This window comes from Pseudomonas sp. NFR16 (assembly GCF_900108875.1).
Classification (GTDB): Bacteria; Pseudomonadota; Gammaproteobacteria; order Pseudomonadales; family Pseudomonadaceae; genus Aquipseudomonas.
Genome location: NZ_FNYJ01000001.1, coordinates 454,906 through 512,120 on the forward strand (window position 1 = coordinate 454,906; position 57,215 = coordinate 512,120).

Consider the following 57,215-nt stretch of genomic DNA (forward strand, 5'->3'; position numbering starts at 1 on the left):
GTTTTTGCCGATCATCCGCACCAGGATGATCGCGGCAATGTTGGCAATGACCACGGCAATCAAGCCGCCCGCCGATGCCATGCCCACGTCGAATTGCAGCAGCGCCTGGTTGTAGATCAGGTACGCCAGGTTGGTCGAAGCGAAGCCCGGACCGCCGTTGGTGGTGGTGTAGATTTCCGCGAAGACCGACAGCAGGAAGATCGTCTCGATCATCACCACCACCGCGATCGGACGCGCCAGGTGGGGCAGGGTCAGGTGCCAGAAGATCGCGATCGGGCCGGCACCGTCCAGCCGCGCCGCTTCTTTCTGTTCCTGGTCCAGCGACTGCATCGCGGTCATCAGAATCAGGATCGCGAACGGCAGCCACTGCCAGGACACGATGATGATGATCGAGAGCATCGGGTAGTTGGCCAGCCAGTCCACCGGCTGGGCGCCGAACAGCTTCCAGACCGAGGCGAGAATCCCGGAGACCGGGTGAAAAATCAGGTTCTTCCAGATCAGCGCACTGACCGTCGGCATGATGAAGAACGGCGAGATGAGCAGCACCCGGACAATGCCGCGTCCGAGAAACTCACTGGCCTCCAGCAGCGCGGAGATCAGCACACCGAGGATCACGCTGATCGCCAGCACGCTGCCCACCAGCAGCAACGTGTTCATCGCACCCGGAAAAAAGCCTGAATCGGTGACGAAATACTCAAAGTTCTCAAGGCCTACGAATTCGTTCTCGCCCGGGTTGAGCAGGTTGTAGCGGATCAGCGAAAAGTAGAGGGTCATGCCCAGCGGGACGACCATCCAGACCAGCAGCAACAGCACCGATGGGCTGACCAGAAACCAGCCAGGCTTGGTGACGCTGCCTTTCTGTTGGCCTTGATCGCCGGCCGAGGCCGTGCGAGGGGGAAGGGTTGAGGTGTTCATGATGACTCCGAACCAGGGCAGTAGCTGAGCGGGGCAGCAGGGAGCAATCCCTGCTGCTGCCTTGAAACAGACGGGATCAACCCTTTTTCGGGTAACCCGCGCGCTTCATGTCACGCTCGGTCGCGCTTTGTGCCTGGGTCAGCGCAGCGTCCACCGTGGTCGAGCCCACCAGTGCCGCCGAGAATTGCTGACCGACGTTGGTGCCGATCTGCTGGAACTCAGGGATGGTCACCAGCTGAATGCCGACGTAAGGGACAGGCTTGAGCGTCGGCGCTTTAGGCGTCACGGCCTTGAGCGATTCCAGCGTGATGTCGGCAAACGGCGCGGCCTTTTTGTACGCGTCGGTGTAGGTCGATGCGCGCGTTCCTGGCGGAACGTTCGACACGCCGTCTTTCTCGGCCACCAGCGCCGCGTACTCTTTGGACGTGGCCCACTCGGTGAACGCGCGTGCGTCCTTGTCGTTCTTGGCGCTGGTCGGAATCGCCAGGGCCCACGAGTACAGCCAGGCCGAGCCCTTGTCGGTGACTTCGTGCGGCGCGTAGGTGAAGCCAACGTTGTCAGCCACTTTGCTCTGGGATTTGTCGGTGACGAAGGAGCCGGCAACGCTGGCGTCGACCCAGATGGCGCACTTGCCGCTGTTGAACAACGCCAGGTTCTCGTTGAAACCGTTGCTGGACGCGCCAGGAGGACCGTTCTTCTTCATCACGTTGACGTAGAAGTTCAGCGCGTTCTTCCATTCTGGCTGGTCGAACTGCGGCTTCCACTGCTCATCGAACCAGCGTGCGCCGAACGAGTTGGCCACCGTGCTGATCAGGGCCATGTTCTCGCCCCAGCCAGCCTTGCCCCGCAGGCAGATGCCGTACTGTTCCTTGGACTTGTCGGTGAGTTTGTCGGCGAACTCGGAGATCTGCGTCCAGGTCGGGCGTTCCGGCATGGTCAGTCCGGCGGCCTTGAAAAGATCCTTGCGGTAATAGGTGATGGAGCTTTCGGCGTAGAACGGTAGGGCGAAGAGTTTGCCATCGACGGAAAGGCCATCGCGTACCGATGGAAAGACGTCGTCAAGCGCGTAGGAAGCGGGGAGATTATTCATTTCCTTCAACCAGCCTTTGGCGCCCCAGAGTGATGCTTCGTACATGCCGATGGTCAAGACGTCGAACTGACCGCCCTTGGTCGCGATGTCGGTGGTCAGGCGCTGACGCAGGACGTTCTCTTCCAGGACGACCCACTTGAGCTTGATATCGGGATGCTGTTCTTCGAAGGTTTTCGACAGCCGCTGCATGCGGATCATGTCGCTGTTGTTGACGGTGGCGATGGTCACGTCACCCGCCATGGCGCTGGTGCAGAGGGTGAGGCCGAGCGTGAGACAGGTGCTGCCAAGCAGAACTTTTGCAGAGGTCTTCATTTATCACTCCTCTTCCGCGCCCAGGTGGACGACAGAAGCTTGGTTATTGTTTTTGTTCCTTCCGGAGGTCAGGAAGAATGTCAGTTGATTACAACGGTCTGCCCGGACGATGACAAATCCTGCGAGGCACTCGAACTGATACTTTTTTGCACTGAGAGTTCAGGTGACGACGCTCTAAAACTGCGTTCCAGCACGGGGCGGCGCAGTTCCAGCGTAGTCGATGAGCGTGGAAAGAGGGTGAATCAGTACAGGTTCTGTTCGGTCAGGCGCTGCACGGCGAGGCGTCGGTAATGGGAGGGCGTCATGCCTTTGAGCTTCTGGAAGCGCCGGTTAAAGTTCGAGATGTTGTTGAACCCGGACTCGAAACACACGTCAGTCACCGGTTTGTCGCCGTCGGCGAGCAGCTCGCAGGATTTGCTGATGCGCAGCCGATTGACAAACTCGACGAAGCAGCGGCCGGTCGCCTGCTTGAACACCCGTGAGAAATACGTCGGCTTCATGCCCAGATACTCGGCCACTTCTTCGAGGGGCAATTCGCGGGCGTAGTGCGTGAAGATGTAGTCCACCGCCTTGTTGGTGCGCTCGACGGCATGATCGTCCGACAGCTGCGAGGCTGTCGTTCCGGACAGCAGCTGGAAGTCGTCACTGGCGGCCAGCAACTCCAGCAGGATGAAAAAGTGACCCAGGCGGGTCATGCCCGTGGAGTCGGCGATCTTCTGCATCAGCCGGGTGGCCTGGCGGATCGTGCGCTTGCAGCGAAACTCGATGCCGTACTGCGCCCGTTCGAGCAACGGCGCCAGAGACTTGAGCTCGGCAAACACCTGGTTGCCGCTTTCCAGCAGCTCTTCGGTGAAGTTCACCAGCATGTCGCGCTTGGGCACCACCTCATCCTCTTCGATCTGGCTGATCCAGTTGTGAGGCAGGTTGGGGCCGGTGAGAAAGAGCGATTCAGGGTAGAAGTTACCGATGTAATCGCCGACGAACACCTTGCCGGAACTGGCCACGATCAAATGCAGCTCGTACTCCTTGTGAAAGTGCCAGCGCACCAGCGGACAAGGAAAGCCATGTTCCCGGTAGATGATGGACAGCCCGTTGTGGTCGTCCATCAGTTCGTAGGAAGGATCGGTGATTCTTGTTGTTTTTGTCATGGTGTTGCCGGTTCGTAAGAAGCACGGAAGGTAATGTGCACCATTCGAAGCGCAGAATACAGCCACCGCGCCTCAGACAAACACCACCTCGACGCGGCCTTCGCGGCGCGAGCGTGGTGCGGTCTTACATCTTGCGGTTCTTCGCCTCGATCCATTGCGACATGTATTGCGTGCTCTTGTGCAAGTGATGGCGGAGCATCGCGCCGGTGAAGTTTGCGGTGCGGTGAGCGGGCAAGTTGGCGCGCAGCTGGTCGATGCGCTCGATCAGCGTCTTGCAGTGCTGTGCATGGCGAAAACGCGCCTGCAGCACCTGCCAGCCCTCACGTTGTGCCTTTTCCCAGCGCGCCTGATCGGTATACAGGCGAACCGCTTCATCGGCCAGGCGCTGCGCGTCAGTGGCGACGGCGCCAGGGAAGGGCAACTCGCCGTGCATCGCTTCGGCGCCGATGGGCGTGGTGACGGTCGGCGTGCCGCAAACCATCGCGTCGATCACTTTACCTTTGATACCGGCGCCAAAGCGCAACGGCGCCAGCGACACCCGGGCAGCGGACATCACTTCGAGAGCATCCTCGGCCCAGTTCATGATGTGAAAGCCTTGCGCGGCGTTGTGCAGCGCGGCCGCCTTGGGCGGGGTGTAGGCGCCGTAGACGTGCAATTGCGCGTTCGGCATTTGCGCGCGAATCAGCGGCCAGATGGAGTGCTTGAGCCAAAGCACTGCGTCCCAGTTCGGCGCATGGCGGAAATTGCCGATGGTCAGGAAATGCGCGCGCTCATCGAATCCCTTGCCGTGATCAGGCACCTCGCGCACCAGCAGCGGCGCCCACAGTAGCAATGCGGCCGGCAGCGCGAACCGGCGGGTCAGCAACTCGATTTCCATGTCTGAAACCATCAGGCTCAGGTCGCTGCGATAGATCGCGGCGATCTCGCGCCGGGCAATATCGCTCTCGGCCATGAGCGCGAAAAGCGCGTCGTCGTCCAGTTTGAAATAGCCAGACAGGTCGGCATCGGGCTTGCCTTGCAACAGATCCTTGACCCGCTGATGACGGGCGTGACGCAGGCTCTGCAGATCGGAGGTCTCGAGGACGCGCACGGCCTGCGGGCAATGTTTCTCCACGCGCCAGCCGAACTGTTCCTCCATCAGGAACTGGTCGAACAGCACGACATCCGGTTGAAGGTCAGCGATGAAGCGGTCGAAGCTGCTGTCGTTGAGGGCGATGGCGACCTCGCGGATGCCCATCGCGGCCAGGTCGGCCTTGTGTTCGCCCTCGGTGGCGGCGCTTGCAAACGTGATTCGCCAGCCCCGTTCCAGGAAACACTCGGTCAGTTGCATGACATGCCCACTGGCGGCCGACGAGCGGGGTTCAGGCCATACGTAGCCGATGATCAGCAGGTGCGCGGCGGGGGTTGTTTCAGTGGCCAAGAATGCTGTTCACCTTGTCGCGCAACTGGTCGATGGAGAAAGGTTTGCCGATCGAGTGCATGCCATCCGGCACATCAATGGTCTCGGCGTAACCGCTGGCGAACAGCACCGGCATGTCCGGGCGTTCTTTCCTGGCTTGCCTGGCAAGCTCGATGCCGTCGATGTCCGGCAGGCCTTTGTCGGTCATCATCAGCGCGATCAATTGCGCCTTGTCTTGCACGAAGGCCATGGCCTCGGCGCCATCGGCCGCTTCGAGCACGCTGTATTCCAGCTCTTCAAGAACGTCGACGATCAACATCCGTACGATGTTGTCGTCTTCAACCACCAGAATTGTGCTGGCCGGGTTGGACATGAATATTTCCTTCAAAATGACAAAGCCTCGACCGAACAAACAGCGCCCGATCCATTGGATAGCAAGGCCTGCAATTGTGACAACATCCGGACATCAAAAACACAATTCAAACGGATGTTCTGGCATGTGCGGATCACTCAAACGTATAGTGCGCCGGGTTTCATTCCTCAGCTAAAGTCAGAAAATTCAACCTTATATGTCAGAAGCTGGAGTTTTTTGCTGAACATTCCGGCAAACTCCGTCGTTTAGACGAATCCGCCCGAGTCCTTGCGATGATCCAAACCTCTGCCGTCGATGAGCAACGTTTCCGCAAACTTCTTAGCCGCAACGTCACTTTACCCCTCGGGGTCGGCGTCCTCAGCGCCGTTTTCTTTGTCGTACTGATCACTTATCTGCTGTCGGCCATCCAGTGGGTGGAACACACCGACCGCGTCATTAATAACATCAACCGTTCGCTGAAGCTGGCGGTGGACATGGAAACCGGCATGCGCGGCTTCCTGCTCACGGGTGATGAACGTTTCCTCGATCCGTACGAGGTGGCCAAGCCGAGCATTATTTCCGAGCTCAACGGGCTCGAAGAACTGGTGGGCGACAATCCCGACCAAGTGGACCGCTTCAAGCGTCTGGCGTCGTTGCAGGAGTCGTGGAACCAGTTCGCGCAGGAAATGATCACGTTGCGCCGTACCAATGGTGACTACGCGACGCCCATTCAGAACCGGCGGGGCAAGCGTCTGGCCGACGAAATACGCGATCAGTACGAACAGGCTGCCAATATCGAGCATCAATTGCGTCTGACGCGCAACACCGACGTGACTCGCACGACGATCATTTCAGTGTCGGCCTACATCGGTTTCATCCTGATCGTCAGCGGTATTCTGGCCTGGGTCGGGCGCCGTGACATGACCGCACTGTCCAGTACGTATGCCGCAAACATAAAAAGCCAACAGGAAGACGCCGAGCGCCTGGCGCACGTCGCCTGGTTGCGCAACGGTCAGAGCGAGCTGGCCGAGCAGGTGATCGGGCAACTGACCCTCAACTTGCTCGGACGCAACGTGTTGCAGTTCTTCGCGCATTATCTGGGCGCGGTGGTTGCCGCGGTGTATGTGCGTCAGGAACACGGTGGCCTGGTCCGCGTCGCGTCCTATGGTTTCTCGCGTCAGCAGGAACTGCAGGAACAGTCCATTCATGGCGGCGAAGGCGTGGTCGGCAAGGCCGCCGAGCAAGACGAAATCATTACCCTGAACGACGTGCCGCACGATTATTTCAAGGTCACGTCCGGGCTGGGCGAAGGTGATCCGCGCAGTGTTGTAGTGGTTCCGACCAGCAATGACGATCAGGTCAATGGCGTCATCGAACTGGGCTTTCTGCGCGAGTTGACTCAGCGCGATATCGAGTTTCTCGAACTGGTGGCGGAAAACGTCGGCACGTCCATCGAAGCGGCGCGTTATCGCCAGCGCCTGCAGGAAGTCCTGGCCGAGACCCAGCAGCTCAATGAAGAACTGCAAGTGCAACAGGAAGAATTGCGCACCGCCAACGAAGAGCTCGAAGAGCAGTCGCGGATTCTCAAGGAGTCCCAGGTGCACCTGGAGACCCAGCAGGCGGAGCTTGAGCAGACCAACGAGCAGCTCGCCGAGCAGAGCAAGGCGTTGGCCGAGCAGCGCGACGCGCTAGACCGCAACAACGAAGAATTGAACATTGCCCAGGTCGAACTCGAAGCTCGCGCCGACGAGTTGCAGCGCTCGAGCAAGTACAAGTCCGAGTTCCTGGCGAATATGTCCCATGAGCTGCGCACGCCGCTCAACAGTTCGTTGATTCTGGCCAAGCTGCTGGCGGAAAACCCGCAGGAAAACCTTACCGAAGAACAGGTCAAGTTTGCCGAATCAATCTATTCGGCTGGCAATGACTTGTTGAACCTGATCAACGACATCCTCGACATTTCCAAAGTCGAAGCCGGCAAGCTCGACGTGCGCCCGGAAAACAGCAGCGTCAGCCGTCTGGTCGATGGACTGCGCATGACCTTCGAACCACTGGCTGCCGACAAGCAGTTGCATTTCTCCGTCGAAGTTCAGGCAGGTGCGCCGGTGTCGCTGTACACCGACCGTCAGCGCCTGGAGCAGATCCTCAAGAATCTGCTCTCCAATGCCGTCAAGTTTACCGAGAGCGGCGCGGTCAGCCTGACCGTGTCGCCTCAACCAGGCGGTGGCGTGGCGTTCACGGTGCGCGATTCCGGCATCGGTATCGCCGAAGACCAGCAAGAAAGCATCTTCGAGGCGTTCCGTCAGGCTGACGGCACCACCAACCGCCGTTACGGCGGTACGGGCCTGGGACTGTCGATTTCCCGCGATCTGGCGAGCCTGCTGGGCGGCTCGATCTCGGTGACCAGTGCGCCCGGTCAGGGCAGCATTTTCACCCTCGTGCTGCCTGAGCAGTATGTGGAGTCGACGCCGTCGCAGTATGCCGAGGCGCCGCCTGTCGTCGCCCAACCGGCGCCGCCGTTGCCCGTCCCTGCGCCTGCTCCGGTCGTTGCCCCGGTCGTCGAGCCGATCCCGCGCTTCCCTGATGACCGCGAAAAAGCGCCTTTCAACAAGCGTTGCATTCTGGTGATCGAAGACGAAGTCCGATTCGCGCACATCCTCTTCGATCTGGCTCATGAGCTGGGTTACTACTGCCTGGTCGCTCATGCCGCGGACGAAGGTTTCGATCTGGCGTCCGGCTTCCTGCCCGACGCCATATTGCTGGACATGCGCCTGCCCGATCATTCCGGACTGACGGTCCTGCAGCGCCTGAAGGAAATTCCGTCGACACGGCATATTCCGGTGCACGTCATTTCCGTCGAGGACCGTCAGGAAGCCGCGTTGCAGATGGGCGCTATCGGTTACGCGGTCAAGCCGACCACCCGCGAAGAGCTCAAAGACGTGTTCGCGCGTCTGGAAGCCAAGCTCACGCAGAAGGTCAAACGCGTTCTGCTGGTTGAAGATGACGCGCTGCAACGCGACAGTATCGCTCGACTGATCGGGGACGACGACATCGAGATCACCGCCGTCGGATTCGCTCAGGACGCGCTGGAGCTGCTGCGCGATAACGCTTATGACTGCATGATCATCGACCTCAAGCTGCCGGACATGCTCGGCAATGACTTGCTCAAGCGCATGTCCACCGATGAGATCTGCGCGTTCCCGCCGGTCATCGTCTACACCGGGCGCAACCTGACCCGCGATGAAGAGGCCGAGCTGCTCAAGTATTCGCGCACGATCATCATCAAAGGCGCGCGCTCGCCGGAACGCCTGCTCGACGAGGTCACGCTGTTCCTGCACAAGGTCGAGTCGCAGCTGTCCAACGAGCGTCAGAAAATGCTCAAGACTGCCCGCAGCCGCGACCGCGTGTTCGAGGGCCGCAAGATCCTGGTGGTCGACGATGACGTGCGCAACATCTTCGCCCTGACCAGCGCGCTGGAGCACAAGGGCGCGATCGTCGAGGTGGGGCGCAACGGGCTGGAAGCCATCGACAAACTCAACACCATCGAAGACATCGATCTGGTGCTGATGGACGTGATGATGCCGGAGATGGACGGTTACGAGGCGACCATGCAGATCCGCAAGGACCCGCGCTGGCGCAAGCTGCCGATCATCGCCGTGACCGCCAAGGCCATGAAAGACGATCAGGACCGCTGCCTGCAGGCGGGCTCTAACGATTACCTGGCCAAGCCGATCGATCTGGATCGTCTGTTCTCGCTGATTCGCGTGTGGTTGCCGAAGATGGAACGTATCTGAATGGATCGGATCAATTGACCACCCTCGTAGAAAGCCCGGATTTTGCTGATGTCTCATGAGAGAAACGCCGATATCGAATTGCGCTTGCTGATTGAGGCGATCTATCTAAAGTACAGCTACGACTTTCGCGATTACTCGGGCGCGTCGGTCAAGCGGCGCGTCGCCCACGCGTTGCGTCAGTTCGAGCTCAAGACCATTTCGGCCTTGCAGGAGCGCGTGCTGCATGATCCGTCCGCGTTCATGCAATTGCTGCAGTTCCTGACGATTCCGGTCAGTGAGATGTTTCGCGACCCGTCACACTTCCTGGCGATTCGTCAGGAAGTGGTGCCGGTGCTCAAGACCTACCCGTCGCTGAAAATATGGATCGCCGGATGCAGCACGGGGGAGGAGGTGTATTCGATGGCGATTCTGTTGCGCGAGGAAGGCCTGCTCGACCGCGCAATCATCTACGCCACCGACATCAATCCCAGCTCTCTGGAAAAAGCCAAGCAAGGCATTTTCTCGATGGACCACATTCCAGGCTACAACACCAATTACCTGAAGGCCGGCGGCAAACGTCAGTTTTCCGATTACTACACCGCCGCCTACGACCATGCGATCTTCGACAAGAAGCTGCGTGAGAATGTCACTTTTGCGGACCATAGTCTGGCCACCGACAGTGTGTTTTCCGAAACACAGTTGATCTCGTGTCGAAACGTGCTGATCTATTTCAACAAGAAACTGCAGGATCGTGCGTTCGGTCTGTTCCACGAATCGCTGTGTCATCGCGGGTTTCTGGTGCTGGGCAGCAAGGAAACCCTGGATTTCTCCGGTTATAAAGATCAATTCGAACCCTTGGTCAAACAAGAGCGGATCTACCGCAAATCATGAAAACGTCCTTTACCGGTATTGACCCCGATCAACCCGCCTTGCCGGTGGTCGACGCCATCGTCGTGGGAGCGTCGGCGGGTGGCGTCGAAGCCTTGTTGACCATCTTCCGGCGGCTGCCCCGAGGCTTCGGGTTGCCGATCCTGACCGTGCTGCATCTGCCCGACGAACGACGCAGCCATCTGGCCGAGGTGTTCCGTTCGCACCTTGCGATACCGGTCAAGGAAGCCGACGACAAAGAAACCATCGCCCCTGGCACGCTGTACTTCGCAGCGCCGGGTTATCACCTTTCTGTGGAGTCCGATTTCAGCCTGTCCCTGAGTCAGGAAGAGCGGGTTTTCCACTCCCGGCCCAGCGTCGATATTCTCTTCGAATCCGCCGCTGACGCTTACGACGCGAGGCTTGCAGGCGTGCTGCTCACCGGTGCCAACAATGATGGTGCCCGGGGTATGGCACGAATCAAGGAGTACGGTGGTCTGACCGTGGTCCAGGATCCGGCGCAGGCGCTGGCGCGCACCATGCCCGAAGCTGCGCTGGCCCTGCATACACCGGACTTTCTCTTGCCTTTGCCCGACATCGGCCTGTTGCTTGTCGAGCTGGAACGAATTGCATGCTGAGTGAAATCAAAGCCAAACTGCTGATCGTCGACGATCTGCCCGAGAACCTGCTTGCGCTCGAAGCGTTGATCAAACGCGAAGACCGTCAAGTGTTCAAGGCGCTGTCTGCCGACGAAGCATTGTCGCTGTTGCTGGAGCACGAGTTCGCCATGGCGATCCTCGACGTGCAGATGCCTGGCATGAACGGCTTCGAACTCGCGGAAATGATGCGTGGCACCGAAAAGACCAAGAACATCCCGATCGTGTTCGTCAGCGCCGCAGGTCGGGAGTTGAACTACGCGTTCAAAGGTTACGAAAGCGGGGCCGTGGATTTCCTGCACAAGCCGCTGGATATTCACGCGGTCAAGAGCAAGGTCAACGTCTTCGTCGACCTTTATCGTCAGCGCAAGGCCCTCAAACAGCAACTGGAGGAACTCGAGCGCAGCCGTCAGGAACAAGAGGCGCTGCTGCGTGAGCTGAAGTCCACGCAGAACGAGCTGGAGCATGCGATTCGCATGCGTGACGATTTCATGTCCATCGTCTCCCACGAGGTGCGTACGCCCCTCAACGGCCTGATCCTGGAAACCCAGTTGCGCAAATTGCACCTGGCCAAGGACAATGCGTCGGCGTTCACCATGGACAAGCTCAAGGCCATGGTCGACCGCGATGAGCGGCAGATTCAGAGCCTGATCCGGCTCATCGAGGACATGCTCGACGTGTCGCGCATTCGCACCGGCAAGCTGTCGATCCGCACCAGCCCGTTCGACCTCTCCGAACTGGTGGTCAATCTGGTGGAAAGTTACGCCGCGCAGATCGCCGCAGCCGAAAGCGTGGTCACATTGCACGCCAGCGAGCCGGTCATCGGCGTATGGGATGAATTCCGCATCGAACAGGTGGTGGCGAACCTGCTGACCAACGCACTGCGCTATGGCGCGCACAAGCCCATTGAGGTCCGCGTCTACAGCGAGGGCAACGAGGCGTATGTGGAAGTGCGCGATCAGGGCATCGGCATCAGTGCCGAGAACCAGAAGCGTATCTTTCAGCAGTTCGAGCGGGTATCGGCCAGTCATGCCATCTCGGGGCTTGGGCTGGGGCTGTTCATTTCCGATCAGATCGTCGTCGCACACGGGGGTCGGATCAGCGTCGAAAGCGAGGAGGGCGCAGGCTCGGTTTTCCGCGTCAGCCTGCCACTTTAAGCCCTGTCTGGCGACGGCAGGCTCGAGCCAGAGCCTTGCCGTCGGATTATCCCGCATGTCCAACCGCAACCCTGCGACCGTCCGGCTAAATAACTGATTTTTCTGCGCAACCTCCTGCGCGGGTCATGGTCGTAATGGCAGCTATTTACAAGATCGAAGGCGTTCCAATGAGCTCTGATGCAGAAAATGTCGTACTCATCGTCGAAGACGAGCCGCTGATCCTCATGCTGCTCTCCGACTACCTGTCGGGAGAGGGCTATCGGGTTCTGCAGGCCGAAAACGGTGAGCAGGCATTCGAAATCCTCGCGACCAAACCCCATCTGGATCTGATGATCACCGATTATCGACTGCCGGGCGGCGTGTCGGGTGTGATGATTGCCGAACCGGCGGTCAAGTTGCGGCCCGAGTTGAAGGTGATTTTCATCAGCGGTTACCCGGCGGAAATCGTCGAATCGGGCAGCCCCATCGCGCGCAAAGCGCCAATCCTGGCCAAGCCGTTCACCATGGACACCCTGCATTCGCAGATTCAGAGCCTGCTGAACTGAAGCGCGCCATGCATCTTCAGCTGTGAGCGTGCTCGCGATTGCGACGGTTGGGCATTGAATGCGATGACCGATCCGCCGTAACCGCGAGCACGCTTATTCCTGAAAAGGGCCAAACGGCTGCTGCCGGTGGCTCACCCCTCAATCATTTCCCGCACCTTGGCCGTCAGCTGATCGAACGCGAACGGTTTGGTGATCATCTGCATGCCGGTGTCGAGGAAGCCGGCACGAGCGCCGGCGTTCTCCGCGTAACCGGTGATGAACAACACTTTCAGGTCGTTGCGCATCTGCCGGCCGATGTCGGCCAGCTGGCGCCCGTTCATGCCGGGCAGGCCTACGTCGCTGATCATCAAGTCGATGCGTTGAGGCGACTCGAGAATAGGGATCGCACCCACTGCGTCACCCGCCTCCAGATACGCATAGCCCAGCTCGCTGAGCACTTGACTCACCAATGCGCGCACGGCCGGGTCATCTTCGACGATCAGGATCGTTTCGCCTTCGCGTGCCTCCGTCGCGGTAGTCTGCTCGGTGGGTTCTTCAACCTGGGTTTCTCCGCGAAAGCGTGGCAGGAACAACTGCACCGTAGTGCCGTTGCCGACCTGGCTTTCTATCGACACGTGCCCGTGTGACTGCTTGGTAAACCCGTAGATCATCGACAGACCCAGGCCGGTGCCCTGGCCGATCGGCTTGGTCGTGAAAAACGGATCGAATGCCCGGCTGATGACGTTCTCCGGCATGCCGCATCCGGTATCGCTCACGCTGAGCACCACGTAATCACCCGGCAGCAGGTTCTCGTAGGCGTTGGTGAAGTCGCGGTCCAGCTTGCGGTTGAACGTCTCGATCATCAGCATGCCGCCGTCAGGCATCGCGTCCCGCGCGTTGAGCACCAGGTTGAGCAGGGCGCTCTCGAGCTGGTTGGGGTCGGCCTCGGCTGTCCACAATTGCGGATCCAGGCACATGTCCAGACGGATGCTTTCGTTTACGCTGCGGTGCAGCAATTCGCCCATGGAGTTGACCAGCTCGTTCATCTCTACCGGTTTGGAGTCCAGCGATTGCCGACGTGAAAATGCCAGCAGCCGGTGGGTCAGCGCGGCGGCCCGGTTGGCGGACGTCACGCCAAGATCGATCAGGCCGTCCAGATCTTCCGTACGGCCTCGCGCCAGACGTCGCCTGAGCAATTCCAGGCTGCCGATAATGCCGGTGAGCATGTTGTTGAAGTCGTGGGCAATGCCGCCGGTGAGCTGGCCCACGGCTTCCATTTTCTGCGACTGACGCAACACTTCTTCATTATGACGCAATTGCGAGGTGCGCTCCTCGACCTGTTGTTCGAGGGTTTCGTTGAGACGGCGCAACTGCTGCTCGGCCAGCTTTCGCTCGGTGATGTCCGAGGTCACGCCTGCCAGCAGGCTGACGCGACCGTTGCGGGCGCGGATGGCCCTGGCGCGCACATCGACCCAGTGCAGCGAGCCGTCGGGCCAGAGGTTGCGAAACTCGATGATGAAGTCGTCGCCGCTGTCCAGGCTGCGCTGCAGCGCCGACTGCATCCGCGGCTGGTCTTCGGGATGCACCGAAGCCAGCCAGTCGTGATAGGTGAACGGCGCGTGTTCGTCACGGCCGAAGTGGGTCTTGCTGATTGCCGAGCAATCGAGCTCGAAGAATTCCGCCTCCAGCTGCCACGACCCCAGTCGCCCGGCCTTCAGCGCATGCTGCAGACGCTGTTCGCTTTCGCGCAGGTCTTCCATGCGACTGCGTGCCTCGTACTGGCGACGCCGGCCGCGCACGGCGGTGGTCACCAGGCTCACCAGCGTGGCGGGGTGAAACGGGCGCTCGAGAAACGTCACGTTGCCCAGCAGTTTGCCCAGACGCGCCGAAGGATTCTGGTCCGGGCCGCCATGGTGCGTGAGCAGCACAATGGGTTGATCCGACCAGGCCGGCTGATTGGCCAGCAGGTTGAGCAGCGGGTTGATGTCGACCCCTCGCAAGGCTTCGTCGGCGATGATCGCCAGCCCCGCGCCGGAGATGAGTTCGCGGCACATGCCGCCCAGGTCGTGAGTGATGATGGCCGGGAATCCTGCTTCCTGCAGGATCATCAGGGCGATCTGACTGTCCCTGCCGTGCGGGGCAAGGATGATTGCCCGCTCCGAGAGTTGTCCAGGTGTACTCACGTGTCCTCGTCCCGCAGCAGCGGATTGCTCTCGCCGAAATAATGAGGCACGCCGCGCAGTACGCCCTGGAACGCTTCCAGCGGTGCACCGATCTTCATACCGGAGCCGCTGATGCGGTATTCGCGAATGGTCGATTCATGGGTCCCCGTGCGCTTCTTGATGATGGAAATGGCTCGGCGCACCTTGCCCAATGCTTCGAAGTAACGCAACAGAATCACAGTGTCCGCCAGGTAGGTGATGTCCACCGGGGCGCGCATGTCGCCGACCAGGCCGTGTTGGGCCACGGTCATGAACGTGGAAGCGCCCTGACGGTTCAGGTAGAGCAGCAACTCGTGCATGTGCAGCACCAGCGCATTTTCTTCCGGCATCGCCGCCTGATAGCCGTTGAGGCTGTCGATGACCACGGTACGGATCTGTTTTTCATCGACACTGCGGCGTACCCGGTGAGAGAACTCACCCGGTGACAGTTCAGCCGCGTCGACCTGTTCGATCAGCAGATTGCCGGTCGCTTGCAAGGCATACAGATCGATGCCGACCTTTTTCATGCGCTCGAACAGCAGGCCCATTTCTTCATCGAAAATGAACAGGCCGACGCGCTCGCCGCGCATCACTGCAGAGGCTGCAAAAACCAGGGATATGAGAGACTTGCCGGTGCCGGCCGGGCCCAGGATCAGCGTACTCGAGCCGCTGTCGATGCCCCCGCCCAGCAGATCGTCCAGCTCCTGGATGCCACTGCTGATCGGCTGGCTGCCACGGGTCTTGCGGTGCTCGGCCGCGATCAGGCGCGGGAACACGTGGACGCCGTCAGCCAGGATGGTGAAGTCATGGTAGCCGCCGCGGTATTTCTGCCCGCGGTACTTCACGACGCGCAGACGACGACGCTCGGCGCCGTAGGACGGCGTGAGCTCTTCCAGGCGAATCACGCCGTGGGCGACGCTGTGAACGGTCTTGTCCAGCGACTCGGTGGTCAGATCGTCGAGCAGCACCACCGTTGCGTCGTAGCGCGCGAAGTAATGCTTGATCGCCAGAATCTGCCGGCGATAGCGCAAGGAACTCTGCGCCAGCAGGCGGATTTCCGAGAGGCTATCGATGATCACCCGGGAAGGACGGACCTTTCCGACCACTTCGAAAATCTGCTTGGTTGCTTCACCCAGCTCAAGGTCCGAGGAGTACAGCAGGCTTTGCTGGTGCTCGGCATTGAGCAGGTCTTCAGGCGGCGTCAGCTCAAACACGACGATCTGCTCATCCAGCTCCCAGCCATGGGACAGGGCGCCTTCGCGCAGCTCGCGTTCGGTTTCAGACAAGGTGATATACAGACAGCGTTCACCCGCCGCCGCGCCAGCCAGCAGAAACTGCAGCGCAACGGTGGTCTTGCCGGTTCCGGGTTCTCCTTCCAGAAGAAATACATGACTGCGCGAAAGACCACCCGCAAGGATGTCGTCCAGGCCCACGATGCCGGTTGCCGCTTTTGATGTAGTCAAGTATCGCCCTCTTGCGACCTGAGAAAGGGTCGAGCGCCGATTCATCATCGCTCGCCCAGGCAGCGTTGATACCGGGATATTCCGGTTCTTTACCGCCAACACTCTGGACCGCCGGCATGACCGACCGTTCAGTTTTAAATGGCCGAATGCTGGCAGATCGAGGCAGCCGTGCTGCTTCGTTGTCCGGCAAATGGCGCAACCGTGGCCTGCGAGCGGCCCTGTCGGCTTGCTATAGTCGAGCGTCATGGATTCCCGCCCCGTCACTGCCCGATCAAGGATCATCATCGTGTCCGACTACAGCGCTTTCAAGGTCGAACTCAACGACCATATCGCTCATGTGCAAATCAATCGTCCAGAAAAGATCAACGCCATGAACGCGGCATTCTGGAGCGAGATTATCGATATTTTCCAGTGGGTTGAAGACACTGACGAGATTCGGGTAGTCGTGCTCAGTGGTGCGGGCAAGCATTTTTCATCGGGCATCGACTTGATGCTGCTGGCCTCGGTCGCCAACGAACTGGGCAAGGATGTCGGTCGCAATGCGCGCCTGCTGCGTCGCAAGATCCTGCAGATGCAGGCGTCATTCAATGTGGTCGACCGCTGCAGCAAGCCGGTGCTGGCGGCAATTCAGGGCTATTGCATCGGCGGCGCCATCGATCTGATCAGCGCCTGCGACATGCGCTATGCCGCCGACGATGCGCTGTTTTCCATCCGTGAAATCGACATGGGCATGGCCGCCGATGTCGGGACCTTGCAGCGTCTGCCCCGCCTGATCGGCGACGGCATGATGCGCGAGATGGCCTATACCGGTCGTAACGTGGATGCAGCGGAAGCGCTGCGCATCGGCCTGGTCAACCGCACGTTTGCCGACACCCCGCAGTTGCTCGAAGGGGTGTTCGCGGTCGCGCGGCAGATCGCTGCCAAATCGCCGATCGCCGTCGGTGGCAGCAAGCGAATGATCGGTTACATGCGCGATCACAGTGTCGATGATGGCCTGGAATACGTTGCCACCTGGAACGCTGCCATGTTGCAATCGGCGGACCTGAAGCTGGCCATGGTCGCCCACATGGGCAAACAGAAGCCGGTTTTCGACAATTGACCGATGGTTGTGCATTCGCAGCGATCTGCCGTCTCTGAGCGCAGGGCCTGAGCCTTGCGCGGCGCAGGTCTGCTCACAAGAGGAGTAGCTTCATGACGCGCCCCAGGCGTTGGACCACCGCAGTGCTTGATGTTCAGGCGCCTGGCGGTTGGGCCGTGGTCCACAGTGATCAGGGTTTCCTGCTTGACGATAACGGGGTGATGTTTCCCCGGGAATGGCTCAAGCGCCAGGACCTGCCGTTGATCAGTGAGCACGGTATCGGCCATTTCGATGGCGAGCCGGTGTACGTGCAGGTGCTCAGGCATCCGGTAGAACTCGAAGGCATGCGCTGGCAGACGCTGCGCCAGTTCATGCTCGCCGATGATGCCGATATCTTCCAGTTACTCGGTTACGCCGCGCAGATCAGCACGTGGGCCCGTGAGCATCGATTCTGCGGGAATTGCGGGCAGCCGACGCAGCAAGTGCCGGGTGAGCGTGCGATGTACTGCAGCCATTGTGACCTGCGCGCCTATCCGCGGATTTCGCCGAGCATGATCGTGCTGATCACCCGTGGTGATGAAGTGTTGCTGGCACGCTCGCCGCGCTTCGTCACGGGCGTCTACAGCACGCTGGCCGGGTTCGCCGAGCCGGGCGAGTCGGCGGAGGACTGCGTGCGTCGCGAGGTCATGGAAGAGGTGCAGATCAAGGTCCGCAACATCCAGTACAAGGGCAGTCAGTGCTGGCCGTTTCCGCATTCGATGATGCTGGGTTTTCACGCTGAATACGAGAGTGGTGAGATCGTCCCTCAGGCCGACGAGATCGAAGATGCGCAATGGTTCAGCATCCACGACATGCCGCCGTTACCGGCCAGTCGTTCCATTGCGCGCTACCTGATCGATCTCTACCTGGCGCAGCGCTCAGGCGCCCCCGAACCAGTGCTGCCAGGCCAGGCGGACAGTTAAGCCGAGCACGACGGTGATGAACACAGGGCGGATGAATTTCGCACCGCCCTGGATCGCTGTCCTTGCGCCCAGAAATGCCCCGACCATCAGTGCCGAGCCCATAGCCAGGCCGATGGCCCAATCCACAGACCCGTTGATCGCGAAGATGGTCAGCGCTGCGGCGTTGCTGACGAAGTTCATGCTGCGCGCCACGCCGCTGGCTTTGACCAGGTCGACCGGGTACATCAGCAGCGTGCTGACGGTCCAGAACGCGCCCGTGCCGGGACCTGCCACGCCGTCGTAAAACCCCAGTCCCAGCCCTTGCGGCAGTTGCCACTTGGTGCTGATCGGCGCGTCGCTGTCCAGCGGCGCCTTGGGTGTTCCGCCAAACAGCAGGTACACGCCACAGCCAAACACGATCACCGGCAGCATCTGGTTGAGCAGCTCGGCCGGCAGGTAGTGCGCGACCACGGCGCCGATCAGCGAGCCGACAGCGGTGCCGAGCAACGCGCGCTTCCACTGTGCGGGATGAAACAGCTTGCGTCGGTAGAAGGTGAAACCTGCGGTGGCTGAGCCGAAGGTCGAGCTGAGTTTGTTGGTGCCCAGCACCAGATGCGGTGGCAGGCCGGCGGTGAGCAGGGCAGGCGTGGTCAACAACCCGCCGCCGCCAGCGATGGCATCGATGAAACCGGCTACGAAGGCGACAAGGGCGAGCACCACCAGCGTGGTGAGGTCTACGGTGAGTTCGAACGGCATGACTGAGCTTACTTGGCAGACGGGCAGAATGGCTGCCCGGAAGCCCGGCATTCTACCCGTAAGCCAGCGCGTATTGCAGAGCGAATCCCGGTTTCAGGACGAACACGTTACGTGCGTGTGGCCACTCGTTCGCGAAAGGCGGTATTCGATGCACCTGCCTCGAGCCTCAGACTGACTCACTCTCGCATTCGCCGATTCAGATGTCGGAAACCGTCACCCAGCGCATCTCGCTGGCGGCGATGCGGATGGCGGTTGCCAGCCTTTCTATCTCGAGGGCTTCGGCAAAGTCCGGCCCTTCGTTTCCTTGCCCGCACAGCGCCTGAATCAGGGCATGCACCTCCAGCGTTTTCAGTTCGTTGTAGCCCAACTGATGGCCTGGCGCCGGACAGAATGCCGCATAGCCGGGCTGCGTCGGGCCGGCGAGAAGCCGTTGAAAACCGTCGCGTCCCGGCGCGCCCGGACGGTAGATCCGCAGCTCGTTCAGGCGCTCCTGATCGAATGCCAGCGTGCCTTGGGTCCCGGTAATTTCGAAACTCAGGTGATTCTTGTAACCGTGCTTGAGCCAGCTGCTGGCAAAGGTGCCTCGCGCGCCGTTGGCAAAGCGCAGCAGCGCGTAGGTGTGGTCGTCGATGGCGATCGGGCGCTGTTCCTGGCCGCCTCGCGTGGTGGGGCGCTGGCCATGGACAGTCTGTGAGTCGGCGCAGACCGCTTCGATGTCACCGAGCAGGTAGCGCGCCATGGCCAGCAAGTGGCTGCCCAGATCGGCCAGCGCGCCGCCGGCATGCGCCTGTTCGCATCGCCATGACCAGGGCGATTGGGGGTCGCCCATGAAATCTTCGCTGAATTCGCCTTGAAAACTGATGATGTGGCCCAACTCGCCATCTTCGATCATCTGGCGGGCCAGACCGATCATGGGATTGTGCTGATAGTTGTAGCCGACGCGGGTCACCACCCCGGCCGACTGCGCCGCGCGGTGCATCTGCCGGGCTTGCTCGAGGCTCACGGCCAGAGGCTTTTCGCAATACACCGCTTTACCTGCGTCAAGGGCGGCCATCGCCATGGGGAAGTGCAAATGGTTGGGCGTGGTGATTGCCACCAGTTGCACGCTCGGATCGCTGATGAGTTGCTGCCAGTCGGCATGGCTGTGATCAAATCCCCACGACTGTGCGCAGTGTTCGGCGCGCGCGGCGTCGGCATCGGCCAGTGCGGCAAGTTTGAGGTTGAAGGGCAGTTCGAAGGTGGTGCGGGCATTGTGAAAGGCCAGTGCATGGGCACGGCCCATGAACCCGGTGCCGATCAGGCCGACCCCCAGATTTGGAAGCGATGATTCGCGCATAACAGCGACCCTTGATGGCATGTTGTTGTGCGGAAAATGTATTCGCCCGTGAGGGTGAATGGAATCTTTATTCCATCAAAAAGGCCTCAGATTCGCCTCACTGCAAAGCGGCTTGCAATTGAGCAGGCTTGAAAAATCGGTGGAAGTAAGCGCGCTCACTCCCACAGCGAATCGTCAGCGCTGTCACATTGCGTTCAGGACAGGAAACCGCCATCCACGTTCAGTGCCACGCCGGTGGTGTAGCTCGACGCATCGCTGGCCAGATACAGCACCGCGCCGGCCATCTCGCTCGGGTCGGCGACGCGCTTGAGGGGAATCTGGGCCAGCGCAGTGTTGAGGATCTTCTCGTTGCTGACCAGCGCGGAGGCGAACTTGGTGTCCGTGAGGCCCGGCAGCAGGGCATTGCAGCGGATGCCGAACGACGCGCATTCCTTGGCGAATACCTTGGTCATGTTGATCACGGCGGCCTTGGTCACCGAGTAGATGCCCTGAAATACGCCAGGGGAAACGCCGTTGATCGACGCCACGTTAATGATGCTGCCGCCGCCGTGTTCGCGCATCAGCTTGCCGGCTTCCACCGACATGAAGAAGTAGCCGCGGATGTTGACGTCGACAGTCTTCTGAAAGGCGCCCAGGTCAGTGTCCAGCACGTTGCAGAACTGCGGATTGGTCGCGGCGTTGTTGACCAGAATGTCGAGGCGTCCGAACTGTTCCTTGATCTGCGCGAAAACCGCAGTGATCTGCTCCATCTCGCCGATATGGCAGGTAATCGGCGTCGCCTTGCCACCTTCGGCGATGATGGCATCGGCGACCTGCTGACAGCCTTCGATCTTGCGGCTGGAGACGATGACGTGGGCGCCTTGCTGCGCGAGCAGTCTGGCAATGGCCTCGCCGATGCCGCGGCTGGCGCCGGAGACGAAGGCGATCTTGCCGTCGAGGTCGAACAGTTGAGTCTTGGACATGGTGTCTTCCTTATCGAGTCGCAAACGGAATCAGAGGCTGGAACGGTCGATCACTTGCAGCGCCATGCGTTCCAGCAGCGTGTTCATGTGGATGAACTGAGCGAACCGCTTGTCCTGGGTCTGGCCATGGAAAAATCGGTAGTAGATCTGCTGAACGATACCGGCCAGACGGAACAGCCCGTAGGTGTAGTAAAAGTCGAAATTGTCGATGCGCATGCCCGAGCGCTCGGCGTAATAGGCCACGAAGCCGGCACGGGTCAACATGCCCGGCGCGTGACTGGGCTGGCGCCGCATCAGTTGCACGGGCGCTGGGTCATCGGCCTGAATCCAGTACGCCAGGCTGTTGCCCAGATCCATCAGCGGATCGCCCAGCGTGGTCAGCTCCCAGTCCAGCACGCCGATGATCTGCATCGGGTTGCCGGGGTCGAGGATGACGTTGTCGAAGCGATAGTCGTTGTGCACAAGACTTGAGTCGGGATGATCGGCGGGCTTTTTGTCGTCCAGCCAGCGCGCCACCTTCTCCCAGCTTGGTGCATCCGCTGTGCGCGCTTTGTCATAACGCTCGGTCCAGCCACGGATCTGCCGCTCGACATAGCCCTGCGGCTTGCCGAGATCGCCCAGGCCGCAGGCGTTGTAGTCGACCTGATGCAGATCGACCAGCTTGTCGATGAAGCTTTTGCACAGCGCTTCAGTCTGGCTGGCGTCAAGGTTGAGTTCGCCAGGAAGCTCCGAGCGCAGGATGATGCCTTCGACGCGCTCCATGACATAGAACTCGGCACCGATCACCGAGTCGTCGGTGCAATGCACGTAGGCTTTGGGGCAGTAAGGGAAGGCATCGCGCAGCTGGTTGAGGATCCGGAATTCGCGACCCATGTCGTGGGCGCTTTTGGCCTTGTGGCCAAACGGCGGGCGACGGAGGACGAACTCCCGCTCCGGGTATTTCAACAGGTAAGTCAGATTGGAAGCGCCGCCGGGAAACTGGCTGATCTGCGCGCTGCCCGTCAGGCCGGGAATGTGCGATTTGAGGTAAGGGTCGATCAGGGCAGCATCCAGCTCTTCGCCGGATCGAACCTGAGTGGACTGGTCAGTTAGCGCCATGCTTATCCCTGCTGTTTATTCTGGAAGGCGATGATCATTGACTAATCTAATGCGCGCCGTGCGCCTCGAACAAGCCGGACGCGGCCTTATTGGTGAGCGTGTTACAGGCTGATCAGTGGCCTTGATCAACGTCGCGCACAAATCCCGGCGCATAAAAAAACCGAAGCGGCAACGCTTCGGTTCAGTGGGCAAAAGCGCGGTCCGGGCGGGAGCGCGCTCATTGCACTTACGATGGAAACAGTTCGCTCAGTTTCATCGCCAGCATCATGTCGCCTTCGGCGCGCAGCTTGCCGGCCATGAACGCCTGCATGCCGTCGGTCTCGCCGCTGACGATGCCTTGCAGGGTTTCGCCATCCATGACCAGGGTCACTTGTGCGTCAGGGTTTTCGCCTTCCTGCAGTTCGCAGGTCTTGTCTTTGACGACCAGCGAGAAGTTTTTGGTTTCGTCGATACGGAAACCGAAAACCAGGTCCAGGCCCGCAGCGGCATCCGGGTTGAACTTGGCTTTCATGGCTTGTACGGCGTCGGCTACGGAGGTCATGGTGTCATCCTTTGTTTGTGTGATTGCTGGCACCTTGCGGGTGCGATAGGCCGGGCTCAGCGGTAGGTGATGAGCTCCGGCGCCTTCATCAGTTGCAAATGCGCGTGACTGTTGAAGGAAGCCAGGGTCACCTCGCGACCGCGAAACCGGAGCTGGTTGAGCGAGGTGTTGACGATTTGCCAGTTGAGCTCGAATGCCTGGGTTGCGGGCATCCGGGTGATCAGGTGGAGCAGGGCGGTGATGGTTCCGCCTGAGGTAAAAACGGCGATGCGGTCGTTGGCGGCGGCGCTGTCGAGAATGCTATCAAGGCCACTGCGGACCTGGGCGACGAAGGCCAGCCAGCTCTGCAGGGCAGGCGTGTCGTGTTCGCCGCCCAGCCAGCGGCCGATGATCAGTGCGAACAGGCGCTGGAATTCGGCGCGGTTGTGCGCGGCGTTACGCATGACCTCCAGTGCCTCGGGTTCGTCCGGCAGCATCGCTGGCAAGAGCGCACGAATCACGCCTTCAGCGTCGAATTCATTGAACGCAGGGTCGATTTCCAGAGCGGGGATTTCAAGGCCCGCGGCATTGAGCTGGGCGAGGGCGGTTTCGGCCGTGTGGCGCTGACGAAACAGGCTTCCTGACACGCAGCGATCGAATTTTAGCCCCAGCTGCGCCAGATGCGCGCCGAGGATTTCGGCCTGGCGATAACCTGTGGGCGACAAGACGTCGTAATCGTCTGCACCAAAGGAGGCCTGGCCATGTCGTATCAGATAGATGCTGCCCACGTCCGCGTCATCCCGGTACGTTGAAAGTGTTGGGAGGTTATGAGGAGGCCGCGGGGTCTGTCAATGAAAAAACATACGCTTGTTTGAATTGGTCGTTCGCCGGCGGTTTGCCTCGTGTCGCTGGCTCGGCGCGGGGCGCGCCGGTATGCTTGATCCGTTCGCGATCTGTACGGACCTTACATAAAGGTTCTGACGTGTAGGTAAGGAGTTTCTGTGGAGTTCATGTTCGATTACGCCAGCTTTCTGGCAAAAACCGTCACCGTGGTGATTGCGATCGTCGTGGTGCTGGTGGTCATCGGCTCGCTGCGCGGCCGTGGTCGGCGGGCTGGCGGCGGTCAGTTGCACGTGACCAGGCTCAACGATTTCTACAAGGGCCTGCGTGACCGCCTTGAAGGCTCGCTGCTCGACAAGGCCCGACTCAAGGCGCTGCGCAAGGCACAGGCCAAGGACCTGAAGAAGGAAAAGAAACAGGCTGACGTCAAGCCACGCGTTTACGTGCTGGATTTCGATGGCGACATTAAAGCCTCAGCCACCGAAAGCATGCGTCATGAAATCACTGCACTGCTGACCCTGGCCACCGACAAGGATGAGGTGGTGCTGCGTCTGGAAAGCGGTGGCGGCATGGTGCACAGCTACGGCCTGGCGTCTTCGCAATTGGCCCGTATCCGGCAGGCAGGCATTCCGTTGACCATCTGCATCGACAAGGTTGCGGCCAGCGGCGGCTACATGATGGCGTGTATCGGCAATCGCATCATCAGCGCGCCCTTTGCGGTGCTGGGTTCCATCGGCGTGGTTGCGCAGCTGCCTAACGTCAACCGGCTGCTGAAAAAGCACGACATCGATTTCGAAGTGCTGACCGCCGGCGAGTACAAGCGCACGCTGACGGTTTTTGGCGAAAACACCGAGAAAGGCCGCGAGAAGTTTCAGCAGGACCTGGACATCACTCACGAGCTGTTCAAGAACTTCGTCGCCAGCTATCGTCCGCAGCTGCAGATCGATGAAGTGGCCACCGGCGAAGTCTGGCTGGGCATGGCGGCCAAGGATAAACAACTCGTGGATGAGCTGAAGACCAGCGACGAGTACCTGTCCGAGAAGGCCAAATCTGCCGACGTTTTCCATCTGCATTACGCCGAACGCAAGAGCCTGCAAGAGCGCGTCGGTCTCGCCGCGAGCGCGTCGGTCGACCGGCTGGTGACCGGCTGGTGGAGCAAGCTGACGCAACAGCGGTTTTGGTAACGGCCGGGTCTTTACGCAATCTCGACGATTTGAACGGGTTTGCGCACCCGAACTGTTTTGCCCGGATCTGACGGGATCTGCAGGAGCGTGGCTTATCCCGCGACGCGGTGTGTCAGCCTCGATCCGGATAGATGACCGAGCGCCTTCCCGGCTAAAGCCGGTCCTACGAGAGGCTTGCGGCGTCTGTAGGACCGGCTTTAGCCGGGAAGAGGCCGGGGCGTGCAGTCAACAGGCAGTGATTGGAAATCAGTCTTCGTGGAGCATTTGCTCAGGTCTTGTGCTCAGCCTGAAAGCCTGGCAAATGCCGGCCCCTTGAGGAGTACTCATGAAACCAACGGGATGACCGCTTCGTTTTCAGCGGCTGAATTCGGTCTTCACGGGCAAACGCCCTATTACAGGCGGCACGAAAAAGCCCCGGCTTCTCACGAAACCGGGGCTTTTTGTTGCCTCTGTATCAGCGCCGGATCAACGGCGACGGAACAAAGGCAAGGGCTCGTCGGTGGCTGCCTGATACGTCACCGAAAAGTCCCGCAGGCTGGCCAGCGCTTCGTACGGGTCTTTGTCCGCGCGAATGGCGAAGGCATCGAAGCCGCAGCGATGGAGGTAGAACAACTGATCGCGCAGCACGTCGCCGATCGCACGCAATTCGCCTTTGTAGCCGTAGCGATCGCGCAGCAGGCGAGCGTTGGAGTAGCTGCGTCCGTCGGTGAACGCCGGGAAGTTCAGGGCAATGACCTGGAACTGATTGGCGTCGTCACCGATTTCTTCGGCTTCTTCATCGCTGTCCAGCCAGACACCCAGGCCACCATCACGCGCTTTCAACGCGTGACTGTGCTCGCGCCACAAGGCCAGCGGAACGATCAGGTCGTCGCAGTTGGACAGGCTGCCGAACTCGGTGTCCTTGGGCAACAGGTGCCAGGTTTCGTCGATGACTTCGTTGTTCTTAATGATTCGCTGCATAGACGCGCTCCTTGAAAGGGTCGATGCCGATACGCTGGTAGGTGTCGATGAAGCGCTCGTCCTCGTTGCGTTTCTCAACGTAGACATTGATCAGCTTCTCGATCACGTCCGGCATGGCGTCCTGTGCGAAGGATGGGCCAAGGATCTTGCCCAGGCTAGCGTCCCGGCTGGCGCTGCCGCCAAGGGACACCTGGTAGAACTCTTCACCTTTCTTGTCCACGCCCAGAATGCCGATATGGCCGACGTGGTGGTGGCCGCAGGCGTTCATGCAGCCGGAAATGTTCAGGTCCAGTTCGCCGATGTCGAACAGGTAGTCCAGATCGTCGAAACGGCGCTGAATGGATTCGGCGATCGGGATCGATTTGGCGTTGGCGAGCGAACAGAAATCGCCGCCCGGGCAGCAGATGATGTCGGTCAGCAGGCCGATGTTCGGTGTCGCGAAACCTTGCTCGCGCAGCTCGCCCCACATCGTGAAGAGCTGACTCTGCTCGACGTCGGCCAGAATGATGTTCTGCTCGTGAGAGGTGCGCAGTTGGCCGAAGCTGTAGCGGTCGGCCAGATCGGCGATGCCGTCCAGTTGCTTGTCGGTGACGTCGCCCGGGGCAACGCCGGTCGGCTTGAGCGACAGCGTCACGGCAGCGTAGCCGGGCTTCTTGTGCGCCAGCACGTTGCGCGAACGCCAGCGGGCGAAACCCGGATGCTCTTTGTCGAGCTGAGCGAGTTCAGTGCTGTAGTCGGCCAGCGCCTTGTACTCGGGATCGACGAAGTGTCTGGCGACGCGATGCACTTCGGCTTCGGTCAGAGTGGTCTGGCCGCCACGCAGGTGGGCCATTTCCGCCTCGACCTTCTCGGCGAAGACCTCTGGGGTGAGCGCCTTGACCAGGATCTTGATCCGGGCCTTGTACTTGTTGTCGCGACGACCGTAGCGGTTGTAAACGCGCAGGATGGCGTCCAGGTAGCTCAACAGGTCCTGCCATGGCAGGAATTCGTTGATGAATGCACCGACGACAGGCGTACGACCCAGACCACCGCCCACCAGCACGCGGAAGCCGAGTTCGCCTGCGGCGTTCTTCACTGGCTCCAGGCCAATGTCATGGACTTCGATGGCGGCACGGTCGGACGTGGAACCGTTGATCGCGATCTTGAACTTGCGCGGCAGGTAGGCGAATTCCGGGTGGAATGTCGTCCACTGACGCACGATTTCACACCATGGGCGCGGGTCAACCAGCTCATCGGCAGCGACGCCGGCAAACTGGTCCGTGGTGACGTTGCGCAGGCAGTTACCGCTGGTCTGGATCGCGTGCATCTGCACAGTGGCCAGTTCAGCGAGAATATCGGGAATGTCTTCCAGCGCCGGCCAATTGAACTGCACGTTCTGGCGGGTACTGATGTGGGCGTAGCCCTTGTCGTAGTCGCGGGCGATTTTCGCCAGCATGCGAGTCTGGCGCGACGTCAGTTGACCGTAAGGCACGGCAACGCGAAGCATCGGGGCGAAACGCTGGATGTAGAGGCCGTTTTGCAGGCGAAGCGGGCGAAACTCTTCTTCGCTGAGCTCGCCGGCCAGATAGCGGCGGGTCTGGTCGCGGAACTGCTTGACGCGGTCCTCGATGATCCGCTGATCGTACTCGTCGTATACGTACATGGTGGTCCTGTTCTCAGGCGGTTCACTGCTGCTTAGACGGCCCGAAGCAGGCGATGCGTTGTCGCAAGGGTTTCAGGCCGCTGAACAAATCTGCGCGCACGGTCGCGCAGCCCCATAAGGAGCCGGGGGAGGTTACCAGTTTGTAGATATGCGCAAAAGTGATGTTTGAATATAAGTAAATAACTGAAAGTGCTAAGCACTTCATCGGCTACTCATGACCCCACTTGTGGTAAGGGGAAGCGTCAACTTTACTCTGGCAATGGCTGCGGTCAACCGTCCGCCGCCTGCTCCATCTGCAATCACCAATAAGAACTGACAAGAGGCGATGCAATGAGTAACAACCACCCTAAAGTTGCCAAGTCCGACAGCCATGTGGATGCCTGGGCAATTCTCTTCATCATTATTCTCGTCGTAGGTGCTGCCATCTTCTGGGTCAGCCACCAGTAATTCAGGCACTTTGCCTTCAAGTCGGGTACACAATCGCCGACAGCTGCCGATAGGATAGGAGCGGGTCTGGATTTTCAGACCTGCCGAGTGTCCTTTGGCGTAAGGCGGGGTGTCCATGATCAGGTTTTTCAATGGCTGCCTCCTTTTACTGGTGTGGGGGATGTGGTCGAGCGGCGCGTGCGCGGCATCGGTGGTTTTCCTCAATCCCGGCTCGGCACCGGACCCTTATTGGTCAAGCTATTCAAGGTTCATGCAGACGGCTGCCGACCGGCTTGGCATGAGCCTGAAAATTCACTACACCCACCGCGACACCCGCGCCTTGCTCACGCTGGCACGCCAGACGCTGTCGGGGCCTGAGCGGCCGGACTACCTGGTGTTCTCCAACGAGCTGAACGTGGCTCCGGAAATCCTGCGGCTTTCGGTGGGCAGCGGGGTTCGGCTGCTGGCGGTCAATAACACCTTCACGGAGGATCAACTGAGCATCCTGGGGCACCTTCCGGATCGCTACCCCGACTTTCTCGGCAGCCTGGTCGCCAATGACGAGGAGGGCGGCTACCTGGTCGCCAGCAGTTGATCGAAGCGCAGTCACGTGCCGCGCCGGGCAAACCCGTCGAAATCCTTGCATTCTCCGGGACCAACAGCACGCCGGTCTCGCTGCAGCGCGAGCGTGGCCTGTACCGGGCGCTCGCCGAATATCCACATGTGCGCCTGCGCCAGATCGTGCTTGGCGGCTGGCGTCGTGACCGCGCGCATGAACAGGCGCAAGTGCTGCTCAAGCGTTATCCGGATATCAGCGTGATCTGGACGGCCAGCGATCAGATGGCATTCGGGGTGATGGATGCCATTCGCGAAACCGGCCAGCAGCCTGGAAAGGACGTTCTGCTCGGGACGATCAACGATTCGACGGCCGCGTTGCAGGCGCAACGGGACGGACTGCTGAACGTGGTGGTCGGTGGCCACTTCACGCTGGGTGGCTGGGCGCTCGTGCTGCTGCATGATTACGACGAGGCTGAGCCCTCGGTGCGCCAGCGCATCGGCAACTGGCGGGTGCGCGCGATGCGGATCAGGGAGCGCAAGGACGCCGCGTTTTATATCCAGGCCAATCAGCGCGACGACTACGACATTGACGTGCGTCAATTTATCGAAGGCCGCAGTCCCGCCGGTGTGGGCTATCCCTTCGTGAACGTCGGACCTCGGGACTGAAGCCGATCTGGCTCAGCGAGTTGCGAAAAACAGCACCAGTTGCACGATGCCCAGCAGGGCCAGCGCGAAGAAGGCCGTGAAGGCAACGCCAAGCAGGATGAAGTGCACCGGCTTGCCATGACTGAAATCCCGCGCACGATTGCGCTGGCTTTGAACGCCAAACGCCGCGGCCGTGACGCTGTGCAGCATCTGCCAGAAAGTGAGTGGCGTACCGTCGGCAGGCGTGGCGGACGGGTCTTCGTCCGGTTTGTCCATGACATCCTCCAGTCCATCGTGGAAGGTCTGCAGGAAGGATAGTCGTAAATCGGTGAGCGCCTGCGGTGGCGCTTGCCCGATCGTGCAGTGTCAGCGGGCGTTGAACCACTGACACGACCCTGTCGCGGGCAAACGCTCTTGCAGGTTGATCAGTCCATTGGCTTACTCGTCATAGCCCAGATTCGGCGCCAGCCAGCGCTCGGTGACACGCATGTCCTGGCCTTTGCGGGCGTTGTAGCTTTCCACCTGATCCTTGTCGACCTTGCCCACCGCGAAGTACTGCGCCTGAGGGTGGGCGAAGTACCAACCGCTGACGGCGGCGGCCGGGAACATGGCGTAGTGCTCGGTGAGAAACACGCCGCTGATGCCAGGCTTGCCGTCACCCTGGGTCGGGTCCAGCAGGTCGAACAACACGCCTTTCTCGGTGTGGTCCGGGCAGGCCGGATAGCCGGGAGCAGGGCGGATACCAACGTACTTTTCCTTGATCAGGTCTTCGTTGTTCAACTGCTCGTCGGTTGCATAGGCCCAGTACTCTTTACGCACTTGCTGGTGCAGCCATTCAGCGCAGGCTTCGGCCAGACGGTCGGCGAGTGCCTTGACCATGATCGCGTTGTAATCGTCGCCCTTGTCCTGATAGGCCTTGGACACTTCCTCGGCGCCGATGCCAGCGGTGGTGATGAAGCCGCCCACATAATCGGTCACACCGCTGTCTCGAGGCGCGACGAAATCGGCCAGCGAGAAGTTCGGCTTGCCGTCGGTCTTGATGATCTGCTGGCGCAAGTGATGCAGTTTCGCCAGCGGCCGGCCGTTGTCGTCGAACAACTGAATGTCATCGTGATCGACCTGATTGGCAGGCCAGAAACCGAACACTGCCCGGCTGCGGATCAGCTTCTCGTCGATCAGCTTGCGCAGCAACTCTTGCGCGTCGTTGAACAGTGAAGTCGCCGCTTCACCGACCACTTCATCGGTGAGGATGCGCGGGTATTTGCCCGCCAGATCCCAGGAAATGAAGAACGGCGTCCAGTCGATGTAGTCGACCAGCACGTTCAGATCGATGTCTTCCAGCACCTTCACACCGGTGAAGGTCGGCTTGACCGGCGCGTAGGAGGTCCAGTCGAACTGCGGTTTCTTGGCGATGGCCGCGCTGTAGCTCAGGCGTTCGGTGCGTGCGCTGCGCGCCGAGGTGCGTTCGCGCACTTCGACGTATTCGGCGCGGGTCTTCTCGATGAATCCGGCTTTGAGCTCCTTGGACAGCAACTGGGTCGCCACGCCCACCGCGCGCGAGGCGTCGGTGACGTAAATGACGGCGTCGTTGCTGTATTTCGGCTCGATTTTCACCGCCGTGTGCGCTTTGGACGTGGTCGCGCCGCCGATCATCAGCGGCAGGCTGAAGTTCTGCCGCTGCATTTCCCGGGCGACGTGGACCATTTCGTCCAGCGACGGCGTGATCAGGCCGGACAGGCCGATGATGTCGCACTTCTCGTCTCTGGCCACCTGCAGAATCTTCTCCGCCGGCACCATCACGCCCAGGTCGACGATGTCGTAGCCATTACAGCCCAGCACCACGCCGACGATGTTCTTGCCGATGTCGTGCACGTCGCCCTTGACCGTGGCCATCAGAATCTTGCCCTTGGCTTCCGGCTTGTCGCCTTTCTCCGCTTCGATGAACGGGATCAGGTGGGCCACGGCCTGCTTCATCACGCGAGCGGATTTGACCACCTGCGGCAGGAACATCTTGCCCGAGCCGAACAGGTCCCCGACCACGTTCATGCCGGCCATCAGCGGCCCTTCGATGACTTCGATCGGGCGCGTGAAGGTCAGGCGCGACGCCTCGGTGTCTTCCACGATATGGGTGGTGATGCCCTTGACCAGTGCGTGCTTGAGCCGCTCGTTGACCTCCCAGCCGCGCCACTCTTCGGTTTCGGCTTCCTTGACCGAGCCATCGCCCTTGAACTTGTCGGCGATGGCGAGCAGCGCGTCGGTGCCGTTGGGCGTGCGGTTGAGCACCACGTCCTCGACGGCATCGCGCAGTTCCTTCGGAATCTCGTCGTAGATTTCCAGTTGACCGGCGTTGACGATACCCATGGTCAGCCCGGCGCGGATCGCGTACAGCAGGAACACCGAGTGGATGGCCTCGCGAACCGGGTTGTTGCCGCGGAACGAAAACGACACGTTGGATACGCCGCCGGAGGTCAGCGCATACGGCAGCTCGTCGCGAATGTAGGCGCAGGCGTTGATGAAATCGACCGCGTAGTTGTTGTGTTCCTCGATGCCGGTGGCGACGGCGAAGATGTTTGGGTCGAAGATGATGTCTTCCGGCGGGAAGCCGACTTCGTTGACCAGAATGTCGTAGGAGCGTTTGCAGATTTCCTTCTTGCGCGCTTCGGTGTCGGCCTGGCCGGCTTCGTCGAAGGCCATGACCACCACTGCCGCGCCGTAGCGCTTGCACAACCTGGCGTGATGAATGAACTGCTCGACGCCTTCTTTCATGCTGATCGAGTTGACGATGCCCTTGCCCTGAATGCACTTGAGGCCGGCCTCGATCACTTCCCATTTGGAGGAGTCGATCATGATCGGGACGCGGGAAATGTCCGGCTCACCGGCGATCAGATTGAGGAAGGTCACCATGGCCTTCTTCGAATCCAGCATGCCCTCGTCCATGTTGATGTCGATCACCTGAGCACCGGCCTCGACCTGTTGCAGCGCGACTTCCAGGGCTTCGGTGTAGTTGTCTTCGCGGATCAGGCGGGCGAAGCGGGCGGAGCCGGTGATGTTGGTGCGCTCGCCGACGTTGACGAACAACGACTGGCGATCGATGGTGAACGGCTCCAGGCCTGACAGTCGGCAGGCTTTGGGAATGTCCGGAATGGCGCGCGGCGCGTACCGGGCAACGGCGTTGGCGATGGCCTTGATGTGCGCAGGCGTGGTCCCGCAGCAGCCGCCGACGATGTTCAGGAAGCCGCTTTGCGCGAACTCTTCGACGACCTTGGCCATCTCGGCCGGGCTCTCGTCGTACTCACCGAACTCGTTCGGCAGGCCGGCGTTGGGGTGCGCCGAAACGTGGGTGTCGGCCTTGTTCGACAGCTCTTCCAGATACGGCCGCAGCTCACTGGCGCCCAGCGCGCAGTTCAGGCCGACGGAAAGCGGGTTGGCGTGACGCACCGAGTTCCAGAAGGCTTCGGTGGTCTGGCCCGACAGCGTGCGGCCCGAGGCGTCGGTGATGGTGCCGGAGATCATGATCGGCAATTCATGGCCGATCTCGTCGAACACACCCTGCACGGCGAAGATCGCCGCCTTGGCGTTCAGCGTGTCGAAAATGGTTTCGATGAGGATCATGTCCGCACCGCCTTCGATCAGGCCGCGGGTCGCCTCGGTGTAGTTCTCGACCAGTTCGTCGAAGGTGACGTTGCGATAGCCGGGGTTGTTCACATCCGGAGACAGCGAGCAGGTGCGGCTGGTCGGGCCGAGCACGCCGGCAACGAAACGCGGCTTGTCCGGCGTTTCGAGGGTTTTTGCATCGGCCACTTTGCGCGCCAGCCGGGCGCCTTCCACGTTCAGCTCGTAGACCAGCGCTTCCATGCCGTAATCGGCCTGGGACACCTGGGTGGCGTTGAAGGTGTTGGTTTCGAGGATGTCGGCGCCGGCGTCCAGGTACTCTTTTTCGATCGCGCCGATCACATCCGGACGGGTGAGGATGAGCAAGTCATTATTGCCCTTGACGTCGCTGGGCCAGTCGGCGAAACGCTTGCCGCGATAGTCTTCTTCCTCCAGTCGATAGCTCTGGATCATGGTGCCCATGCCGCCATCGAGAATCAGAATGCGCTCTTTGAGAGCCTGCTGAAGTGCTTGAAGACGCGCGCTGCGATCTGACATGAGGGTTACCCGGATGAAAAAGTACGAAATAGGGTGTCGCTGAAAAGTGCGAAATAATAGCAAACCTGTATCGTTTTAAACCGTTACCAGATTTACATGAATTCTGTTCATGTTGATATCGGTTCGCCACGGGTAGAATTGACGGGTTTTTTATTTTCAGGACGCCCGTTCCATGTTGCATCGCTTGTTCGCCCTGTGTGTGGGTCTGTTGTCATGCGGTGCAGCGTTGGCGCAGTCGCCCACCGCTTCGCCGGCTATTTCTTACAGCCGGGACATCCAGCCGATTTTTACCGAGAAGTGCGTCGCCTGCCATGCATGCAACGACGCGGCCTGTCAGTTGAACCTGGGCAGCGCGGAAGGCGTGTCGCGCGGGGCATCCAAAGTGCCGGTGTATCAGGGCGATCGCAGTCAGGCCGTGGCGCCCACGCGGATCTTTTATGACGCGCAAGGCCCTGATGCCTGGCGCAGGAAGGGCTTTTATTCAGTGCTCGATGGGCAGAGCAATCAGGCCGCGCTGATGGCGAAGATGCTTGAACTTGGCCACAGCGCGCCACTGGTGCCCAACGCCAGACTGCCTGACGACATCGTGTTGGGGCTCAACCGCGAAAACATGTGCCCGCTGCCGCAAGAATTCGAAGGTTACGCCAGGTCGCATCCGGGGCAGGGCATGCCGCTGGCTGTGACCGGGTTGACGGACGCCCAGTACACGACCTTGCAGAGCTGGCTGGCGCAGGGCGCACCGGTGGAACAGACGCCGGTGCAGCCAAGCGCTGGCGAGGCGGCGCAGATCAATGAATGGGAAAACCTGTTCAACCGGCCCGGCTCCACCGAAGCACTGGTGGCGCGCTGGCTCTACGAGCACCTGTTTCTTGCGCACATCTACTTTACCGACGGTGAGCAGGGGCATTTCTTCCAGTGGGTACGTTCGCGCACGCCCAGCGGCGAGCCTGTGGACCTCATCGCCACCCGGCGTCCCGATGACGATCCCGGCACGACGTTTTACTACCGCTTGATGCCGGTGCAAGGCGTGATCGTGCACAAGACCCACATCACCTACCCGATGGGGCCGCAGAAACTGGCGCGGGTCAAGCAGCTGTTCTACAGCGGCAACTGGCATGCCACGGAATTGCCAGGCTATGGGCCGCAACGCCGCGCCAATCCATTCGATACGTTCAAGGAAATTCCTGCGGTCGCGCGTTACCAGTTCATGCTGGACAACGCCGAATACTTCGTGCGCACGTTCATCCGCGGCCCTGTGTGCCGGGGACAGATCGCCACCGACGTGATCCGCGATCACTTCTGGGCCTTGTTCCAGGAGCCGGCACACGACCGCTACATCACCGATGCCGCTTACCGGGCCAAAGCCACGCCGTTGCTGGCGATGCCGGGGCAGAATGACGATGTCGGCAGCGTCCTCAGCCTCTGGCACGACTACCGTGACAAGCGCAATGAGTACGAGGACCTGCGCAGCGACGCCTACGCGCATATGCCGCCGCCCGGCTGGGCCACGCTGTGGGCCGGCAACGACAACGCGTTGCTGACCATCTTCCGTCACTTCGACAGCGCCACCGTCAACAAAGGGCTGATCGGCGATCTGCCGACCACCGTGTGGCTGTTCGACTACCCGCTGCTGGAGCGCACGTATTATCAGTTGGTGGTGAATTTCGACGTGTATGGCAACGTGTCTCATCAGGTGCAGACGCGGCTGTATTTCGACCTGATCCGCAACGGCGCCGAAGTCAATTTCCTGCGTCTGATGCCGGCCGACAAACGCGACGACATCCTCGGCAGCTGGTACCAGAACACTGGCAAAGTGAAGATGTGGCTGGATTACCAGGCCATCGATAACGACACGCCAACCGGCATGAAGCTGGACGAGGAGCATCCCAAGCGGGATTTCGAACGCAAGCTGATCGAGCGTGCGGGCACGTTGAACGCCACGCCCGATCCGATCAACCGCTGCAGCGGCGCCTATTGTTCGCGCAAAGGGCTGGACCCGGTTTTCAGTGAGGTCGAGCAATCGCTCAGCCGGTTGGCTTCACGACCTGCGGCAGGCCTGAAGGTCATCAATCAGTTGCCTGAGGCGACGATGCTGCGCATTCAGGATGGCAGCGGCAAACGGATGGTCTACAGCATGCTGCGCAATCGCGCCCACAGTAACGTGGCGTTTCTGCTCGGCGAGGTTTACCGCTATCAGCCGGGGCTGGACACCCTGACGATCTATCCGGGTGTGCTCAGCAGCTACCCCAACTTCATCTTCAACGTTCCGGCCAGCGAAGTCAGCGCGTTCGTCGACGCCATGGAGCAGGCCCGGGACGACAAGCCTGCGTTCGAACGCATCGTCCAGCGTTGGGGTGTGCGCCGCAGCCATCCGCTGTTCTGGACGTACTTCCACGACCTGGACCGCTATATACAGGAGACTGAACCGCGGGAGGCGGGGGTGCTGGATATGAATCGGTATGAGAATCTCTGATCCGCAGGAACTGGCGCTTTGTGATCACTCGCGCAAGTAAGTCGGCGGTCTATAACGCCCCCTTCGATCAGCGGCGTAACAGCGGACACCTTCCCGGCTGAAGCCGGTCCTACGGAAAGTTTGCGGCGCCTGTGGGAACGGCTTAAGCGGATCCTACGAAAAAGCCTGCTCCGTTGTAGGATCGGCTTCAGCCGGGAAGAGGCCGGTGCAGGCTGTGGAGGTGAATGGGTTGAAAATTCGCTTTCGTAATCCCGCTCAGGCCCACAGTTTTTTCATGCCCGACCCAACCTCCGCTACGTCCCGCCAGTACGAGGCGAAACTGCAAAGCCCTTGTAAAACATGGCCTGCAGCCATTATGCAGCCCGTCAGACCTGCCGAACCTTTTGCCCAAACCTGACTCGGACCCTGTGAGTCGTCCCGCCAGCATGACCTTTTCGAGGTCCGGGATCGTGGGTCAAACCAGAGTAAGCAAGAGGTTGCAGATGTTGATTTCGGTTCAAGCCCTGCGGGCACTCGCCGCGTGGGCCGTTGTGTGTCACCACTTCATGCAGATTTTTTTCGACTTCCATCCAAGCGGCCCGATCGGCCGTTTTTTTACTGAAAAAGGCGCTGTCGGCGTCGACATTTTCTTCGTCATCAGCGGTCTGGTCATCTACCTGTCGACGGTCGACAAGGACATTCCGGCCAGCCGCTTCATGCTCCATCGCCTGATCCGGATCGTCCCCGCGTACTGGCTTTACACGGTGGTCATGGGGTTGTTGGTGGTGGTGGCGCATCCGCTGCTGCCTCATCAGGTCGTCGACTGGCAGAGCTTCATCCTCTCGCTGCTGTTCATTCCTTCGGAAAACCCGGGCGGTTACGGCCTGTATCCCACGTTGAATGTCGGCTGGACGTTGAATTACGAGATGTTGTTCTACGTGCTGTTTTCCACGGTGTTCCTGTTCCAGCAGCGTCTGCGCCCGCTGATCATCGCGGCTGCGCTGTTCGCAGTGACCGACGTGCTGGGTCGCTCGGGGCTGATCAGTCGTTTCTATGCCAACGATATCGTTTATGAATTCCTGTTGGGCATCGGCATCGGGGTAATCTACCGCCGTGGCTGGATCACCGAGCGCCTCTGGCTGCCACTGCTGGCGATTGGCGGCGCATTGCTGTCGATCAAACAGCTGCCGCCGGACCTGCGCATCGTTAACTGGGGCTTGCCCAGCGCGGTGATCGTGGTGGCCTGTATTTCGCTGGAGCCGTACTTGCGCGGCAGTCGCCTTTTGAAAATCATGGGCGACTGCTCATATTCGGTGTATCTGCTCCATGTGCTGGTGCTTTACGGCGGCTGGCTGGCCAGCGAGCGCTATGGTTTCGATCCCTATACGGTGTTCGCCGTTTGTGTGCCGGTGATCGCACTGGGCTCATGGCTGAGTTACGAGTGGATCGAAAAAGGTTTGTACCGCCGGATGAAAGCCTGGCTGGACGGCAGGAGAGGAGTGAAGGAAGCGGCGCTTCCCTGATCTTTACCTGACCAGAATAGTAGGGCTTTGTCAGGCGCCGTCGATTGGCGTAAACTCCGCCCCACGTCTGCGAGGAATTTTCATGACCGCTATTACGATTACCGATGCCGCCCACGATTACCTGGCCGATCTGCTGCAAAAGCAGAACACGCCGGGCATCGGCATCCGCGTGTTTATTACCCAGCCTGGCACCCAATACGCTGAAACCTGCATTGCTTACTGCAAGCCTGGCGAAGAGAAACCGGAAGACAAGGCCATCGGCCTCAAGAGCTTCACGGCCTGGATTGACTCGTTCAGCGAGGCCTTTCTGGACGATGCCGTGGTCGATTATGCCACCGACCGCATGGGCGGTCAGCTGACCATCAAGGCGCCGAACGCCAAAGTGCCAATGGTCAATGCCGACAGCCCGATCAACGAGCGCATCAACTATTACCTGCAGACCGAAATCAATCCGGGTCTGGCCAGTCATGGCGGGCAAGTGACGCTGATCGATGTCGTTGAAGAAGACGACGCCAACATTGCCGTGCTGCAATTCGGTGGTGGGTGCCAGGGCTGCGGCCAGGCCGACGTCACCCTCAAGGAAGGCATCGAGCGCACCTTGCTGGAGCGGATTCCCGAGCTTGCCGGCGTGCGTGATGTGACTGACCACACCCAGAAAGAAAACGCTTACTACTAAGCGGTTTTTCTCCTTCAAAAAGCCCCGACTGGTTCGGGGCTTTTTGCTGGGTACAGATTCCCTGCAGGCGCTTGGCTTGTCTCTGGGCCGCCTCCGCGCGAGCTGCCGGTACCGGCAGCAAGCGCTGTGATGAAACCTGTCAGGTCGAGACAGTCGGTTCGATGCTGTTGCGCAGCACATCGTCGGCAAGCCAGGCGTCTACGAATTCCTTCCAGCATCAAAAACGGATCGGACCTCGATCCAGGTCACGGCCGGAACACGTGGGCGTGCCCGGCGCGGTACAGCGACGACTCGCTGAACACGTCGTTACCCAGCACACGGCCCACCAGGATCAGCGCGGTGCGGCGAAAACCTTTGGCGTTCACCTTGTCTTCGATGTCACTCAGCGTCCCGCACACCCAGTCCTGGTCCGGCCAGCTGGCGCGATGGACCACGGCGATCGGGCAGTCTGCTCCGTAATGCGGTGTCAGCTCGGCAACGATCTTGCCAAGATTGCTGATGCCCAGGTGAATCGCCATCGTCGCCCGGTGCTGCGCCAGTTCGCCGAGCGACTCGCCCTGCGGCATGGCGGTCTTGTCCGCGTAACGCGTCAGGATGACGCTCTGGGAGATGTCCGGCAGGGTCAGTTCAGTGCCCAGCAGCGCTGCGCATGCCGCCGTGGCAGTGACGCCGGGAATGATCTCGAACGGGATGCCCAGGGCTTTGAGGCAGCGAATCTGCTCGCCGATGGCGCCATACAGACTGGGGTCGCCGGAGTGCACGCGGGCGACGTCCTGCCCGTTTGCATGAGCGGATTTCATCAAGGCGATGATCTGGTCCAGGTGCAATTCGGCACTGTTGGACACTTGCACCGCCTGATGGCCTTCCAGCACAGCCGCTGGTACCAGCGATCCGGCGTAGATGATCACAGGGCAATTGCGGATCAGGCGCTGGCCCTTGACGGTGATCAGGTCAGGATCGCCGGGGCCGGCGCCGATGAAATAAACGGTCATGGAATCTCCAGAGATGCGCGCCGGTCGCTACGCAGCGATGCCGGTGGCCAGTGCGAAGGTGGCGCAAGAGCTCTTGCGGCGCTCGATCAGAAGGCTGGACGAGCCGTTCGACAGTCGGGACACCATCACCAGTGCCGCGCTTTCCGCCACGCCGTGACAACCCGTGTGCGCGAACGCTGTGGCTGAGCGATGGCTCAGCTGCGATTCAACGATTTTCAGTTCGTCGGCGCTGAAGAACATCAGTGGCAGGCGCATATGTTCGGCCAGTTCCAGCAATCCCGCCTCGTTCGATTTGCTGTCGATGGAAGCGAGGGCGCTGATGTCGCGAACGCTGAGGCCGTGTTCCAGCAGGCACACTTCGATCAGACCCTGCAGCACCGATGCCGGACAGCCGCGCTGGCAGCCCAGGCCGATCACAAGGATCGGCCGGTTGCCGGCGTCACTCATGCCGCGTGATTCAGACCGGACTGCGTCGACGCTGCTTCGTGCCGACGGAACAGCCAGGCGCTGACTACGCCCATGCCGACCCAGAACAACGCATTGGTGACCAGCGAGGCCACTTTGAACTGGGCTTCGAGGGCTTCGGGCGCCAATGCCGCATGCACTTCAGGCTGCGGCGCGCCGACGACATGGGGCACCACCAGAATGGCGATGCCCAGGGCTTTCAATAGCCAACTGCGGGCGAACACGATGAGCGACAGTCCGGCAGCGGTCGAGGCGGTGGTGCCGACCCACCAGATCTGCCGCTGCGTGAGATCGGCGGCCGCGGTGCCCGGCAATTCCGGTGGCAGGCCGAGGGTCGGCGCGAGGACGAACACGGCGAAACCCGCCAAACCCCACAGCACGCCCTGGCGAGCGCTGTTCGGGCTGCGCAAGGTGTAAAGCGCGGCCAGCATCAGCGAGAAGCCCACGGCGACCACCAGATTACCGCCGGTGGTGGACAACACCCGCTGCCAGCCATCTTCAGGTTCCCAGGCCTCTTCGTCATGAACATGCCCGGCGATGGCGCCGTCGGCATGCTCGTGCATCTCGGCGGCCGGGGCTTTTTCGTAGGTTTCAGCCTGCAGTATCAGCGGCGCAACCCAGAAACTCTGCAGCAGGGTCAGCAGCAGGGCCGCAAGCAGGCCCGTGAAACCAGCCGTGTGAGCGATACGCTTGAACATGGCGGCAGGTCTCAGTGGCAAGGAAATGCGGAGCTGTGGCGGGTGTCGTGCGCAGCATTGTGCACAGCATCGATGTGCGAGAACCCTGCGAAGTACACCAGGAAGGCGCCCAGAATCATGGCGCTGACGGCGGCGGTCAGGCGTTGGGTCTGAGTCTGGGTGCTGACGTTGCTGGATGTCTGGCTGGCAGTGCTGATCGACATGGCGCTTCCCTCTGAAGTGGTCAGCGACGGGGAAGCGCAAGGGCGCACCACTGACGGGCGTCAGTCGTGAACGCAACTGCACCCGCCCACCGCGGGTTTGTCATATGTCATTGACGGGCCGGTCTCCGGGCTTGCGAGGGGCGGGCCTTTCGACCTGTCTGCAAGAATCGCCTTCCCATATCGCTGACGACACAGTGGATCTGACTCTTCACTCGCTTACCGTTGCGGGGGCAGCGCCGGACTTGCACAGCATTGATCTGCGCGCACCGGTTTCCCGTTTCACCCTGTGAAGGGCACCCGTAACAAGGTGTGTAGGAGACCACGGAGGCGAAGTCCCGTCAATTGCAGCGTTCGCCACCGTCGTTAACGCCGTCCTACGGGGAGCGTGGACCAAAGGGGGGCTGGACCAACGCTTTCCCGGCTGAAGCCTGTCCTACGGTGTGGGCCGAATGCAGGACCGGTTTCAGCCGGGTAGGTGTCTCCTCGGACAAGGCACACGTTTGTTCGTTGACCTTGCCCCAGTCACTGCGTAGCCTTGCGCACTCGAGGTTCACCGTTTCGCCGCCTTGGCGGTCCGGTGCTAAGAAGGGAATGCGGTCAATGCCGCAGCTGCCCCCGCAACTGTAAACGGTCATGTTCATTGCACAGCCACTGCGCGAGCGGGAAGGCGCGATGAATGCCGGTCGCCTGACGAAAGCGCCAGTCGATCCGCCGCCGTAAGCCAGGAGACCTGCCTCGAGTCGGGCCCTCCTTATATCAGCGCCCAGGAATTCTCACTACAACCGGGCGGGGTGATCCGGTGGCGAAACGAGTCGCGGGCCGGCCCCTGTCCGGAACGCGCAGCGCTCGTCCTGTCTGCCCGCCGCAAGCCTGAGGGCATCCCATGAAAACACTGGCCAAACTTCCCGTCACCATCGTCACCGGCTTTCTCGGCTCGGGCAAAACCACGCTGCTGCGTCACATGCTCGATAACGCCGAGGGGCGCCGCATTGCCGTGATCGTCAACGAATTCGGCGAGCTGGGAATCGACGGCGAAATCCTCAAGCAATGCACCATCGGCTGCACCGAAGAAGAAGCCAATGGCCGCGTCTACGAACTGGCCAACGGTTGCCTGTGCTGCACGGTGCAGGAGGAATTTTTCCCGGTGATGCAGGAGTTGGTCGCCCGACGCGGCGATCTGGACCACATCCTCATCGAGACTTCCGGTTTGGCGCTGCCCAAGCCGCTCGTTCAGGCCTTTCAGTGGCCGGAAATCCGCAACGCCTGCACCGTCGACGCCGTGATCACCGTGGTCGACAGCCCAGCGGTCGCCGCGGGCACGTTCGCCGCGTTCCCGGATCAGGTCGATGCTCAGCGCAAACTCGACCCTAATCTGGATCATGAATCGCCGCTGCACGAGTTGTTTGCCGATCAGCTGGCGAGTGCCGATCTGGTCATTCTCAACAAGACCGACATGATCGCCGCCGAAGCGCTGGCCGCCGTGCGCGCGGAAGTCGCTGAAGAATTGCCGCCGGCGGTTAAGGTCATTGAAGCGAGCAAGGGCCAGTTGCCGATCAGCGTGTTGCTGGGACTGGGCGCCGAGTCAGAATTGCACATCGACGGCCGCAAGACCCACCACGATCACCATGAAGGCGACGACCACGACGATCATGATCACGATGCCTTCGACTCGATCTCGATTTCGCTGCCTCAGGCGGACGAAGCGTTGTTGCTCGATGCCCTGACCCAGGCAGTGGTGCAGCACGGCATTCTGCGGGTCAAGGGCTTCGCGGCCATTCCCGGCAAACCGATGCGCCTGCTGGTGCAAGGCGTCGGTACGCGTTTCGACAAGCATTTCGACCGTGCCTGGAAAGCCGATGAGCAGCGTCTGACGCACTTGGTGCTGATCGGCCAGGACCTGGACGCCAATGTGCTCGAAGCGCAACTGCGCGCGGCCGTCACCCCGTCCGGGATCAAAGGCTAAGCATGCACCTGCTGCGCACTCAGCCCGGCGGCTTTGTCCCCGACGACAGCATCGCTGACCTGGGGCAGACCCCCGCCGAACTGGTGATTCTCTGCAGCGGCGATTCACACCTGGCGTTGCTGGCGCAAACCGCGCAGCAACTGCCTGACGATTACCCGAGTCTGCGCCTGGCCAATCCGATGCAGGTGCAGAATCACGCCTCGGTCGACCTTTATGTCGATCAGGTGCTGCGCCATGCCAAGGTCATCCTGATTTCCCTGCACGGCGGCATCGGCTACTGGCGCTACGGCGTGGAGCGGCTGGTCGAACTGGCGCAGCGCGGCGTCAGGCTGATCCTGGTGCCGGGCGATGACCGACCCGACCCGGAGCTCAGCGACTTGAGCACCGAGTCTGCACAGGACCGCGACCGGCTTTGGCATTACCTGCGGCAGGGCGGCAAGCACAACGCTTTGCAGTTGTTCAATTACCTCGCCAGCCGATGGCTGGATCGGCCTTACGCCTGGAGCGAGCCCCAGGCGTTGCCGCGCACGGCGGTTTATCACCCGCGCCATGGCCACGGAACAATCGCCGACTGGCGGGCTGACTGGCGCGACGATCAGCCGGTGGCGGCGGTGTTGTTTTACCGCTCGCACCTGCAGGCGGCCAACACCGGGTTCATCGATGTGTTTTGCCAGCGTCTGCAGGCCCAGGGGCTCAACCCGCTGCCGGTCGCCGTCGCCAGCCTCAAGGAGCCTGCTTGCCTTGAGGCGGTCCAGGACTGGCTGGATGAAGCGGACTGTGAAGTTATCCTCAACACCACCGGATTCGCGCAATCCAGTCCGGAAGCGCCGCACCTGCGGCCTTTCAGGCGCAACATTCCGGTGATCCAGGCGATCTGCGCGCAAGACAACCAGCCTGCCTGGGAGGCCAGCGAGCAGGGTCTGGGTGCACGGGATCTGGCGATGCATATCGCGTTGCCGGAGCTGGACGGGCGCATCATCAGCCGGCCGATCAGCTTCAAGGACCTGGCCTGGCACAGCGAGCGCAGCCAGTCAGACGTGGTCTGCTACCGGTCCCATCCCGAGCGGATGGATTTCGTCGCTGAACTGGCGCGGCGCTGGGTGCTGCTGGCACGAACCGCCAACGGCGACAAGCGTGTGGCGTTGATTCTGGCGAATTACCCAACCCGCGATGGACGGATTGGCAACGGTGTGGGCCTTGACACGCCTGCTGCCGCGCTGAACATTCTGAGCGCCATGCAGGCCGAGGGGTATCCGGTCCAGGACCTGCCGCAAAGCGGCACCGCGCTGATTCAAGCCTTGCTCGGCGGCGTGACCAACGACCCCGACAGCCTGGATCAACGGCCTTGCCACCAAAGCATGGCGATGGAGGCGTATCTGGCGGCATTCCAGTCGCTGCCCGAAGCCAACCGCGCGGCGGTGATCGAGCGCTGGGGCACGCCCTACAACGACCCGATGTGCCGGGACGGGCGAATGATGGTGGCCGGCCTGCGGTTTGGCATGACCTTCGTGGGCATACAGCCGGCGCGCGGTTACAACGTCGATCACAGCGCGGTGTATCACGACCCCGATCTGGTTCCGCCGCATGGCTATCTGGCGTTCTACTTCTGGCTGCGCCGCAGTTATGGCGCCCATGCGGTCATCCACGTCGGCAAGCATGGCAATCTTGAATGGCTGCCGGGCAAGGGCGTCGGCCTGTCGGCGCACTGCTGGCCGGACGCAACCCTTGGCGCGATGCCGAACATTTACCCCTTCATCGTCAATGATCCGGGCGAGGGCGCACAGGCCAAACGGCGGACTCAGGCCGTCATCATCGATCACCTGATGCCGCCGCTGACCCGGGCCGAAACTTACGGGCCGTTGCGTCATCTCGAACTGCTGGCCGACGAATATTACGAAGCCCAGTTGCTCGATCCCCGGCGCGCTAGGGAGTTGCAGAAGGACATCCTCACGCTGGTACGCGAGACCCACATCGATCGCGAGCTGGCGCTGGACGAGCATCTGGACAGCGACGCCGATGCCGCGATCTGGCTGCCGCGTCTGGACACATACCTGTGTGATCTGAAGGAATCGCAGATTCGCGACGGCTTGCATGTGTTCGGCGAGTCACCAAGCGGGCGCCTGCGCATCGACACCTTACTGGCCATTCTTCGGGTGCCCCGTGGCGATGGCCGGGGCGCTCAGGCCAGCCTGTTGCGTGCGCTGAGCAACGCTATGGGATTGGCATTCGACCCTCTGGACTGCAATCTCGCTGAGCCGTGGACCGGTGCGAAACCTCATGTATTACATGAAGTGAGCCAAGACCCTTGGCGCACGACTGGTGATACGCGCGAGCGGCTTGAACTGCTTGCCGCCACTTTTGTCAAGCAAATGTTGTCCGGTTGTGACTTTAAAATATCGTTTGAAAACAGTGAGTTGAACGAAGTTATTAAAGCAGTAAAAGAGGTTGTGGCGCCGCGCCTCGATGCCTGCGGGCCTGCTGAAATGCGTGGTCTGCTCGACGCCTTGAGCGGCCGGTTCGTGCCTGCCGGCCCGAGCGGCGCACCCAGTCGGGGTCGGCTGGACGTGCTGCCGACCGGGCGCAATTTCTTCTCGGTGGACGTGCGCAACTTGCCCACAATGACCGCGTGGAGAATTGGCTTTAAGTCGGCAAACCTATTGCTGGAGAGGCACTTACAGGACAATGGTGATTATTTACGTCAACTTGGGCTGTCGGTCTGGGGCACGGCCACGTTGCGTACCGGCGGCGATGACATTGCTCAAGCCATGGCGTTGATGGGCGTGCGTCCGGTCTGGGCAACCGGAAGTCAACGCGTAGATGATTTTGAAATCCTGCCGCTGAGCTTGCTGGATCGCCCGCGCGTGGACGTGACATTGCGGGTGTCCGGGTTTTTCCGTGACGCGTTTGCCAACCTGATCAAGCTGTTCGACGCGGCCGTTCAAGCCGTGGCCGCGCTCGATGAGCCCGATGACATGAACCCGCTGGCGGCCCGGGTGCGCGAGGAGCGCCGGCAACTCGAACGCGAGGGCGCCACTGCCGAGCAAGCGGCGAAGCAGGCCGGCTGGCGTATTTTCGGCGCCAAGCCAGGCGCTTATGGCGCCGGCGTGCAGAACGCTGTCGACGGTCGGCTGTGGCAGACCCGCGCCGACCTGGCCGAGGTGTACCTCAATTGGGGCGGTTACGCCTATGGGACGAACGACGAGGGCACGCCTGCGCGGAACGGTTTCGCTCGGCGGCTGAGCCAGGTGCAGGCGGTGGTGCAGAATCAGGACAATCGCGAGCACGACCTGCTCGATTCCAACGACTATTACCAGTTCCAGGGCGGCATGCTGGCCGCCGTCGAGAACCTTGCCGGCACGAAGGTCGCCAGTTACCACGGCGACCACAGTCAGCCCGATCTGCCGAAAATCCGCACCCTCAAAGAAGAACTCAATCGTGTGGTGCGTTCGCGCGCCGCCAATCCCAAGTGGATCGAGGGGGTCAAACGCCATGGCTACAAAGGCGCGTTCGAGATGGCGGCGACGGTCGATTTCCTCTTCGCCTTCGACGCGACCACCGAGCTGATAGACGACCATCAGTACGCGTTGCTGGCGGACGCCTATCTGCTGGATCCGGCCACGCGCGAGTTCATTCAGCAGCACAATCCCGATGCGCTGCGCGACATGACCGAGCGCATGCTCGAGGCGCAACAGCGCGGCTTGTGGCAGGAGCCGGGCATGTATCGTGAGGCGCTGGAGAATCTGTTGCTGGATATTGAAGAGACGTGATGCATCGCAAGCGCCCCCCGCGCTGGATGCCAGCCAGGCTGCAGGCAGCCTGGCTTTGCGCCTGGAAGTGCGGAAACTGCTGATGCTTCGACCCTCCGTGGGCGCAACGCAAGACTTTTGATCAGTGACTTAATCGATGTTCGACGAGAAACAACCATGACCGACACCTCGCATTTCCCGCTGGCCGCCGTGGTCGGCGCTGACGACCTGAAGCTGGCGCTGTGCCTGACCGCCATCGATCCGAAGATCGGCGGCGTGCTCATCGAGGGGCCTCGCGGCATGGCCAAGTCGACCCTGGCGCGCGGCCTGGCCGACCTGCTGGCCAGCGGTCAGTTCGTCACGCTGCCGCTCGGTGCTACCGAAGAACGGCTGGTCGGCACGCTGGATCTGGAGGCTGCGCTGGGCGAGGGCCGCGCACGCTTTTCGCCAGGTGTGCTGGCCAAGGCCGACGGCGGGGTCCTGTATGTCGACGAGGTCAATCTGCTGCCCGATCATCTGGTTGACCTGCTGCTGGACGTCGCTGCCAGCGGCGTCAATCTGGTGGAGCGTGATGGCATCTCCCATCGTCATCCGGCGCGCTTTGTCCTGATCGGCACGATGAACCCGGAGGAAGGCGAACTGCGCCCCCAGTTGCTCGACCGGTTTGGCCTCAATGTCGCGCTGAGCGGGCAGACCGCGCCGCAGCAACGTGGGCAGATCATTCGTCGGCGTCTGGATTTCGATGCGGCGCCCGAGGCGTTCTGCGAGCAATGGGCGCCTGAGCAACAGGCGCTCAAGGCCCAATGTGAAACCGCCCGAGCGCGGTTGTCAGCCATCGAGCTGGACGACCTGAGTCTGGCGATGATCACCGAGCGCTGCTTCGCCGCTGGCGTCGATGGTCTGCGCGCTGACCTTGTCTGGTTGCGCGCCGCCCGCGCGCATGCCGCATGGCGCGGGGGATCGTCGATCAGCGAAGCGGACATCGATGCGGTGGCGGATTTTGCCCTGCGTCATCGTCGTCAGGCCCAGCCGCCACAACCGCCGGCATCGTCCGGGCAGGCTGACGAGCCCCAGGTTCAATCGGCGCAACAGGATGCGGCACAGGGACAGCGCCAGGGTGAGGGCAACTGGGGTGCGATGCCTGCACACGCCGTCGCCACCGGCGCGCGCCGAGAAGTGCCCATCTGGCCAAAAAAGCCCTAGGCGTCCGCCCTCGGCAAGTGTCGGGGGCGGATGCCAGCCCTCGGCCGGGCATACTCAACGGTGGTAAAAGTGGCGGCGCGCGCTCGGGTATCGAGGGCGCGATTGCGTGGCTGCCGACGTTGCTGCGAGGACGCCCCTGCACGCGCGCGGATATCGTGCGTCAACCGCGTACTCGGCAGGCGCAGATGCTCTGGCTGGTGATCGTCGATGCGTCGGCTTCGACCCGTCGTCATCAGGCGCTGAGCCAGGCCAAAGGACTGCTCGCGCAGTTGTTCGACGATGCGTATCGACAACGTGCCAGACTGGCATTGCTGACGGCCAGTGGCAGCGGCGCGCGCTGGCAGCACCATGGCCTGAAAGCCGGCGCCGCGTTGCAACCCTGGCTGGACGGGCTGGGGGCAGGGGGCGGCACGCCATTGTCCGACGCCATCGAGCAAGCGGGCGACTGGTTGAACAAACGGCAGAAACGTTATCCCGGCGAGATTCAGCGCGTGCTGATCATCACCGATGGCCGCGTCAGGGAAGTGCCTGCGGCGTCGGGGTTCGCCTGTCCCAGTCTGCTGATCGACATCGAGCGCGGGCCGATCCGGCTCGGTCGGGCTGTCGAAATTGCACAGCGACTGGGCGCGCAGTACCGCCACATCGATGGGCTCTAGTGCATCGACGCTTCGGTCCGGCAGGCGTGAAAAAAGGGTTGGCAACACGCGCCGACCCAAGGTCGGCGGCGAGCGGATGAATGCGGGGCGCTGAGTCACACGTCTGGCGCGCCACCCGGCCCTCGCATTCGGGGGGATCAGGCTGGCATGGACCAGGGTTCCAGGCGATACCCTTCACCACTGATTTCTGCACGGGTCTGTTCCAGCACATGGGCCAATTGCTGAGGGTCGGAATAGGCGCTGCTCGGAATCTGTTTGCGACCAATGCGGTTGCTGGTGCGATCGACGACGGTCAGGCTCAGTTCGCCGTTGCCATCCTGTGGCGCCCACGCCACACAGTGGAAAGGCTGGAAAGCGTGGCCGACAATCAGCAAAGCATCGTTGAAGCGCAAGGGGGCGTTCATGGAGTGTCCTCTAAGTGCCCGTATCAATTCGTCAACCGACGGCGGGCGTCCCGTGCGGCTGGTTACTTCTACTGATGAACTGCGCCCCTGGGTAAGTCACAACGAATCCCGACATTTTTTGATTTATTTTCCAACCCCTTGTTTTTCCTCGCCTTCACGCCTCCATTTCCCGCTGTCCGAGTGGGCCACCGGACCGTGCCCCGTGGGCTGATACCCGTTTATTGCCTGATCGCGACTGCTAAGCACGTTTGGTTCTTAGGCTTATAGTGAAACGGTCCAAGGCGGTGTCAATTATTTGCTAATGTAACAAACGGAGTCGCCAAGACACTGTTTCTAAAAATGTTTTTTCTCCGGAATATTCTTCGAATCCTGGCGCCAAGGAATCTTATATGCATGAACTGGCATCAATCCGTCGCCTGCTAATTGTCGAGCCATGCGAAGAATGTCTGCAGTTGATTCCCGGGCTGCGCATTGCCGGTTGGGAAGTGGACAGCTGTACGCTGGAGTCAGTGGGATCACGCCCTTTCGATGTCGGGTTGATTCGTCTGATGCCGGAGCATTTCGAGCATCCGGAGGTGGTCAAGGGGCTGATCACCCGCAGCAATACCGAATGGATTGCCGTATTGACCGCCGATGACCTGCGCAGGGAGCTCATCGGCGATTTTGTCTGCGAATGGTTTTTCGATTTCCACACATTGCCTTTCGACGTTGGCCGCGTTCAGGTCACCCTGGGGCGCGCCTATGGCATGGCCCGGTTGCGCGCTCAAGGGACGAATTACGGCAGCGGACCGGGCCACGAGATGCTTGGCGAGAGCCGTCCAGTGCGTGAGTTGCGCCGGTTGTTGACCAAGCTTGCGCCCACCGAGTCTCCGGTTCTTATCCGTGGCGAGGTCGGCACCGGCAAGGAACTGGTGGCGCGCACGCTGCATGCGCAGTCTCAACGGCGCAATCAGCCGTTCATTTCGGTCAATTGCAGCGCTACGCCTGAGCACCGGTTGCAGCCGGAACTGTTCGGCGATGATCAGGACACGGTCGGCGGTGCTCAGCGCAAGGTGGGCCGGATCGAAGCGGCCAACGGCGGGACGTTGTTTCTCGACGAGATCGGCGACTTGCCGCTGGAGGTTCAGGCCAACCTGCTGCGCTTTCTGCAGGATCGCCACATCGACGTGGCCGGCGAGCGGGTGCCGGTCGATGTGCGGGTGCTGGCGGCGACCCATGTGGACCTGGAGGCGGCGATTCGCAAGAAGCTTTTCCGCGAAGACCTCTATTACCGGCTCAATGTCTTGCAGGTTGGCACGGCGCCGCTGCGTGAACGGCATGGCGATCTGGCGCTGCTGGCCAATCATTTCGCCCAATTCTATAGCCGCGAAACCGGGCGGCGTGCGCGCAATTTCAGTCAGGACGCCCTGGTCGCCATGGGCAAGCACGACTGGCCAGGCAACGTGCGTGAGCTCGAAAACCGGGTCAGGCGCGGGCTGGTGCTGGCCGAGGGCCGACAGATCGAGGCGTTCGACCTGGGGCTGCTGGGCGAGGAAGAAATCAGTTCCAGCATGGGCACGCTGGATGACTACAAATGTCGGGCCGAGCGCCAGGCCTTGTGTGACGTGCTGACCCGGCACAGTGACAACCTGAGTGTGGCAGCCAAGGTGCTGGGGATTTCCAGGCCCACGTTTTACCGATTACTGCACAAACACCAGATCCGTTGACCCCTCGAAACACACATCGCTGATACCCGCTCCGACGACCGTTTTCCGGGCAGCGGGCTGACGCGCAAGGGGCGTTGAGCTGCGCACGCGATTCAGTTGGATGCCGGCGCAGTGTCGAGCAACCGTTTCACCGCCTGCATTGCGCGTTCCATGCGGTAGCTCCAACTGCCTTCGATGACTTCAAAGCGCCGCCCATGCCGTTCGAGCCAATCCCGGCTTGCGTCGAAGAACGCCTGGCGTTCGCTCAACAGCGGCTGGCAGCGCTGGCCATCGCTTATCCATTCGACCCCTTCGGGGGACAGCAACAGGTGAAGATCGTAATGACGTTCGAGCAATGCAGGTTCAAGCCAGTCGGGACAGTCGTGGAACAGTGTGCGGCTCCAGAGGAGGTTGCTGAGCAAATGCGTGTCGAGAATCAACAGCGTGGGCGATTGCGCCCGGGCGGCGTCTTCCCACGCCAGCTGCCCTTGGGCAATTGCGGGAATGTCGGCATATACGGGGTCGCGCTGCTGCTCATCGATGAAGTGGCGGACGTATTCGTCCACCCGCACACCGCCGAAATGCGCCTGAATGTGCGCCGCCAGCCAGCTTTTGCCGCTGGACTCGGGACCGGTCAGTACCAAAACCTTCATCGGCGTTTCACCGTGCCAGCGCAGGGTCGGCGCGCCAGTCGCGCCAACCTTGCACGGCGAGCAGCGTGAACAAAGCGTACAGCGCCGCTGTCAAGTACAGCGCTTTGTAGAGGAAAAGGCCGACGAAAATGACATCCAGCACGATCCACAAGGGCCAACATTGAACACGTTTCTGCGCCATCCACACCTGCGCGACCAGGCTGTACCCGGTCAGGGCGGCATCGAGCCAGGGCTGCGCTGCGTCGGTGAAATGCGCCATCGCCGCGCCGAGCAGCAGGCTCACCACACCGCCGATGACCAGGCTGATCAGCAGGCCGCCGCTGCCCAGCGAGGAGACGATGCGGCCGGTTTCGACATTGCCGCGTCGTGTCCATTGCCACCAGCCGTACAGTTGCAGGGCGGCGTACACAACCTGCAAGAGCATGTCCGAATAAAGCTTCACATCGAAGAAGATCCACGTGTACAGCAACACCATCACCAGTCCGATCGGCCAGCACCAGGGGTTTTGTTTGACTGTCAGCCAGACGGCGATGACACCGAGTGCGGCAGCGAACAGTTCAAGCCCGGACATGGCAACTCCTGCGAAGGGACGAAAAAAGGGTCGGCGATTGTAAGCGCTTTATGGGTGCCATGGGGGCAATGGGCGAGGGCTGTTGAGCAAAAAAGCGGCGTAGGCCAATTGTCACCGAGGGTCGATTACAGTAACCGGCCAAACGCCAGTATCCATGTTAGAGCGTTCGTCGAACAGGTCTGCTAGCATCGCCGGCGCTTACATGCCTGCGGACGTGAATCTTGCCTGTTCATGCGGTTTTTCTGACCGCACACCGTGCGTGCAATGTTGCTCAATAATTCAAGAGAGCCCTGCCATGAGCAGGCTCCATTCGGGGGAATGATGGATCTTTGGACCGCCGCACAGGCGCTGATACTTGGGGTTGTCGAAGGACTGACCGAGTTTTTGCCGATTTCCAGTACCGGCCACCAGATTATCGTCGCCGACCTGATCGGCTTCGGTGGCGAAAGGGCAATGGCTTTCAACATCATTATTCAACTGGGCGCGATCCTGGCCGTGATCTGGGAATTTCGCCGGAAGATTTTCGACGTGGTGACCGGGCTGCCAACCCAGCCACGGGCCAGGCGTTTCACCGCCAATCTGATTGTCGGCGTTCTGCCGGCGATGGTGCTGGGGGTGATTTTCGCCGACATGATTCATTATTACCTCTTCAACCCCATCACCGTCGCTGTGGCGCTGGTGGTGGGCGGCGTGATCATGCTCTGGGCCGAGCGCCGCGAGCACACCATCCGCGCTGAAACCGTGGATGAGATGAGCTGGGTCGACGCGCTCAAAATCGGTTTCGCCCAATGCCTGGCGATGATTCCGGGTACTTCGCGCTCGGGATCGACCATCATTGGCGGGCTGTTGTTCGGGCTGTCGCGCAAGGCTGCCACCGAGTTCTCGTTTTTCCTGGCGATGCCGACCATGATCGCCGCATCGGTGTATTCCGGTTACAAGTACCGCGACCTGTTTCAACCAGATGACTTCGCCGTGTTCGCGACGGGATTCATCACCTCATTCATCTTCGCGATGATCGCGGTGCGTGGCTTGCTCAAATTCATTGCGAATCATAGCTACGCGGTGTTTGCGTGGTACCGGATCGCGTTCGGTCTGTTGATTCTGGCGACCTGGCTGTTTGGCTGGATCGACTGGACCAGCGTGCAGGCCTGACCGATGAGTGCGCGCCTTCAGACCGACGCCAGCGGCCGCCGCACGCCGACGATGCTGCGCTTTGCGAAACTCAAGGTGCTGTTGCTAGTGGCGTTCTGCGCGCTGCCGGTTTACGGCGTCGCGACGATCTGGCTGCAAAACAGCTCATGGCTGCCATGGCTGCCCGCCGCGATCTATCTGGTCATGAGCGTCATCACCTTCGGATTTTACGGTTACGACAAGCGGCAAGCTCGCGGTGAGGGACGCCGTACGCCGGAGAAACTGCTCCATGGACTGGAGCTGCTCGGCGGCTGGCCCGGAGCGCTGGTCGCGCAGCAGGTCTTTCGCCACAAAACCCGCAAGGTTGCCTTTCAAGTGGTGTTCTGGCTGATCGTGCTGTTGCACGAGTTGTTCTGGATCGACCGCATCGTGCTCGGCGGCAACTTCATCGCCCGACACTTTTACTGACGGCTGCAGGGCCGCTCACAGTTTCAGCGCGACCTGTCGTTTCTTCGCCAGCTTGCTCACCACCCGTTGATGCGATTGCGTCAGCAGGTCACGCAGTTCCTCACTGCCGATGGCGTAGGGGTACGTCAGAGTGATCCAGTGGGCGCGTGCGAGGTAAGGAGCAGGGCCCACGCCGGGGCGATCGACGTAGCCGAGAAACAGCTCGCTGCCCACCTTGAATGACAAGTCATCACCGGCCAGGCCCATGACCGCGAACATTTTCGTGTCGGCGATGGAGAACACCCGCACGCCGCCCCATTTGTAATCCTCACGCGCGCCCGGCAGGCTCAGGCAGAACGCGGCCACTTCGTCACGGTGCATGGTCATCCTCATTCATGATGTCTGACGCCCAAGGGCGCCGGGGTCAGCGGTCACAGCGGGCGTTGACCACTGTTGAACGCGGTTTCCAGATGGTCCAGCCACGCCCGCACGGCGGGAAGCACGCCACGCCGGTGGGGATAGACAGCTTGCAACCAGGCAGACGGACAGTGCCAGTCCGGCAGCAGCCGAACCAGCGCACCGCTGGCCAGCTCGTTTTCGCAATACATCATCGGCAGGACGGTAAACCCCAGTCCGGCCAGGGTGGCTGCCTTGCGCATTTCAAAATCCTCCACGCTCAACCTTGGCTGCATCGCCAGATCGAAACGCTCGCCCGCCGCATTGTGCAAGCGGGCACGGGCCAGGCGATCGGAATCCAACGCGCCGAGGAAGGGCAGCGAGGTCAGTTCCCGCGGATGGCTGACTCGGTTGGCCTGGGCAAAATGCGGCGCGGCGACCACTTCGGTCTGAGCTTCTCTGAGCCGACGGGTCACCAGGTTCAGCTCTTCATCGTCAGCCTCACGCACCCGCAGCGCGACGTCGATGCCTTCATTGATCAGGTCCACACGCCGGTTGACCAGCAGCAGATCGAGCTGAACCTGCGGGTAGTGCTGGAGAAAATCCCGGACCAGCGGGGTGAGTTGACTGGCCAGCCCTACTGGACTGCTGACCCGCAGCGGGCCTCGCGGTTCGGACGTCGCGCTGGCAACCACTTCGTCGGCAAGCTCCGCCTCCAGCAGCATGGCCTGGCAGTGTCTGAGGTAGCGTTCTCCGAGCGCCGTGAGTTGCATCTTGCGGGTCGTGCGCTGCAGCAACCGCGCGTTCAAACGAATTTCCAGTTCGGCGATGCGTCGCGACAGTCGGGATTTGGGAATGCCCAGCAAACGGCCTGCTGCCGCAAACCCGCCCGCTTCGACGACTTTGGCGAAGTAAAACAGGTCGTTAAGGTTTTTCGGGTCGCCGGGGATCACGTATCAGAACCTTCGCGGTTGAGCAGGGACGACGATTGTACGACGAACCGGGCCTGATCGAGCGTTATCACAGGCCGTTGAATGTAGCAGTGGCGCCTTCCGTCGACCTTCATCCTGCACGGCAGAACTTTAGATTGTAGTTGTAATCCTTTGCGAGGTATCAGCCATTCAGAGGAAGTGTGCACATGCCTGTTAATGAACAACCGTTTCAGGGCGTCAGGTTGCAGGTCGCGTCCGAGAAGTCTTACGACGCGCTGTTGACTGCGTTACTCGACGACATCGGCCATGCGCCGGTGAAGATGGATGAGATGGTAAACCGGCACGCGTCGTGGGACGCCTTTCGCGACGAGATCGAGCGCAAAGCGGGACCCAGCGGCTTCATGCTGTTTTCACTGCTCGATCATGGCGCTTGGACGCGAAAGGCCGGGTTGTCACAACGGGCCATGCGCGTGGTACTGGGAAACCCGTTGATTGCTATCACCATGCTCAAGCACGACCCGCGTTCGGGGCTGTTCGCTCCGGTTGAACTGTTGCTGCTGGAAGAGTCCGCCAACACCAGCAGCATCGTTTACGTCAGACCTTCGTCGCTGATGGTGGTGGAGCCTGATCAGCCGCTGCTCGACGCAGCCACCGCCCTCGACCGCAAGCTTGCGGCGCTGGTGAGTAAAACGGCGGGAGGGTGAGCGGGCTGTGACAGGTGCCGGCCCTGCGAGCGGGCCGGCTTGTATGGTTGACAGCGCGGCGTTGCACCGCGTCGTCTGACAGTTATCCTGCCGGTCAGCGGTAGCGTTCCAGCCAATGGGCGTAAGGTGCAGGCAGCATCCAGGACGCTTTGTCCACACCCAGCTCTTTGGCGGCAAAGTAAGCCCAGTGCGGGTCGGCCAGATGAGCGCGGCCTACGGAAACCAGGTCCAGCTGACCGGCTGCGATGGCGTCATGTGCCAATTGTGGCGTGCCGAAGCCCCAGGCAGAGGTCACCGGCAGGCCCGCTTCGCGGCGCACCCGCTCTGCAACCGGACCCATGAATGCGGGCCCCCACGGGATGTTGGCCTGGGGGATGGTGAAGCCAACGCTGACACTCAGCAGGTCCAGGCCGCCGCCCTTGAATTTCCTCGCCAGTTCAATGGACTCGGTCAGCGTCTGCTCGTCGCGGCCGTCGTATTCGATCACCCCGAAACGGGCAGTGAGCGGCAGGTTTTCCGGCCATACTTCGCGCACGGCCGCCAGCGTTTCAAGGAGAAACCGGCTGCGGTTTTCGAAGCTGCCGCCATAGGCGTCCGTGCGTTTGTTGGAGTGCTCCGAGAAGAAGCTCTGCGCCAGGTAGCCATGGGCAAAATGCAGTTCGATCCACTCGAAGCCCGCGTCGCGGGCACGGCGCGCGGCATCCACGAAGTCCTGACGCACGCGGGCGATGTCGTCCAGGGTCATTTCCTGCGGGACTTTGGGCAGGTGCTCGCCGAAAGCGATCGGCGAGGGCGCCAGGGTTTTCCAGCCACGGGGATCGTTTTCTGGAATGTGGTCGTCACCTTCCCAAGGGCGGTTGGCACTTGCCTTGCGGCCGGCGTGGGCGATCTGGATGCCGGGCACCGAACCCGCTGCCTTGATGGCGTTGACCACCGGAACGAATGCCTGAGCGTGTTCGTCGCTCCAGATACCCGCACAGCCCGGTGTGATGCGTCCTTCCGGTGACACGGCGGTGGCCTCGACCACGACCAGACCGGCGCCGCCACGGGCCATGCTGGCGAGGTGCACATGGTGCCAGTCGTTGATCACGCCGTCCTCGGCCATGTACTGACACATCGGCGGAATGGCGATGCGATTGCGTAGCGTGATGTCCTTTAAAGTGAACGGCTCGAACAGTGCGGACATGTAAGTGTCTCCGGTGATGGTTGATTCGTTTGTTCGATAGTATTCGAAATATGGCTTAATCGCTAACCCCTCGCTATGATTCGCCCCATGCGAGCCTTCAAACATCCTTTTCCTTCCGAGTTCGTGCTTGAGCGTGTGCTGTATGCACTCAGCGATCCTGTGCGCCTGGAAATCGTCCGTTACCTGGCCAATACCCAAGAGGCGACTTGCGGCGAACTGGATGGCGGTCGTCCCAAGTCGAGTATGTCCCATCACTTTCGCGTGCTGCGTGATGCCGGTCTGGTCCAGACCCGGAACATCGGCACGACGCACATGAACTCGCTGCGCGCCGATGAGCTCGATCAGCGATTTCCCGGTCTGCTGCCATGCATTCTGGCGCAACGCTGATCACGCACTGTATGTGCAGAGTTTTTCATGAATGAAGAGCGAGTCGGGCGTGTGACCCGTGGCATGAACGCGCGCCTGCATCCCTGCAGACGCGCGCTTTGCCATCAGACCTTCAGACCTGCGCGGCGGTCAGGACTGGACTCAATGCCCGGTCACCTGGCCCAGGTCATCGCCTGAGGTGGTTTTCATGTCGCTGCTGCGCAGCCTGGCGACGTCATCGGCCGTCACTTCGCTGGCCTGGTTGCCCCAACTGGTACGAATGAAGTTCACCACGGCGGCGACCTTCTCGTCGTTCAGGCGCCAGGCGAATGCCGGCATGGTGAAGTTCGAAGGTGCCGTATGGGTCGCCGGGACGGTGCCGCCTGCCAGCACCACGTGAATCAGCGAAGTCGGATCGGCCGTCTGAACCACCGGATTACCGGCAAGCGCTGGGAAGACCCGGGTGTAGCCCTGGCCATCGGTGCGGTGGCACGCTGCACAGTTGTCGATGTAGACCGACGCCCCCGGTTTGCTGTCGTCGCCTTTCCACAGCGCATCGGCGACCTGCCTGTCATAGACATGCGGCTTGTCGTCCGGATTGCTGGCAGGCAGCGTCTTCAGATAGCGGGCAATGGCTCTGAGGTCGGCATCGCTCATGTACTGCATGCTGTGCTCGACCACATCGCTCATGCCACCGAACACCGCGCTGCGGTCACTGCGGCCGGTCTTGAGGAACTGCATCAGGTCGTCTTCGCTCCAGCTGCCCAGGCCATCCTTGTGGTCGCCGCGCAGGTTTTTGGCAATCCAGCCTTCGAGCGGCGCGCTGCCGGCCAGAAACTGGCTGCCTTCGGCCGGGGTCAGTGCTTTTTCCTGCATCGTCAGTGCGCGCGGTGTGTGACAGGCGCCGCAATGACCCAGCCCCTCGACCAGATAGGCGCCGCGGTTGACCACTGCATCAGCACTGGCCGTCGGCTCGAAAGCCTTCACCGGCGGAGCGAACAGGCTGCGCCAGATCGACAGGGGCCAGCGCATGCTCAGCGGCCAGGGGATGTCCGTGGGTTTGTTCGGCTCGGCGACAGGCGCGACGCCCTTCATGAAATACGCATACAGCGCATGCATGTCGTCATCGCTGACCCGCGCGTAGGACGGGAAGGGCATCGCCGGGTAAAGCGTGCTGCCGCTTTTGCCGATGCCGTGCCGCACGGCCTGATCGA

At 61.0% G+C, this 57,215-nt stretch carries 49 protein-coding genes, 1 pseudogene and 2 riboswitches (2 of these 52 only partly in view); of the genes and pseudogenes, 21 read left to right on the forward strand and 29 right to left on the reverse strand.

From position 1 onward, the window contains the following. The 5 genes from BMZ10_RS02160 to BMZ10_RS02180 form a co-directional block, all read right to left on the reverse strand. Positions 1–915, reverse strand: the 5' portion of a protein-coding gene (locus BMZ10_RS02160; RefSeq protein WP_093458408.1) for a carbohydrate ABC transporter permease. 18 nt of this gene lie to the left of the window's left edge; only the first 915 of its 933 coding nucleotides appear in the window; it begins with the start codon at positions 913–915; its stop codon lies beyond the left edge, outside the window. A 76-nt stretch (positions 916–991) separates the two neighbouring features. After that, positions 992–2,317 carry an ABC transporter substrate-binding protein gene (locus BMZ10_RS02165; RefSeq protein ID WP_093458409.1) on the reverse strand — a complete coding sequence of 442 codons (1,326 nt, stop codon included), beginning with the start codon at positions 2,315–2,317 and terminating at the stop codon, positions 992–994. 242 nt (positions 2,318–2,559) lie between these two features. After that, the gene (locus BMZ10_RS02170; RefSeq protein WP_093458410.1) at positions 2,560–3,465 is read right to left on the reverse strand and encodes an AraC family transcriptional regulator; all 906 of its coding nucleotides are present in this window, start codon (positions 3,463–3,465) and stop codon (positions 2,560–2,562) included. 124 nt (positions 3,466–3,589) lie between these two features. Next, positions 3,590–4,885: a glycosyltransferase gene (locus BMZ10_RS02175; RefSeq protein ID WP_371265914.1), complete on the reverse strand. Its 1,296-nt coding sequence runs from the start codon at positions 4,883–4,885 to the stop codon at positions 3,590–3,592. Next, positions 4,875–5,237: a response regulator gene (locus BMZ10_RS02180; protein ID WP_093458411.1), complete on the reverse strand. Its 363-nt coding sequence runs from the start codon at positions 5,235–5,237 to the stop codon at positions 4,875–4,877. Before BMZ10_RS02180 ends, BMZ10_RS02175 begins: the two co-directional genes overlap by 11 nt. Before the next feature lie 272 nt (positions 5,238–5,509). Between BMZ10_RS02180 and BMZ10_RS02185 the strand changes: the two genes are divergently transcribed. From BMZ10_RS02185 to BMZ10_RS02205, 5 genes are all read left to right on the forward strand, one after another. Continuing rightward, entirely contained in the window at positions 5,510–9,007 is a 3,498-nt protein-coding gene (locus tag BMZ10_RS02185) for a response regulator (protein WP_093458412.1), read from the forward strand. A gap of 48 nt (positions 9,008–9,055) precedes the next feature. Next, complete coding sequence (locus BMZ10_RS02190) at positions 9,056–9,877, forward strand: CheR family methyltransferase (RefSeq protein WP_093458413.1); 822 nt, start codon at positions 9,056–9,058, stop codon at positions 9,875–9,877. Continuing rightward, complete coding sequence (locus BMZ10_RS02195; RefSeq protein ID WP_093458414.1) at positions 9,874–10,491, forward strand: chemotaxis protein CheB; 618 nt, start codon at positions 9,874–9,876, stop codon at positions 10,489–10,491. Before BMZ10_RS02190 ends, BMZ10_RS02195 begins: the two co-directional genes overlap by 4 nt. Next, positions 10,485–11,666 (forward strand): hybrid sensor histidine kinase/response regulator, encoded by a 1,182-nt coding sequence (locus tag BMZ10_RS02200; protein ID WP_093458415.1) that lies wholly within the window; start codon positions 10,485–10,487, stop codon positions 11,664–11,666. The genes BMZ10_RS02195 and BMZ10_RS02200 overlap by 7 nt, the downstream gene beginning before the upstream one ends. A gap of 167 nt (positions 11,667–11,833) precedes the next feature. Then, on the forward strand, positions 11,834–12,211 hold the full coding sequence (locus BMZ10_RS02205; protein WP_093458416.1) for a response regulator: 378 nt from the start codon (positions 11,834–11,836) through the stop codon (positions 12,209–12,211). 131 nt (positions 12,212–12,342) lie between these two features. Here BMZ10_RS02205 and BMZ10_RS02210 read toward each other — a convergent pair whose 3' ends face one another. Both BMZ10_RS02210 and BMZ10_RS02215 read right to left on the reverse strand, forming a co-directional pair. Further along, the gene (locus tag BMZ10_RS02210) at positions 12,343–14,373 is read right to left on the reverse strand and encodes an ATP-binding protein (protein WP_093458417.1); all 2,031 of its coding nucleotides are present in this window, start codon (positions 14,371–14,373) and stop codon (positions 12,343–12,345) included. After that, on the reverse strand, positions 14,370–15,899 hold the full coding sequence (locus BMZ10_RS02215; RefSeq protein ID WP_093459900.1) for an ATPase domain-containing protein: 1,530 nt from the start codon (positions 15,897–15,899) through the stop codon (positions 14,370–14,372). The genes BMZ10_RS02210 and BMZ10_RS02215 overlap by 4 nt, the downstream gene beginning before the upstream one ends. 241 nt (positions 15,900–16,140) lie before the next feature. Between BMZ10_RS02215 and BMZ10_RS02220 the strand changes: the two genes are divergently transcribed. Beyond that, the gene (locus tag BMZ10_RS02220) at positions 16,141–16,953 is read left to right on the forward strand and encodes a crotonase/enoyl-CoA hydratase family protein (protein WP_093458418.1); all 813 of its coding nucleotides are present in this window, start codon (positions 16,141–16,143) and stop codon (positions 16,951–16,953) included. A 92-nt stretch (positions 16,954–17,045) separates the two neighbouring features. After that, positions 17,046–17,894: an NAD(+) diphosphatase gene (gene nudC, locus BMZ10_RS02225; protein WP_093458419.1), complete on the forward strand. Its 849-nt coding sequence runs from the start codon at positions 17,046–17,048 to the stop codon at positions 17,892–17,894. Here the strand turns inward: nudC and BMZ10_RS02230 are convergent. The 6 genes from BMZ10_RS02230 to BMZ10_RS02255 all read right to left on the reverse strand — a co-directional run bounded on the left by BMZ10_RS02230 (position 17,850) and on the right by BMZ10_RS02255 (position 23,333). After that, entirely contained in the window at positions 17,850–18,629 is a 780-nt protein-coding gene (locus BMZ10_RS02230) for a TSUP family transporter (protein ID WP_093458420.1), read from the reverse strand. The two genes, nudC and BMZ10_RS02230, sit on opposite strands and share 45 nt — an antisense overlap. Positions 18,630–18,825: 196 nt before the next feature. Continuing rightward, positions 18,826–19,965 carry a Gfo/Idh/MocA family protein gene (locus BMZ10_RS02235; RefSeq protein WP_093458421.1) on the reverse strand — a complete coding sequence of 380 codons (1,140 nt, stop codon included), beginning with the start codon at positions 19,963–19,965 and terminating at the stop codon, positions 18,826–18,828. Between the two features lie 194 nt (positions 19,966–20,159). Continuing rightward, complete coding sequence (locus BMZ10_RS02240) at positions 20,160–20,927, reverse strand: SDR family oxidoreductase (protein WP_093458422.1); 768 nt, start codon at positions 20,925–20,927, stop codon at positions 20,160–20,162. A 30-nt stretch (positions 20,928–20,957) separates the two neighbouring features. Continuing rightward, positions 20,958–22,025, reverse strand: coding sequence for a phosphotransferase family protein (locus BMZ10_RS02245; RefSeq protein ID WP_093458423.1), 1,068 nt, complete (start codon positions 22,023–22,025; stop codon positions 20,958–20,960). A gap of 226 nt (positions 22,026–22,251) precedes the next feature. Next, on the reverse strand, positions 22,252–22,566 hold the full coding sequence (locus BMZ10_RS02250; RefSeq protein ID WP_093458424.1) for an SCP2 sterol-binding domain-containing protein: 315 nt from the start codon (positions 22,564–22,566) through the stop codon (positions 22,252–22,254). A 56-nt stretch (positions 22,567–22,622) separates the two neighbouring features. Then, complete coding sequence (locus BMZ10_RS02255; RefSeq protein WP_093458425.1) at positions 22,623–23,333, reverse strand: histidine phosphatase family protein; 711 nt, start codon at positions 23,331–23,333, stop codon at positions 22,623–22,625. A 213-nt stretch (positions 23,334–23,546) separates the two neighbouring features. Here BMZ10_RS02255 and sohB point away from each other — a divergent pair, with 213 nt between their 5' ends. Further along, complete coding sequence (gene sohB, locus BMZ10_RS02260; RefSeq protein WP_093458426.1) at positions 23,547–24,569, forward strand: protease SohB; 1,023 nt, start codon at positions 23,547–23,549, stop codon at positions 24,567–24,569. A 465-nt stretch (positions 24,570–25,034) separates the two neighbouring features. On the opposite strand, the gene BMZ10_RS02265 is transcribed toward sohB, so the two are convergent. The 3 genes from BMZ10_RS02265 to BMZ10_RS27630 form a co-directional block, all read right to left on the reverse strand. Further along, positions 25,035–25,529 (reverse strand): DUF934 domain-containing protein, encoded by a 495-nt coding sequence (locus BMZ10_RS02265; RefSeq protein ID WP_093458427.1) that lies wholly within the window; start codon positions 25,527–25,529, stop codon positions 25,035–25,037. After that, entirely contained in the window at positions 25,513–27,171 is a 1,659-nt protein-coding gene (locus tag BMZ10_RS02270) for a nitrite/sulfite reductase (protein WP_093458428.1), read from the reverse strand. Before BMZ10_RS02270 ends, BMZ10_RS02265 begins: the two co-directional genes overlap by 17 nt. Before the next feature lie 201 nt (positions 27,172–27,372). After that, the gene (locus BMZ10_RS27630; RefSeq protein ID WP_177182012.1) at positions 27,373–27,750 is read right to left on the reverse strand and encodes a hypothetical protein; all 378 of its coding nucleotides are present in this window, start codon (positions 27,748–27,750) and stop codon (positions 27,373–27,375) included. Between BMZ10_RS27630 and BMZ10_RS02275 the strand changes: the two are divergent. Continuing rightward, a pseudogene (locus tag BMZ10_RS02275) lies at positions 27,734–28,821 on the forward strand (ABC transporter substrate-binding protein). The gene BMZ10_RS27630 and the pseudogene BMZ10_RS02275 sit on opposite strands and share 17 nt — an antisense overlap. 12 nt (positions 28,822–28,833) lie before the next feature. Here BMZ10_RS02275 and BMZ10_RS02280 read toward each other — a convergent pair. Beyond that, positions 28,834–29,076 carry a DUF2970 domain-containing protein gene (locus BMZ10_RS02280; RefSeq protein ID WP_093458429.1) on the reverse strand — a complete coding sequence of 81 codons (243 nt, stop codon included), beginning with the start codon at positions 29,074–29,076 and terminating at the stop codon, positions 28,834–28,836. Positions 29,077–29,238: 162 nt separating this feature from the next. Further along, complete coding sequence (gene metH, locus BMZ10_RS02285; RefSeq protein WP_093458430.1) at positions 29,239–32,949, reverse strand: methionine synthase; 3,711 nt, start codon at positions 32,947–32,949, stop codon at positions 29,239–29,241. 172 nt (positions 32,950–33,121) lie between these two features. Here metH and BMZ10_RS02290 point away from each other — a divergent pair, with 172 nt between their 5' ends. The 3 genes from BMZ10_RS02290 to nfuA all read left to right on the forward strand — a co-directional run bounded on the left by BMZ10_RS02290 (position 33,122) and on the right by nfuA (position 37,600). After that, the gene (locus BMZ10_RS02290; RefSeq protein WP_093458431.1) at positions 33,122–35,422 is read left to right on the forward strand and encodes a fatty acid cis/trans isomerase; all 2,301 of its coding nucleotides are present in this window, start codon (positions 33,122–33,124) and stop codon (positions 35,420–35,422) included. Between the two features lie 482 nt (positions 35,423–35,904). Further along, positions 35,905–36,924, forward strand: a complete 1,020-nt coding sequence (locus tag BMZ10_RS02295; RefSeq protein WP_093458432.1) for an acyltransferase family protein — start codon at positions 35,905–35,907, stop codon at positions 36,922–36,924. Positions 36,925–37,006: 82 nt separating this feature from the next. Next, positions 37,007–37,600: a Fe-S biogenesis protein NfuA gene (gene nfuA / locus BMZ10_RS02300; protein WP_093458433.1), complete on the forward strand. Its 594-nt coding sequence runs from the start codon at positions 37,007–37,009 to the stop codon at positions 37,598–37,600. A 245-nt stretch (positions 37,601–37,845) separates the two neighbouring features. Here nfuA and cobM read toward each other — a convergent pair whose 3' ends face one another. Genes cobM through BMZ10_RS02320 form a run of 4 tightly spaced genes read right to left on the reverse strand, consistent with a single transcriptional unit; the run spans position 37,846 to position 39,958 of the window. Continuing rightward, positions 37,846–38,592: a precorrin-4 C(11)-methyltransferase gene (gene cobM / locus BMZ10_RS02305; RefSeq protein WP_093458434.1), complete on the reverse strand. Its 747-nt coding sequence runs from the start codon at positions 38,590–38,592 to the stop codon at positions 37,846–37,848. A gap of 27 nt (positions 38,593–38,619) precedes the next feature. Further along, on the reverse strand, positions 38,620–39,039 hold the full coding sequence (locus tag BMZ10_RS02310) for a cobalamin biosynthesis protein (protein WP_093458435.1): 420 nt from the start codon (positions 39,037–39,039) through the stop codon (positions 38,620–38,622). Then, on the reverse strand, positions 39,036–39,755 hold the full coding sequence (locus tag BMZ10_RS02315; RefSeq protein WP_093458436.1) for a CbtA family protein: 720 nt from the start codon (positions 39,753–39,755) through the stop codon (positions 39,036–39,038). Before BMZ10_RS02315 ends, BMZ10_RS02310 begins: the two co-directional genes overlap by 4 nt. 11 nt (positions 39,756–39,766) lie before the next feature. Beyond that, positions 39,767–39,958 carry a CbtB domain-containing protein gene (locus BMZ10_RS02320; RefSeq protein WP_093458437.1) on the reverse strand — a complete coding sequence of 64 codons (192 nt, stop codon included), beginning with the start codon at positions 39,956–39,958 and terminating at the stop codon, positions 39,767–39,769. A gap of 98 nt (positions 39,959–40,056) precedes the next feature. Continuing rightward, positions 40,057–40,274: riboswitch (cobalamin riboswitch) on the reverse strand. 213 nt (positions 40,275–40,487) lie between these two features. Next, a riboswitch (cobalamin riboswitch) is annotated at positions 40,488–40,711 on the forward strand. A 130-nt stretch (positions 40,712–40,841) separates the two neighbouring features. On the opposite strand from BMZ10_RS02320, the gene cobW reads away from it, so the two are divergent. The 4 genes from cobW (at position 40,842) to BMZ10_RS02340 (ending at position 47,526) form a co-directional block, all read left to right on the forward strand. Continuing rightward, positions 40,842–41,921 (forward strand): cobalamin biosynthesis protein CobW, encoded by a 1,080-nt coding sequence (cobW, locus tag BMZ10_RS02325; RefSeq protein ID WP_093458438.1) that lies wholly within the window; start codon positions 40,842–40,844, stop codon positions 41,919–41,921. 2 nt (positions 41,922–41,923) lie between these two features. Next, positions 41,924–45,688 carry a cobaltochelatase subunit CobN gene (gene cobN / locus BMZ10_RS02330; protein ID WP_093458439.1) on the forward strand — a complete coding sequence of 1,255 codons (3,765 nt, stop codon included), beginning with the start codon at positions 41,924–41,926 and terminating at the stop codon, positions 45,686–45,688. A 156-nt stretch (positions 45,689–45,844) separates the two neighbouring features. Beyond that, positions 45,845–46,870: a magnesium chelatase ATPase subunit I gene (locus tag BMZ10_RS02335; protein WP_093458440.1), complete on the forward strand. Its 1,026-nt coding sequence runs from the start codon at positions 45,845–45,847 to the stop codon at positions 46,868–46,870. A 50-nt stretch (positions 46,871–46,920) separates the two neighbouring features. Continuing rightward, positions 46,921–47,526, forward strand: a complete 606-nt coding sequence (locus BMZ10_RS02340) for a vWA domain-containing protein (protein ID WP_371265933.1) — start codon at positions 46,921–46,923, stop codon at positions 47,524–47,526. A gap of 137 nt (positions 47,527–47,663) precedes the next feature. Here BMZ10_RS02340 and BMZ10_RS02345 read toward each other — a convergent pair whose 3' ends face one another. Beyond that, entirely contained in the window at positions 47,664–47,930 is a 267-nt protein-coding gene (locus BMZ10_RS02345; protein WP_093458442.1) for a hypothetical protein, read from the reverse strand. A 389-nt stretch (positions 47,931–48,319) separates the two neighbouring features. On the opposite strand from BMZ10_RS02345, the gene BMZ10_RS02350 reads away from it, so the two are divergent. Beyond that, on the forward strand, positions 48,320–49,636 hold the full coding sequence (locus tag BMZ10_RS02350; protein ID WP_093458443.1) for a sigma-54-dependent transcriptional regulator: 1,317 nt from the start codon (positions 48,320–48,322) through the stop codon (positions 49,634–49,636). A gap of 92 nt (positions 49,637–49,728) precedes the next feature. On the opposite strand, the gene BMZ10_RS02355 is transcribed toward BMZ10_RS02350, so the two are convergent. Both BMZ10_RS02355 and pnuC read right to left on the reverse strand, forming a co-directional pair. Further along, positions 49,729–50,268 carry an AAA family ATPase gene (locus tag BMZ10_RS02355; protein WP_093458444.1) on the reverse strand — a complete coding sequence of 180 codons (540 nt, stop codon included), beginning with the start codon at positions 50,266–50,268 and terminating at the stop codon, positions 49,729–49,731. 7 nt (positions 50,269–50,275) lie between these two features. After that, complete coding sequence (pnuC, locus tag BMZ10_RS02360; protein ID WP_093458445.1) at positions 50,276–50,839, reverse strand: nicotinamide riboside transporter PnuC; 564 nt, start codon at positions 50,837–50,839, stop codon at positions 50,276–50,278. Positions 50,840–51,160: 321 nt separating this feature from the next. Between pnuC and BMZ10_RS02365 the strand changes: the two genes are divergently transcribed. Then, a complete protein-coding gene (locus tag BMZ10_RS02365) occupies positions 51,161–51,991 on the forward strand; it encodes an undecaprenyl-diphosphate phosphatase (RefSeq protein ID WP_093459903.1) in 831 nt (276 codons plus the stop codon). Positions 51,992–51,994: 3 nt separating this feature from the next. Further along, positions 51,995–52,438, forward strand: a complete 444-nt coding sequence (locus BMZ10_RS02370; protein WP_093458446.1) for a DUF1294 domain-containing protein — start codon at positions 51,995–51,997, stop codon at positions 52,436–52,438. 15 nt (positions 52,439–52,453) lie between these two features. Here BMZ10_RS02370 and BMZ10_RS02375 read toward each other — a convergent pair whose 3' ends face one another. Both BMZ10_RS02375 and BMZ10_RS02380 read right to left on the reverse strand, forming a co-directional pair. Further along, positions 52,454–52,810: an MmcQ/YjbR family DNA-binding protein gene (locus BMZ10_RS02375; RefSeq protein ID WP_256214298.1), complete on the reverse strand. Its 357-nt coding sequence runs from the start codon at positions 52,808–52,810 to the stop codon at positions 52,454–52,456. Positions 52,811–52,848: 38 nt separating this feature from the next. Further along, entirely contained in the window at positions 52,849–53,766 is a 918-nt protein-coding gene (locus tag BMZ10_RS02380; RefSeq protein ID WP_371265915.1) for a LysR substrate-binding domain-containing protein, read from the reverse strand. Positions 53,767–53,951: 185 nt separating this feature from the next. Between BMZ10_RS02380 and BMZ10_RS02385 the strand changes: the two genes are divergently transcribed. Further along, positions 53,952–54,449: a DUF302 domain-containing protein gene (locus tag BMZ10_RS02385; RefSeq protein WP_093458447.1), complete on the forward strand. Its 498-nt coding sequence runs from the start codon at positions 53,952–53,954 to the stop codon at positions 54,447–54,449. A gap of 94 nt (positions 54,450–54,543) precedes the next feature. Here BMZ10_RS02385 and BMZ10_RS02390 read toward each other — a convergent pair whose 3' ends face one another. Then, positions 54,544–55,635, reverse strand: coding sequence for an NADH:flavin oxidoreductase/NADH oxidase (locus BMZ10_RS02390; RefSeq protein ID WP_093458448.1), 1,092 nt, complete (start codon positions 55,633–55,635; stop codon positions 54,544–54,546). Positions 55,636–55,722: 87 nt separating this feature from the next. Here BMZ10_RS02390 and BMZ10_RS02395 point away from each other — a divergent pair, with 87 nt between their 5' ends. Beyond that, the gene (locus BMZ10_RS02395; RefSeq protein WP_093458449.1) at positions 55,723–56,022 is read left to right on the forward strand and encodes an ArsR/SmtB family transcription factor; all 300 of its coding nucleotides are present in this window, start codon (positions 55,723–55,725) and stop codon (positions 56,020–56,022) included. Positions 56,023–56,163: 141 nt separating this feature from the next. Here the strand turns inward: BMZ10_RS02395 and BMZ10_RS02400 are convergent, their stop codons facing one another. Beyond that, positions 56,164–57,215 carry the 3' portion of a cytochrome c gene (locus BMZ10_RS02400; RefSeq protein ID WP_093458450.1) on the reverse strand. It continues 247 nt past the right edge of the window, so the window shows 1,052 of its 1,299 coding nt (coding positions 248–1,299); the start codon falls outside the window, past its right edge; it ends in the stop codon at positions 56,164–56,166.

What these genes read in the sequence shown, in the direction of transcription:
- BMZ10_RS02165 (WP_093458409.1), bottom strand. Translation starts at nt 2,317, where the DNA reads ATGAAGACCTCTGCAAAAGTTCTGCTTGGCAGCACCTGTCTCACGCTC.
- BMZ10_RS02170 (WP_093458410.1), bottom strand. Translation starts at nt 3,465, where the DNA reads ATGACAAAAACAACAAGAATCACCGATCCTTCCTACGAACTGATGGAC.
- BMZ10_RS02180 (WP_093458411.1), bottom strand. Translation starts at nt 5,237, where the DNA reads ATGTCCAACCCGGCCAGCACAATTCTGGTGGTTGAAGACGACAACATC.
- BMZ10_RS02185 (WP_093458412.1), top strand. Translation starts at nt 5,510, where the DNA reads ATGATCCAAACCTCTGCCGTCGATGAGCAACGTTTCCGCAAACTTCTT.
- BMZ10_RS02190 (WP_093458413.1), top strand. Translation starts at nt 9,056, where the DNA reads ATGTCTCATGAGAGAAACGCCGATATCGAATTGCGCTTGCTGATTGAG.
- BMZ10_RS02195 (WP_093458414.1), top strand. Translation starts at nt 9,874, where the DNA reads ATGAAAACGTCCTTTACCGGTATTGACCCCGATCAACCCGCCTTGCCG.
- BMZ10_RS02200 (WP_093458415.1), top strand. Translation starts at nt 10,485, where the DNA reads ATGCTGAGTGAAATCAAAGCCAAACTGCTGATCGTCGACGATCTGCCC.
- BMZ10_RS02205 (WP_093458416.1), top strand. Translation starts at nt 11,834, where the DNA reads ATGAGCTCTGATGCAGAAAATGTCGTACTCATCGTCGAAGACGAGCCG.
- BMZ10_RS02215 (WP_093459900.1), bottom strand. Translation starts at nt 15,899, where the DNA reads ATGAATCGGCGCTCGACCCTTTCTCAGGTCGCAAGAGGGCGATACTTG.
- nudC (WP_093458419.1), top strand. Translation starts at nt 17,046, where the DNA reads ATGACGCGCCCCAGGCGTTGGACCACCGCAGTGCTTGATGTTCAGGCG.
- BMZ10_RS02230 (WP_093458420.1), bottom strand. Translation starts at nt 18,629, where the DNA reads ATGCCGTTCGAACTCACCGTAGACCTCACCACGCTGGTGGTGCTCGCC.
- BMZ10_RS02235 (WP_093458421.1), bottom strand. Translation starts at nt 19,965, where the DNA reads ATGCGCGAATCATCGCTTCCAAATCTGGGGGTCGGCCTGATCGGCACC.
- BMZ10_RS02240 (WP_093458422.1), bottom strand. Translation starts at nt 20,927, where the DNA reads ATGTCCAAGACTCAACTGTTCGACCTCGACGGCAAGATCGCCTTCGTC.
- BMZ10_RS02245 (WP_093458423.1), bottom strand. Translation starts at nt 22,025, where the DNA reads ATGGCGCTAACTGACCAGTCCACTCAGGTTCGATCCGGCGAAGAGCTG.
- BMZ10_RS02250 (WP_093458424.1), bottom strand. Translation starts at nt 22,566, where the DNA reads ATGACCTCCGTAGCCGACGCCGTACAAGCCATGAAAGCCAAGTTCAAC.
- BMZ10_RS02265 (WP_093458427.1), bottom strand. Translation starts at nt 25,529, where the DNA reads ATGCAGCGAATCATTAAGAACAACGAAGTCATCGACGAAACCTGGCAC.
- BMZ10_RS02270 (WP_093458428.1), bottom strand. Translation starts at nt 27,171, where the DNA reads ATGTACGTATACGACGAGTACGATCAGCGGATCATCGAGGACCGCGTC.
- BMZ10_RS02280 (WP_093458429.1), bottom strand. Translation starts at nt 29,076, where the DNA reads ATGGACAAACCGGACGAAGACCCGTCCGCCACGCCTGCCGACGGTACG.
- metH (WP_093458430.1), bottom strand. Translation starts at nt 32,949, where the DNA reads ATGTCAGATCGCAGCGCGCGTCTTCAAGCACTTCAGCAGGCTCTCAAA.
- BMZ10_RS02290 (WP_093458431.1), top strand. Translation starts at nt 33,122, where the DNA reads ATGTTGCATCGCTTGTTCGCCCTGTGTGTGGGTCTGTTGTCATGCGGT.
- BMZ10_RS02295 (WP_093458432.1), top strand. Translation starts at nt 35,905, where the DNA reads ATGTTGATTTCGGTTCAAGCCCTGCGGGCACTCGCCGCGTGGGCCGTT.
- nfuA (WP_093458433.1), top strand. Translation starts at nt 37,007, where the DNA reads ATGACCGCTATTACGATTACCGATGCCGCCCACGATTACCTGGCCGAT.
- cobM (WP_093458434.1), bottom strand. Translation starts at nt 38,592, where the DNA reads ATGACCGTTTATTTCATCGGCGCCGGCCCCGGCGATCCTGACCTGATC.
- BMZ10_RS02310 (WP_093458435.1), bottom strand. Translation starts at nt 39,039, where the DNA reads ATGAGTGACGCCGGCAACCGGCCGATCCTTGTGATCGGCCTGGGCTGC.
- BMZ10_RS02315 (WP_093458436.1), bottom strand. Translation starts at nt 39,755, where the DNA reads ATGTTCAAGCGTATCGCTCACACGGCTGGTTTCACGGGCCTGCTTGCG.
- BMZ10_RS02320 (WP_093458437.1), bottom strand. Translation starts at nt 39,958, where the DNA reads ATGTCGATCAGCACTGCCAGCCAGACATCCAGCAACGTCAGCACCCAG.
- cobW (WP_093458438.1), top strand. Translation starts at nt 40,842, where the DNA reads ATGAAAACACTGGCCAAACTTCCCGTCACCATCGTCACCGGCTTTCTC.
- cobN (WP_093458439.1), top strand. Translation starts at nt 41,924, where the DNA reads ATGCACCTGCTGCGCACTCAGCCCGGCGGCTTTGTCCCCGACGACAGC.
- BMZ10_RS02335 (WP_093458440.1), top strand. Translation starts at nt 45,845, where the DNA reads ATGACCGACACCTCGCATTTCCCGCTGGCCGCCGTGGTCGGCGCTGAC.
- BMZ10_RS02345 (WP_093458442.1), bottom strand. Translation starts at nt 47,930, where the DNA reads ATGAACGCCCCCTTGCGCTTCAACGATGCTTTGCTGATTGTCGGCCAC.
- BMZ10_RS02350 (WP_093458443.1), top strand. Translation starts at nt 48,320, where the DNA reads ATGCATGAACTGGCATCAATCCGTCGCCTGCTAATTGTCGAGCCATGC.
- BMZ10_RS02355 (WP_093458444.1), bottom strand. Translation starts at nt 50,268, where the DNA reads ATGAAGGTTTTGGTACTGACCGGTCCCGAGTCCAGCGGCAAAAGCTGG.
- pnuC (WP_093458445.1), bottom strand. Translation starts at nt 50,839, where the DNA reads ATGTCCGGGCTTGAACTGTTCGCTGCCGCACTCGGTGTCATCGCCGTC.
- BMZ10_RS02365 (WP_093459903.1), top strand. Translation starts at nt 51,161, where the DNA reads ATGGATCTTTGGACCGCCGCACAGGCGCTGATACTTGGGGTTGTCGAA.
- BMZ10_RS02370 (WP_093458446.1), top strand. Translation starts at nt 51,995, where the DNA reads ATGAGTGCGCGCCTTCAGACCGACGCCAGCGGCCGCCGCACGCCGACG.
- BMZ10_RS02375 (WP_256214298.1), bottom strand. Translation starts at nt 52,810, where the DNA reads ATGAGGATGACCATGCACCGTGACGAAGTGGCCGCGTTCTGCCTGAGC.
- BMZ10_RS02385 (WP_093458447.1), top strand. Translation starts at nt 53,952, where the DNA reads ATGCCTGTTAATGAACAACCGTTTCAGGGCGTCAGGTTGCAGGTCGCG.
- BMZ10_RS02390 (WP_093458448.1), bottom strand. Translation starts at nt 55,635, where the DNA reads ATGTCCGCACTGTTCGAGCCGTTCACTTTAAAGGACATCACGCTACGC.
- BMZ10_RS02395 (WP_093458449.1), top strand. Translation starts at nt 55,723, where the DNA reads ATGCGAGCCTTCAAACATCCTTTTCCTTCCGAGTTCGTGCTTGAGCGT.